This is a genomic window from Kitasatospora sp. NPDC059827, assembly GCF_042731675.1.
Taxonomy (GTDB): Bacteria; Actinomycetota; Actinomycetes; order Streptomycetales; family Streptomycetaceae; genus Kitasatospora.
Genome location: NZ_JBHWIV010000059.1, coordinates 1 through 56,258, shown reverse-complemented (window position 1 = coordinate 56,258; position 56,258 = coordinate 1). Strand labels below are relative to the sequence as shown.

Here is a 56,258-nt window from a genome sequence, read left to right as displayed (position 1 = left end):
CCGCCACCGGCCGGGTTGGGCTCACCGGGGGCGATCCCGTTGGGCGGGGGAGTGGCCGGCGTCGTGGGCCGCCCGGGTGCGGGCTCGGCCGGGGTCGGCGTCGCCTTGCCCGACGGGCCCCCCGCGGGCGCCGGCGCGGACGGCGAGCCGGAGTCCGCCGGGGCCGTCGGGGAACCGCTCGGCGGGGCCGAGCTGCTCACGGAGGCCGTGGCGGTGCTCGCCGCCGAGTCCCCGGAGCCCTTGCCGCCGTCGTTGCAGCCGGCCAGGGTCACCACCGCCGCCAGCGCGGCCACCGCCAGGGCCACCGCCCGCCGACCGCGGCGGGGCATCGTCTCCAGATCCATCTGCGCATCCTCCCGAGGGCTCAGCGGGGCGGCCTCCTCGGCCGCACCGCGCGGATGTGACGTGCCCCGGTCGGATCCGGTTCCCCGGTCCTCACATGCCGTACTCGGCCATCCCGGCGACCAGCCGCTGCGCCCCGGACGGCACCCGGACGCCGACGGACGCGGGGGCGGCGGGCTCCGGCCCGGCCGTCACCACCGGCCAGAACCGGCGCAGCCGCCGGGAGGAGCGGACCAGCGCGTCGAGGGTCTCGGTGTCCGCGTCGGCCCGGCGGGCGCTCGGCGGGAAGGGGTCGGACATCATCGGGCATCGCTCCGATCAAGGGCCGTGGCCGCATCGCCACGGTCGAGGACGGGCCCCGCCCGATCGCGGCAGGGCTCCATGGGGCCGACCCTAGGCCCGGCCCGGTGGGCCCACCAGTGCTACCCGGAGGTAGTACACGTTGGGGGGTCCGGGGTGCCACCATGGCGGGGAAGGCGACCGGCAGCTTGCGGGACTCTTGCTGGCGTGCCGTGCCGGACGGGTACCGTGAGTGGGTTCACTCGCCCCCGCTGGCCCTGTTGCCATCCTGAGGAGACCCCCGTGCGTATCGCCGTCGCCGGCTCGATCGCCACCGACCACCTGATGACGTTCCCCGGTCGGTTCGCCGACCAGCTCGTCGCCGAGCAGCTGCACACCGTGTCGCTGTCCTTCCTGGTCGACGCCCTGGACATCCGCCGCGGTGGCGTCGCGCCGAACATCGCGTTCGGCATGGGCGTGCTCGGGCTCCGGCCGATCCTGGTCGGCGCCGCCGGCGCGGACTTCGCCGAGTACCGCAGCTGGCTGGAGCGCAACAACGTGGACTGCAACTCCGTCCACATCTCCGAGACCCGGCACACCGCCCGCTTCATGTGCACCACGGACGAGGACCACAACCAGATCGCCTCGTTCTACACCGGTGCCATGGCCGAGGCCCGCAACATCGAGCTCAAGCCGATCGCCGACCGCGTCGGCGGTCTCGACCTCGTCCTGGTCGGCGCCGACGACCCCCAGGGCATGGTCCGCCACACCCAGGAGTGCCGCACCCGCGGTTACGCCTTCGCGGCCGACCCCTCCCAGCAGCTGGCCCGCCTGGACGGCGAGGACATCCGCGAGCTGGTGGACGGCGCCTCGTACCTCTTCACCAACGAGTACGAGGCCGCGCTGATCGAGACCAAGACCGGCTGGGACGCCGAGGAGCTGCTCACCCGCGTCGGCACCCGGGTCACCACCCTGGGCAGCAAGGGCGTCCGGATCGAGCGCAAGGGCGAGGCCCCGATCGTGGTCGGCTGCCCGGCCGAGGAGGCCAAGGTCGACCCGACCGGCGTCGGCGACGCCTTCCGGGCCGGCTTCCTGTCCGGGCTGTCCTGGGGCCTCGACCTGGAGCGCGCCGCCCAGCTCGGCTGCATGCTCGCCACCCTGGTGATCGAGACCGTCGGCACCCAGGAGTACGACCTGCGTCCGGCCGCCTTCCTCAAGCGGATCGAGGACGCCTACGGGGCCGAGGCCGCTGCGGAGATCCGCACCCACCTGGTCTAGCGGACGGGCCCTGGTCGTCCGCCCCGGTCAGGAGCGGCGCACCACCAGGTAGGCCGAGCCCCGGTCGCCGCCGTAGTCGGCGGCCGGGGCCTCCCCGGCGTACTCCTGACCGCGCATCCCGCACCAGGCCGGGACGTCCAGCCGGGCCGCCTCGTCGTCCGCCAGCACGGCGACGGTGCCGCCCACCGGCACCTCGCCGATCCGCTTCGCCAGCTCGATCACCGGCAGCGGGCACCGTTTGCCGAGCGCGTCGATGACGAGCAGTGACCCGGCGTCGCCCGCCGGCGCCGGCAGGTCCAGCCCGAGCGGGGCGCGGACCCCGGCGACCACGTCCGGCAGCACGCCGAGGAAGCGCTCCACGTCGGCCTCGGCCGTCCCGTACGGCAGCGAGACCCGGACGTTGCCCTCGGTGAGTACGCCCATGGCGGCCAGCACGTGGCTCGGCGTCAGGGTGGAGGAGGTGCAGGAGGAGCCGGAGGAGACCGCGAAGCCCGCCCGGTCCAGCTCGGTCAGCAGCACCTCGCCGTCCACGTACAGGCAGGAGAAGGTGACGAGGTGCGGCAGCCGCCGCACCGGGTCGCCGACCACCTCGACCTCGGGCACCAGCTGCGGCACCCGGCCGCGGATCCGCTCCACCAGGGCGTGCAGCCGGGCGTTCTCCCGCTCGGCCTCCGCCCGGACGGCGCGCAGCGAGGCGGCCGCGGCCACGATCGCCGGGACGTTGACGTAGCCGGGCACCCGCCCGCCCTCGCGCTCGTCGGCCGGCAGCGGCGAGGCGTACCGGACGCCCTTGCGCACGGCGAGGACACCGACCCCGGGCGGTCCGCCCCACTTGTGGGCGCTCGCGGTCAGCAGCGACCAGCCCGCCGGGACGTCCATCCGTCCGGCGCTCTGCGCGGCGTCGACCAGCAGCGGAACCCCGGCTGCGGCGCACAGTTCGGCCACCTCGCCGACCGGCTGGACGGTGCCCACCTCGTGGTTGGCGCTCTGCAGGGCGGCCAGCGCGGTGTCGCTCCGCAGCAGGGCGCCGAAGGCCTGCGCGTCCACCCGCCCGGCGCGGTCCACCGGGGCCACCGAGACCTCGCCGCCGCCCGCCTCGTGGCGCTCGCCGACGTGCAGCACGCTGGAGTGCTCCACCGCGGAGTGCACCAGGTGCCCGCCGCGCCTGCGGTTCCCGGCCAGGGCGCCCAGCAGCCCGAGTTGGACGGCCTGCGTCCCGCTCGCGGTGAAGGAGATCTCGTCGGGCCGCGCGCCCAGGACGGCGGCGACCGTCTCGCGGGCGGCGTCCAGCAGCATCCGGGCCTGCCGGCCGGAGCGGTACAGCCGGGCCGGATCGGCCCAGCCCTCGTCCAGGGCGGCGGTCAGGGCCTGCCGCGCGACGGGGTGCAGAGGGGCCGTCGAGGCCACGTCGAAGTACACGGTCACATTTAACGACACACCCGGAGCCGTGCGGCTCGGTCCGCATTGCTCACCGGCCGTCAGTCGATCACCCCGAATGTCCGCTTCGTCCGGTACCGACGGGCCGTCACCCGCGTTGTTCGAGGTCATCCCCCGATCGGGCGTAAGGACCTCGAATGCCTGGGATGACCTGCGGCGCAGCGCCTGCCGGGCCTGATCGGGCGACCGGGCGGCGCGTTACCGGGGGCTGCCCGTCAGGAGCGCATAAGGCTGGAGTAGGGTTTGGCCCGCATAAGCATTCAAACCGTGCCCGTGGACGGGTCGCCGGAGGGGCTCACACTCCCCTCCCGGTGCGACGCGAAGGCGGGCGAGACTTCGGGAAGGCGCTACGTGAGTCCCAACGGCTCCGACCGCTCGCCGCGGCGCACGATGCGGCGGAAGCTGCCTCAGGCGCTGGCACTGGGCCTCGTCATCGCGACCGCCACCGGCTGCTCGGCCAACGACCTCCCCAGGCTTGGCCTCCCGAGTCCGGTCACGAAGGAAGGACCCATGGTCCTCCAGATGTGGCAGGGCTCCTGGATCGCGGCGCTGGTGGTCGGCGTACTGATGTGGGGTCTGATCATCTGGAGCGTGATCTTCCACCGGCGCAAGCGCACCGGCGTGGAGATCCCCCCGCAGACCCGGTACAACGTGCCCATCGAGGCGCTCTACACCGCGGTCCCCATCATCATCGTCTCGGTCCTCTTCTACTTCGTCGCCCGCGACGAGTCGAAGCTGACGCATGTCTCCGCGAAGCCGCAGCACTACGTCAACGTGGTCGGTTTCCAGTGGAGCTGGGCGTTCAACTACGAGAACACCGAGACCCCCGACCCGGCCAACAAGGACGCCGCGTACGAGGTCGGTACGCCCAAGGACGCTCCGACGCTCTGGCTGCCGGTCAACGAGACGGTGCAGTTCCGGCTCACCTCTCGTGACGTCATCCACGACTTCTGGCCCGTCAACTTCATGATGAAGATGGACGTCGTGCCGGGCGTGGTGAACAAGTTCGAGGTCACCCCGACCGTCAAGGGTGACTACATGGGCAAGTGCGCCGAGCTCTGCGGCGTCGACCACTCGCGCATGCTGTTCAACGTCAAGGTCGTCGACCGCGCCGACTACGACAAGCACCTGGCCGAGCTCCGCGCCAAGGGCCAGAACGGTGCGGTGCCTTCCGGCCTCATCAGCATGGGAAGTGAAGAGAAGTGACCATCCTCAACGAGCCCGCCGCGGCCGGCGGGGGCGCCGAGGCCGTCACGGTCGGGGCGCAGCGGACCCGCAAGCCGGGTTCGACCATCATCAAGTGGTTGACCACCACTGACCACAAGACGATCGGCACCCTGTACCTGGGCACGTCGTTCGCCTTCTTCCTGATCGGTGGCATCCTCGCCCTGGTCATGCGCGCCGAGCTGGCTCGTCCCGGGACCCAGATCCTGTCGAACGAGCAGTTCAACCAGGCGTTCACGATGCACGGCACGATCATGCTGCTGATGTTCGCGACGCCGCTGTTCGCGGGCTTCTCGAACTGGATCATGCCGCTCCAGATCGGCGCCCCGGACGTGGCGTTCCCGCGTCTGAACATGTTCGCGTACTGGCTGTACCTCTTCGGTTCGACCATCGCGGTGGCGGGCTTCGTGACCCCGAACGGCGCCGCCGACTTCGGCTGGTTCGCCTACTCCCCGCTGTCGGACGCGGTGCACTCGCCCGGCGTCGGCGGCGACATGTGGATCATGGGTCTGGCCTTCTCCGGCTTCGGCACGATCCTCGGTGCGGTCAACTTCATCACCACGATCATCTGCATGCGCGCTCCGGGCATGACGATGTTCCGGATGTCGATCTTCGTCTGGAACGTCCTGCTGACCTCGGTGCTGGTCCTGCTGGCCTTCCCGGTGCTGGCCGCCGCGCTGTTCGCCCTGGAGGCGGACCGCAAGTTCGGGGCCCACGTCTTCGATCCCGCCAACGGCGGGGCGATGCTGTGGCAACACCTGTTCTGGTTCTTCGGCCACCCCGAGGTGTACATCATCGCGCTGCCGTTCTTCGGCATCGTGTCGGAGATCATCCCGGTCTTCAGCCGCAAGCCGATGTTCGGCTACTCCGGCCTGATCGCGGCCACCATCGCGATCGCCGGTCTGTCCGTGACGGTGTGGGCGCACCACATGTACGTCACCGGGCAGGTGCTGCTGCCGTTCTTCTCCTTCATGACCTTCCTGATCGCGGTCCCGACCGGTGTGAAGTTCTTCAACTGGGTCGGCACCATGTGGAAGGGCTCGCTGAGCTTCGAGACGCCGATGCTCTGGACGGTCGGCTTCCTGGTCACCTTCCTCTTCGGTGGTCTGACCGGTGTCCTGCTGGCCTCGCCGCCGATCGACTTCCACGTCTCGGACTCGTACTTCGTCGTCGCCCACTTCCACTACGTGGTCTTCGGCACCGTCGTCTTCGCGATGTTCGCCGGCTTCCACTTCTGGTGGCCGAAGATGACCGGCAAGATGCTGGACGAGCGCCTCGGCAAGATCACCTTCTGGACGCTGTTCTTCGGCTTCCACACCACCTTCCTGGTGCAGCACTGGCTGGGCGCCGAGGGCATGCCCCGCCGCTACGCCGACTACCTGGCCTCGGACGGCTTCACCACCCTGAACACCGTCTCGACCATCGGCTCCTTCGTGCTCGGCCTGTCGATCCTGCCGTTCCTCTACAACGTCTGGAAGACCGCCAAGTACGGCGAGAAGGTCACCGCGGACGACCCGTGGGGCTTCGGCCGCTCCCTGGAGTGGGCGACCTCCTGCCCGCCGCCGCGGCACAACTTCCTCACCCTGCCCCGGATCCGCTCCGAATCCCCGGCCTTCGACCTCCACCACCCGGAGATCGCCGCGCTGGACTACCTGGAGAACCACGGCGAGCCGGCCAAGCACCTCGCGGGTGTGACCCCGGCGAAGTACGACGCCCCGAAGCTGGGCAAGGGCAAGCAGGAGGGTGACGCCTGATGAAGGAACAGGGAAAGATCTTCCTGGGCCTGTCGGTCTTCGTGCTGGCGATGGCCATCACGTACGGCCTGTGGACCAGCAACGCGAAGGACGGCCCGGGCCTGGAGGCCGCCGGCACCACCGCGCTGTTCCTGGCCTTCGCGCTCTGCGCGTTCATCGGCTACTACCTCGCCTTCACCGCCCGTCGGGTGGACAGCGGCGCGGGTGACAACCCCGAGGCCGAGGTCGCGGACGACGCCGGCGAGCTGGGCTTCTTCGCCCCGCACAGCTGGCAGCCGCTCTCGCTGGCGCTCGGTGGCGCGCTCGCGTTCATGGGCGTGATCTTCGGCTGGTGGCTGATGTTCTGGGCCGCCCCGATCATCCTGATCGGCATCTTCGGATGGGTCTTCGAGTTCTACCGGGGCGAGAACCAGAACCAGTAGGTTCCGCCTCCGGCGACAGGGCCGGTCCTCCCGTTACGGGAGGACCGGCCCTGCTGCGTCCCGGGGGTGAGCGCCTCACTCACCCGGGTGAACGGAGGGTCGCTCGGATGTCGCTCGCCCCAGGGCGTTCCTACGATCTGATCAATCGTACGAATCGTGCGAACCCCTCGGAGGCGGTCATGGCCGACAGGCGCACAATCGCAGGCATCGGCAGCATCTCGCTGGCGCTCGCAGTGCTGGCCCCGCTGGCCGCCTGCTCGTCCGGCCGGGACGAGGCCGTTGGGCCGCACCGGATCGACGCGGGACCGCTCGTCCACCTCTCGGCCGAGGGCAAGGTCGACCCCTCCAAGCCGGTCACCGTCACCGCGGTGGCGGGCAGCCGGCTCACCGACGTCACCGTGGTCGACCCGGACGGCCGGGTGGTGGCCGGCAAGCTCGCCGACGACCAGCACAGCTGGCAGACCACCGGCCGGTTGAGGGCGAACACCGCGTACGCCGTCCGGATCTCCGCCGACGACGGCCGGAACGGGCGCGGCGACACCACCCAGAACTTCTCCACCCTGGCCGCCCAGCGCCTGCTCACCGCCAAGCTCGGCCCGGACTCCTCGGGCAGCGGCGTCTACGGGGTGGGCCAGCCGCTCACCGCGCAGCTCTCCGAGGCGGTGAAGGACCCCCAGGCCCGCCAGGAGGTCGAACGGGCGCTGACCGTGACCTCCCAGCCCGCCGTCACCGGAGCCTGGTACTGGGTGGACGACAAGAACCTGCACTTCCGTCCGGAGGACTACTGGCCGACCGGTACGACCGTCTCGCTGGCCTTCGACGGCACCGGCAGCCGGATCTCGGACGGCCTCTACGGCGGCGACCGCAGCGCGTTGAAGCTGCGGATCGGCGCGCGGGTCGAGTCGGTGATCGACGCGGCCGCCCACGAACTCACCCTCAAGCGTGACGGCGTGACGGTCCGGACCATCCCGGTCACCACCGGGAAGCCCGGCTTCGACACCCGCAACGGCATCAAGGTGGTGCTCGGCCAGGAGCGTTCCGTCCGGATGAGCGGCGAGACGATCGGCATAGCGGCCGGCAGCTCCGAGTCCTACGACCTGGACGTGAAGTGGGCCACCCGGGTGACCTGGAGCGGCGAGTACGTCCACGCGGCGCCCTGGTCGGTCGGCTCCCAGGGCTACGAGAACGTCAGCCACGGCTGTACCGGGATGAGCACCGACAACGCCGAGTGGTTCTACGACAACACCCGGGTGGGGGACCTGGTGACGGTGGTGAACAGCCGCGGCGCCACCATGGAGCCCTTCGGCAACGGCTTCGGGGACTGGAACATCGACTGGACGGACTGGGTCAAGCACAGCGCCCTCGGACAGCCCCTCAGCACCACCGTCCCGCCCGGCCAGGCCCCCGCCGCGGGGATGATGCGGCCCGAGGTCTAGGTCTGTCCGGCCGAGGCCGTCTCCCCGGGCTCGGGCCGGGCCCTCAGGCCTGCGGGTAGGCCAGGCCCAGGGCGGTGACCACGGCGGCCAGGGCCTCCGGGTGGGACAGGCCCAGTCGGCTCGCGCGTTCGGCGTACTCGGCGGCGGCCTCGGCGGCCAGCCGGTGGGCGGCGTCCCCGGTGGCCGCGATCAGGGTGCCGCGCCGGCCGTGGGTCTCCACCACGCCGTCCGCCTCCAGCTCCTTGTAGGCCCGGGCGACCGTTCCGGCGGCCAGCCCCAGCTCCTCGGCGAGGGCCCGTACGGTGGGCAGCCGCAGCCCGGTCGGCAGCGCGCCGGAGCGGGCCCGCTCGGCGATCTGGGCGCGGATCTGCTCGTACGGGGGAGTGGCGGCGGCGGGGTCGACGGACAGCTGCACGGGTGGCTCCTGGGGACGCGGCGGGTGCGGGGCCGGCAGGGGGACTGGCAGAGGGGTACCGGCGGAGGGGCAAAGGCCGAGGGCCGCCGACCAGATGAACTCTGGTCAGCGGCCCTCGGGGTGACGCGGGCGCGTACGGGATCAGTGGTGGCCGTGGCCGCTGGTGATCTCGTGGTGCTCCTCGGCGGTGGGCTTGGGGATCTGGCTGCCCTCGCCGTAGAAGCCGCGGGAGAGCTTGGCCCGGGTGCGGGTGAGCGCGCCGGCCTTGCGGGCCACGCCGTTCTCGTCCGTCTGGGCCGGCAGCTCGACCGGCTGGTTCTGCTCGTGCGCCGTGAGGGTGTGCAGGTCCTTCGCCGGCAGCTGGGCGTGCACCTCGATGAACTCACCGTGCGGCAGGCGCTTGATGACGCCGGTCTCGCGGCCGTGCAGCACCTTCTCCTTGTCGCGGCGCTGGAGGCCGAGGCACCAGCGCTTGGTGACGATGAAGGTGACGACCGGCACCACGAAGAAGCCGGCGCGCACGAAGTAGGTGATCGAGTTGATCGACAGGTGCAGGTGGGTGGCGAACAGGTCGTTGCCACCACCGACCAGCAGCACCAGGTACAGGCTGATCCAGGCGGCACCCAGGGCGGTGCGGACCGGGGCGTTGCGCGGGCGGTCCAGGATGTGGTGCTCGCGCTTGTCGCCGGTGATCCAGCCCTCGATGAACGGGTAGACCGCGATCGCGACCAGGACCAGCGGGAAGATCATCAGCGGGACGAAGACACCCAGGTTCAGGGTGTGGCCCCACAGGCTGATCTCCCAGCCCGGCATGACGCGGATCAGGCCCTCGGAGAAGCCCATGTACCAGTCGGGCTGGGCGTCGGTCGACACCTGGTCCGGACGGTACGGGCCGTACGCCCAGATCGGGTTGATCGTGGCGATCGCCGAGATGGCGGCGATGATGCCGAAGACCAGGAAGAAGAAGCCACCGGCCTTGGCCATGTAGACCGGCATCAGCGGCATGCCGACGACGTTCTTCTCGGTCTTGCCCGGGCCCGCCCACTGGGTGTGCTTGTGGTAGAAGACCAGGATCAGGTGCGCGACCAGCAGGCCGAGCATGATGCCCGGGATCAGCAGGACGTGGATGGTGAAGAACCGCGGCACGATGTCGTGGCCGGGGAACTCGCCCCCGAACAGGAACATCTGGATGTAGGTGCCGACCAGCGGGACCGCGAGGATCGCGCCTTCCATGAAGCGGATACCGGTGCCCGACAGCAGGTCGTCCGGCAGCGAGTAGCCGAAGAAGCCGTCGAACATGCCGAGGACCAGCAGCAGGAAGCCGAAGACCCAGTTGATCTCGCGCGGCTTGCGGAACGCGCCCGTGAAGAACACGCGCATCATGTGCACGAGCATCGCGGCCACGAAGACCAGGGCGGCCCAGTGGTGGATCTGGCGGATCAGCAGACCGCCGCGGATCTCGAAGCTGATGTCCACCGTCGAGGCGTACGCCTCGGACATCCCGATGCCCTTGAGCGGCACGTACGAGCCGTTGTAGACGACCTCGGCCATCGACGGCTTGAAGAACAGCGTCAGGTAGACACCGGTCAGGATGATGATGACGAAGGTGTAGAGGCAGATCTCGCCCAGCATGAAGGACCAGTGGTCCGGGAAGATCTTGCGCAGGTTGGCCTTGGCGAGGGAGTAGATCCCCAGCCGGCCGTCCGTCCAGTCAGCCGCGGACTCCCACTTGTTGGCGGGGTTCGCACGCGTGCTGGAGGGCTTGGCGGCACCGGTCTTGGTGCTGCTCGCGCTACTCATCGAGCACGCTCCCAGAAGCTCGGGCCGACAGGCTTCTCGAAGTCGCCGGTGGCGATCAGGTTGCCCTGCTCGTCAGTGGTGATCTTCAGCTGCGGCAGCGGGTGGCCGGCGGGGCCGAAGATGACGCGCGCGCCGTCCGCCAGGTCGAAGGTCGACTGGTGGCAGGGGCAGAGCGCGTGGTGGGTCTGCTGCTCGTACAGGCTGATCGGGCAGCCGACGTGGGTGCAGATCTTGGAGTAGGCGAGGATGCCCTCGAAGCCCAGCTCCTTGGACTTGTCGTCCTTGATGTCCTCCGGCGCGATGCGCACCAGCATCAGGGCGTCCTTGGCGATGCGCTGCTGGAAGTCCTCGTCGTGCGTGGTGAGCCCCTCCGGCATCGCGAAGGTCAGCGAGCCGATCACGAGGTCCTCGGGCTTCATCGGCTGCATGGTGCTCATGTTGACGAGCTGCACCGGCTTTGCCGGGGTGGCCTCCTTCCAGCCCGTCTCCTGGAGCTTCTTCTCCGGCAGCGGGCCCAGGTCGCGGAGCAGGACCACGCCGGAGAGCGGGACCAGTGCCATCGACCCGATGAGGGTGTTGCGGATCATCTTGCGGCGACCGAAGCCGGACTCGGCGGCACCGGTCTTGAACTGGTCGATGACGTCGTTGCGGACCTCGTCGGAGGCCTCGATCGGGTGACGCTCGGCCGGCAGCTCGACGTCCGACATCAGGGTGCGGGCCCAGTGGACCGCGCCCGCGCCGATCATGAACAGCGCGACGCCCAGGGTCAGGCCGAGCGCGAAGTTCAGCGCGCTGACGTGGCCCAGCGGGAAGATGTAGACGATCTTGTCCGGGTCGATGGCCACGTACGAGGCGATGAAGCCGATCGTCGCGAGCATCGAGACCACGAACATCAGCGAGACCTGGCGCTCGGCCCGCTTGGCGGCCTGCTCGTCGATGTCGGTGCGGCGGGGCTCGTGGGCCGGCAGGCCCGGGTCGGCGAACGGGTGGCCGTGGTCGGCCACCTCGCCGGCGGAGCCGTGCGGCTCCGGGAGCTTCTCTTCTGACATGTCGTGGCTCATGACTTCTTGGCCTTGGTGGTGTGGGCGGCGACCCAGATCGCGACCGCGATGAGCGTGCCGAGGCCGAAGATCCAGCCGAACAGACCCTCGGTCACCGGACCGAGGCTGCCCAGGGTGAGACCGCCGGGGTTGGGCTCATCGTTGGTGGTGTGGCGGACGAAGGCCACGATCTGCTTCTTCTGCTCCTCGGGCATGGTGCTGTCCGGGAACGACGGCATCTGCTGCGGGCCGGTCTGCATGGCCTCGTAGATGTGCTTGGCGTCCACGCCCTCCAGCGACGGGGCGTACTTGCCCTTCGTCAGGGCACCGCCCTGGCCGGCGAAGTTGTGGCACTGGGCGCAGTTGGTGCGGAACAGCTCGCCACCCTTGGAGATGTCGTCCGGGTTGGTCGAGGTGTACTGCTTCGCGTCCGGCGTGATCGGGCCGGGGCCGAGCGACTGGACGAACGCGGCGAGCTGGTCGATCTCGCTCTGGCTGTAGATGGCCTTCTTGCGCGGCACCTGGGCACCGGGCTGCTGGGCCGGCATGCGACCGGTGCCGACCTGGAAGTCGACAGCGGCGGAGCCCACGCCGACCAGGCTCGGACCGTCGCTGCTGCCCTGGCCGTTCAGGCCGTGGCAGGAGGAGCAGCCCACGGCGAAGAGCTTCTTGCCCTCATCGATCGCGAGCGACTGCGCGGCGACGTCGGCCTGCGCCTTGTCGGCGGGCGCGAACGCGGCGTACAGCCCCCCGGTTGCCGCCAGGGCGAGAAGTAGGACGACCAGCGCCGCCAATGGGTGGCGCCGTCGTGCGGAGAGCTTTTTCACGGAATAACCCCGGTGTCAGGATCTGGTCGACTGGTGGGTGCACCCGGCGGCCGGTCTGGCCGGCACGAGGTTGCCTGTCCAAGGCTGCGCGCGCGGTCGGTCGGTGGGAGCGTCGGCACCGGCAGAAGCGGCCCGTCGCCGGTGAGGGCGGGGGCCGCTGCCGGTGGCCAGCGACCTGATCAGCTGGTTACTTGATCAGGTAGATGGTCGCGAACAGGCCGATCCACACGACGTCGACGAAGTGCCAGTAGTAGGACACGACGATCGCGGCGGTGGCCTGCTCGTGCGTGAAGCGCTTGGCTGCGTACGTCCGTCCCAGGACCAGCAGGAAGGCGATCAGACCGCCCGTCACGTGCAGACCGTGGAAGCCGGTGGTCAGGTAGAACACCGTGCCGTACGGGTCGGAGGACAGCGAGAGGCCGTCGTTCTTGACCAGCTCGGTGTACTCGTAGACCTGGCCGCCGATGAAGATCGCGCCCATGAAGAACGTGAGGGCAAACCACCCGCGGAGCTTCTTCACGTCACCGCGCTCGGCGGCGAACACGCCGAGCTGGCAGGTGAGCGAGGAGAGCACCAGGATCGTGGTGTTGATCGAGGAGAACGTCACGTTGAGGGCGTGCGCCTTCTCGGCCCAGAACTCGGCTCCCTTGACGGAGCGGAGCGTGAAGTACATCGCGAAGAGGGCCGCGAAGAACATCAGCTCGGAACTGAGCCAGACGATCGTTCCGACGCTGACCATGTTCGGTCGATTGACCGATCCGTGCGCGTGCCCGGTTTCTGTTGCTGTTGCTGTCGCCACGACGGACATTATGTCGGTCCCTTATTCCGTCTTCACGTCGGGGGGTGTCCCTCGGAGTGTCCGGTGCGTGCGGTATGCCCGCTTGAAGGGCGACGGAGGGTCCGGACGAGGGCTGAGCAGCGGCGTGTCCCTTTTCTGACGGTTCCTCGGAAGGGCCCGCGACCCCGTTGCCCGGCGCGTCGTTGCACGGTCGGCCCAGTGTCCTGCCGTAGGGGGACGGGGCGCCGCATCCGCCGTCCGGGTGGACCGGGCGGGTCCGGGTGACGGGCCGTCCTCCGAGCGGGTGAGTCACGGGCGCGGCGGCTTGAGGGGGAACGTGCGCGAGGGGGACCGGCGACGGGGGAAACGGGAGTAGCATCCGGATCAGGTGAACGTGGTCCGGATCACACTTGAGGGAGCAGGGTCCATGGCGTACACGACCGACGAGACGCTCACCGTCCTCGTCTACAGCGACGACCGCAACACCCGCGAGCAGGTGCTGACGGCGCTCGGCCGTCGCCCCGCCGAGGATCTTCCGGAGCTGTCCTACCTCGAATGCGCGACCACCCCCGCGGTGATCAAGGCGCTGGAGAAGGGCGGCGTCGACCTGTGCGTGCTGGACGGCGAGGCGGTGCCGGCCGGCGGCCTCGGCCTCGGGCGCCAGCTCAAGGACGAGATCTACGGGTGCCCGCCGGTGCTGGTGCTGATCGGCCGGCCGCAGGACTCCTGGCTCGCCGCCTGGAGCCGGGCCGATGCCGCGATCTCCCACCCGGTCGAGCCGGTGGCGCTGGCCGAGGCGGTCGCCACCCTGCTGCGGGCCCGGCTGGCCAAGCGGGCTCCGGCCACGCGTTGAGCGGTGCCGTCCCAAGAGGTGCCGTCTCAGTACTGGAGAAGACGGCTCCGTAGGCACCCCGCCGCTCGATAGGCTGGCTCCATCCGTACGGACGTCCCCCCGGTGCGGGGGAACCGACAACAGCTGGAGTCAGCCATGGTGAACGTGAACCCTGCGAACGGTGGTACCGACCCCGCGCAGGTGGTCCGCACCTGGCCGGACATCCTGGCGGCTCTGTTGAAGGGGGAGGACCTCGACCGCTCGTCCACCGCGTGGGCGATGGACCGGATCATGAGCGGCGAGGCGTCCCCCGTCCAGGTGGCCGGGTTCATGGTGGCGCTGCGGGCCAAGGGCGAGACGGTCGACGAGATCGCCGGCCTGGTGGACGCGATGTACGACCACGCCGAGCCGCTGGACATCCCCGGCCCGGCGGTCGACATCGTCGGCACCGGCGGGGACCGGGCGAAGACCGTCAACATCTCGACCATGTCGGCGATCGTCGCCGCGGCGGCCGGGGCCAAGGTGGTCAAGCACGGCAACCGGGCGGCCTCCTCGTCCAGCGGCTCCTCGGACGTGCTGGAGAAGCTCGGGGTGGCGCTGGACCTCTCCTCCCGGCGGGTGGCCCAGGTGGCCGAGGAGGTCGGGCTCACCTTCTGCTTCGCGGCGAAGTTCCACCCCTCGATGCGGCACGCCGCCACCGCGCGGCGCGACCTCGGGGTGCCCACCGCCTTCAACATCCTCGGCCCGCTGACCAATCCGGCGAAGGTCACCTCGCACGCGATCGGCTGCTTCGACACCCGGCTGGCCGGGCTGATCGCCGGGGTGCTCGCCCGGCGCGGGGCGACCGCGCTGGTGTTCCGCGGCGACGACGGGCTGGACGAGCTGACCATCACCACCACCTCGCGGGTCTGGGTGGTGCGCGACGGCGTGGTCACCGAGACCACGTTCGACCCGCGGGACGTCGGCATCGAGCTGGTCGGCATCGAGGCGCTGCGCGGGGCCGACGCCGCGTACAACGCCGAGGTCGCGCGCCGGCTGCTGGCCGGGGAGCGCGGGCCGGTGCGGGACGCCGTCCTGCTGAACACGGCGGCGGCGCTGGTCGCGCTGGAGCTGGGCGACGCCCCGCTGGCGGAGCAGCTCGCGGCGGGCATGGTGCGGGCGGCCGAGGCGATCGACTCCGGCCGGGCGCAGGACCTGCTGCGGCGCTGGTCCGAGGCCACCAGCCGGATCTGAGGCGGTAGTTGAGGGCCCGTGTCGATGCGTCGACACGGGCCCTTCGGCTGCCCGCCCCGAGCGGAAGGGGCGCGCCGAGGAGGCTGTCCGGATGGTGGATGCCTGTTTGACCGTCCGACGTACCCGACCTAGAGTCTTGGCCAGGTCATGAGTGACAGCGCGAAGCCCCAGCTTGCTGTCCGGCAACCCTCCGTCCGTGGCGGGGTGCCCTGGGTGAGGACCGGGTCGCCGGGCAAGCCGTCCGCGCGACAAGCGCGGACACCGGACGATCAGCACTCCCGGGGTCCCTTACCCGTGAAGGAGTGCATCCTCATGTCCCTCTCCCTCGGAACCACCGCCCCGCTCGCCGTCCTCGGCCACGACGTCGAGGTCCCGCTCGCCAGCGGTGAGAAGGTCGGCTACGCGGCGCTCGACTACGCGGCCAGCGCGCCGGCCCTCCAGCGGGTGTGGGACGACGTCGCCGCCTACGCCCCCTACTACGGCAGCGTGCACCGCGGCGCCGGCTACCTCTCCCAGCTGTCCACCGACCTGTTCGAGCAGAGCCGCCGGACCGTCGCCGAGTTCCTCGACCTGCGCGAGGACGACCAGGTGGTCTTCACCCGCGCCACCACCGACTCGCTCAACCTGCTGGCCGCCGCCGTCCCGGCCGGCACCCGGGTGTTCGCCTTCGAGACCGAGCACCACGCCTCGCTGCTGCCGTGGGCGCACGCCGGGCTGGAGGTCGGCTACCTGCGGGCGCCGCGCTCGCGGGCCGAGGCGGTGGCCGCGCTGGAGGAGGCGCTGGCCGCGGCGCCGGAGGGCCCGAAGCTGCTGTGCGTCACCGGCGCCTCCAACGTGACCGGCGAGCTGTGGCCGGTCGCCGAACTGACCGAGACCGCGCACCGGTACGGCGCCCGGGTGGTGCTGGACGCCGCCCAGCTGGCCCCGCACCACCGGGTCTCGGTGCGCGAACTGGGCGTCGACTGGATCGCCTTCTCCGGCCACAAGCTGTACGCGCCGTTCGGCGCCGGGGTGCTGGCCGGGCGCTCCGACTGGCTGGACGCGGCCGAGCCCTACCTGGCCGGCGGCGGGGCGACCCGGACGGTGGCCCGGGAGCTGGACGGCTCGGTGGCGGTGCAGTGGCACACCGGCCCGGCCCGGCACGAGGCCGGCTCGCCGAACGTCATCGGCGCCTACGCGATCGCCTCGGCCTGTCGGGCGCTCACCGAGGCCGGCTTCGACGCGCTGGAGGCCCGGGAGCGGGAGCTGGTCGAGCGGCTGACGGCGGGGCTGGCGGAGATCCCCGAGGTCCGGGTGCTGAACCTGTTCGGGACGGGCTCGGCCCGGGTGGGCGTGCTGTCCTTCGTCGTCCGGGGCTGGAACAGCTCGCACTTCTCGGCCGCGCTGTCCGCCGAGTACGGCATCGGCGTGCGCGACGGGCTGTTCTGCGCCCACCCGCTGGTGCGCACCCTGCTCGGGGACGAGGACGTGGCGCCCTCCGAGTGCGGGGCGCCCGAGCCCTCGCTGCCCGGTGAGCGCAGCCTGAACGCGATCCGGGTGAGCTTCGGCGCCGGCACGCCGGACGAGCACGTCGAGCGCTTCCTGGCCGCGGTCCGCGAGCTGGTCTCGGACGGCGCGGCGTGGAACTACCGCAACGAGGGCGGCCGTTGCGTGGCCGACACGCGTCGCGCGAGTTGAGTCCTACTCGTCCAGGCCGAGGGCGAAGGCCGCTTCCAGGTCGTGCTGGGAGTAGGTGCGGAAGGCGATCTGGGTCTCGGTGTGGGCCACGCCCGGGACCTTGTTGAGCCGGCCCGGGATGACCTCGGCCAGGTCGTCGTGGCGGCGCACCCGGACCATCGCCACCAGGTCGTACCCGCCGGTCACCGAGTACACCTCGCTGACGCCCTCGATCGCGGCGATGGCCTCGGCGATCTCAGGGATGCGGTCGACACTGGTCTTGATCAGGACGATGGCGGTGATCACAGTTCGGGCTCCTTGATGGGGTGCGGCCAGCGTATCGGGCCTCAGCCGGGGCGTCTCGGGGGGTGGCCGACCACCGTGCAGGCGTACAGGAAGCCCGCCGAGAAGCCGATCACGTGCACCAGGTAGGCCACCCCGGGTCCGGCCGAGTGCACCGACCACCACTGCAGGGCGAACCAGAGGCCGAGCACCAGCCAGGCCGGGAAGCGCAGCGGGAGGAAGAGGAGCAGCGGGACGAGGGTGGTCACCCGGGCCCGCGGGTGGAAGCGCAGGTAGGCGCCGAGCACGGCGGAGATCGCGCCCGAGGCGCCGATCAGGACCCGGGTGGAGTCGGGCGAGTGCGCCTCGGCGAGCGCGAAGCCGTACGAGGCGGTGCAGCCGGCGGCCAGGTAGAAGAGGAGGTACCTGGCCCGGCCGACCCGGCGCTCGACGGTCGGGCCGAAGACGTGCAGGAAGAGCAGGTTGCCCAGCAGGTGCAGCCAGCCGGCGTGCAGGAAGAGGCCGGTGAGGGCGGACACCGCCGGGTGCTTGCCGGGGGTGGGGGCGGCGGGGCAGCCGGGGACCGGGTCGGGGGCCTCGGCCAGGTGCCCGGCGGTCAGCGGGTGGCCGGTCAGCAGTTCGGCGGGGACGGCGCCCCAGCGCTGCTCGTACCGCTGCTCGGCGCAGATCCGGGCCTGGCCGGTGCCGTACAGGGGGTTGAGGCCGGCCGCCGGGCCGAGCAGGAAGACCAGGGTGTTGACCGCGATCAGGGCGTAGGTGACCGCCGGGGCGGGCAGCGCCGGGCGGCCGTCCCGCGCGTCGGTGTGGTCGGGGGCCGTGAGCGCCATGCGGCCAAGCATCCCTCCGGGCGCGGCAGGTGACACGGCGGTTTACGGCAGGTGGACTACTGGTCCGTCCGGCGGGGCGGGACGGACTCCGGTCATCTCAGCTGACCGGTGGTCCTCGTGGTTGCCCCAGGCAATAGGCTTGGGGCGGGCATTCCCGCCTCCCGCCGCCGACGCCGGGGCACCGGGGGAGCGCCCAGCCCGCCCAGGGACCAGCCGAGAGGACCCCCGATGACCGTCCCCGCTCCGACCGCCGAGACGCGCTGGCGCTGCACGCTGTGCGGCAACCTCACCCGCTTCGACGTGACCCGCTCCGCGCGGGTGACCGAGTTCCTGCACTTCGACCTGGCCGGCGAATCCCGGGTCGAGGAGACCGAGGTGCACAGCGAGACCGTGGAGTCGGTGCGCTGCCGCTGGTGCAACGCGGTGGACCAGGTCGAGCTGGTGGCCCGTCCGGGCGCCGAGGCCGCGGAGGCCCCCACCACGCAGGGCTGACCCCTCCAGTGCGGTGGGCGGTGCGCGACACCGCCGTCCACCGCACGGGACAATACAGACAAGACGCACGGAGCGTGACGACAGGGGCGGCCGCGGCCGCACCCGCTGGACCAGGATCGGAGCCGAGGACGTGGTGGACGCAGCGAGGGAGCCCGGCGAAGCGCAGGGGCTTCAGCCCGCTGCGCCGGCACCGGAGCCGGCCGCCGGGCCGGTCCTGTCCGAGACCGACCTCCCGGGGGGCGCCGGCGGGGCCCCGGCCGGTGCGGGTGCCGAGCGGGCGCCCGAGAAGCTGGACCGGCCGCTGCCCGAAGGGGTGCGCCGGCGGGTGGTCGGGCTGGCCTCGGACGCGTTGGGCGGGCTGCCGCCCGGGGAGCTGCCGCAGAGCCTGCGTCAGTACGTCAAGTTCACCCCCGCGCGGCGGGCCAAGTACGCGGCCACCGCGCTGGCGGCGGCGTTGGAGTCCGAGCCGGCCTTCCGGGTGCGGATAGCGGAGCGGCTGCGGCTGGGCCAGCCGGACCTGGTGAAGGCGCTGGAGTCGGGCACCGTCCCCGGCGCCGCCGATCCGATGGACGTCGCGGCCGCCGCCTACCTGGTGCGCTCGCCCGGCTGGAGCCGACTGGTCGCCGAGGCGGGCGAGGAGGCCGAGCGGGCCGGCGCCGAGGACGCGGCGGCGGAGGCCTCCCGGCAGGTGGAGAAGCTCCAGGCCGAGCTGGCCGAGGTGCGGGCCGCGGCGCGGGCGGACCTGGACCGCCAGCGCGCGGAGTTCGAGGGCGTCCGGCGGGAGGCCGAGTCGCTGCGCAAGAAGGTGCGGTCGCTGGAGAGCGACACCCGGCGGGCGCAGGCCGAGACCCGGCGGGTGACCGGGGAGCTGGAGGCGGCGCGGGCGCAGGCCACCGGGGAGCGCAGCGCGGCCGAGTCCGAGGCGCGGCGGCTGCGGCACCGGGTGTCCGAACTGGAGACCGCGGTCGAGCAGGGCCGCCGCTCGGCCCGGGAGGGCCGCAGCGTCGAGGACATGCGGCTGCGGCTGCTGCTGGACACCGTGCTGCAGTCGGCGCAGGGCCTCCAGCGGGAGCTGGCGTTGCCGGTCTCCCAGCTCCGCCCGGCGGACCTGGTGGAGGCGGTGGTGCCCGGGTCGGCCTCGCCGCACGACGTGGCCCGGCGCGGCCTGGCCGAGGACGACCCGGCGCTGCTGGACCAGCTGCTGGCGATCCCCCAGGTGCACCTGGTGGTGGACGGCTACAACGTGACCAAGACCGGGTACCCGGCGCTGCCGCTGGAGCAGCAGCGGATCCGGCTGCTGGGCGGGCTGGCGATGCTGGCCCAGCGCACCCAGGCGGAGGTCACCTGTGTGTTCGACGGGCAGGACCTGGACGTACCGGTCATCATGGCGCCACCGCGCGGGGTGCGGGTACGGTTCAGCCGGACCGGCGAGACCGCGGACGAGCTGATCCGCCGTCTGGTCCGGGCCGAGCCGCAGGGCCGTCCGGTGGTGGTGGTTTCCACCGACCGGGAGGTCGCGGAGGGCGTGCGGAAGGCGGGTGCGCGCCCGGTGGCCTCGGTGCTGCTGCTGAACCGGCTGGCCCGGCCCTGAGCCGGTCCTGAGCCGGTCCTGAGCCGGTCCTGAGCCGGGACGGGGGCTGTGACGGCAGGTCAGTGGGATTTCCGTGCGGGTGTGCGGATCCGGTGAAGTCAGTGGGGGAACCGGAGTTCACGCCTTCGGGGGAGTGGCAAAACGGGTAGATCTTCACTAGGGTCTGGCGTCAAACCTATTTTCCGGAATCTCACCTGATCAGGTGAGTCCGATGGAAGAAGGAGCCGGTCCCTTGGCCTCCCACCGCCGTCCCAAGCAGCCGAGCCGCGCGCGGGTCTCCGTGCTCACCGCTGCTGCTGCGACCGCGGTCGCCCTCTCCGCCCAGGTCGCCGCGCATGCCGCGCCGCAGCCGAACAAGAGTGACGTCAAGGCGCAGATCGACCAGCTCCAGCAGGAGCAGGAGCAGGCGGCCGAGAAGTACAACGGTGCCAAGGAGCGCTCCGACCAGCTCCGCAAGCAGGCCGACCAGCTCCAGGACCAGGTGGCCCGCAGCCAGGACCAGATGAGCCAGCTCCAGGTGGGCCTGGCCCAGGTCGCGGGTGAGCAGTACCGCACCGGCGGCATCGACCCGTCCGTCCAGCTGATGCTCTCCTCCGACCCGTCCGGCTACCTGGACAAGGCGTCGAGCGTCCAGCAGGCCAGCACCACCCAGACCGAGGCGCTCAAGGGTCTGCTCGACCAGCAGCGCCGGCTGGACCAGGAGAAGGCCGAGGCGGCCGCCGTGCTCGCCTCCCTGGACTCCACCACCAAGGACCTCAACCAGGCCAAGGCGGACGTCAACACCAAGTTGAAGACCGCCCAGGACCTGCTGAACTCGCTCAGCGCCGCCGACCGGGCCGCGCTCCGGGCCCAGCAGCAGCAGGACGACCGCGCCTCCCGCGGCGCCGACCGGGTCGACCTCAGCAACCTGCCGCCGGCCAGCGGCTACGCCGCCGTGGCGGTGGCCAAGGCGATGAGCAAGCAGGGTTCGCCGTACGTGTGGGGCGCCACCGGGCCCTCCACCTTCGACTGCTCGGGCCTGATGGTCTGGGCGTACGGCCAGGCCGGCGTCTCGCTGCCGCGCACCTCGCAGGAGCAGGGCCACATCGGGACCGCCGTGACGCTGGCCACCGCCCAGCCGGGTGACCTGGTGATCTACGGCGGCGACATGCACCACGTCGGGATGTACATCGGCAACGGCATGGTGGTCCACGCGCCGCACACCGGTGACGTGGTGAAGGTGATGAAGGCCGACGCGATGTCGATCAACACGATCCGCCGGATCTGACGGTCCGGTACCTCCCCGAGGGGCCGGTTCCGGCCCTGTGATCCGCGCCACCTCCGGTCGGGGGTGGCGCTTCGGGTTTGCGGACCGGGTGGGCCGGACGGTGAGAGTCGATCAGCTTTGCGTGCGCCGGTGATCACCATCAGTCATTTTCACAAAAGAACATGGGTAATCTTCCGTCTTTTTTCTGACAAGGATTTGAACGGATCACGGTTCAGTTACTAGGGTCGTGCTCCGAACCACCGCACAGTCGATCACCCAGCCTGGGTGGCGGCGGTGGTTACCGCCGAGTTCGCGAAACAGCGGGGCAGGTCGAAGCGACTGCCCGACAGGGGAGCCCAGTAGTCGGGGGCGCTGCGGAGCGGAGCCGGGGAACCACACGTTCCTCCGGGGTGAATCGGCGCCAGGTCGGCCGTAGGTGAGGCCGGTGAGGCGTCGTAGGGCATGCTTCCGGCCCGAACCCGTCAGCTCACCCGGTAGGCGGCGTAGGAAGAAGGAGTCCGCCTTCGTGGCGTCCCATCGTCGTCCCAAGCCCGCCAGCCGTGCCCGCGTCTCGATCCTGACCGGTTTCGCCGCCGCCGCCGTCGCGCTCTCCGCGCAGTCCGGCGCGCACGCCGATCCGCAGCCGACCAAGGACCAGGTCAAGGAGCAGGTCGACCAGCTCAACGAGCAGGCCGAGCAGGCGACCGAGAAGTACAACGCCGCGCAGGAGAAGCAGCAGGAGCTGGAGAAGCAGGTCTCCGGCCTCCAGGACCAGGTGGCCCGCCAGCAGGCCCAGGTGACCGACCTCCAGGGCGGCCTGGCCGAGATCGCCGGCGAGCAGTACCGCAACGGGGGCATATCCCCGACGGTCCAGCTGATGTTCTCCTCCAGCCCGGACAACTTCCTCAACCAGGCCGGGGCGCTGAACCAGGCGGGCAGCACCCAGAAGAACCAGCTCAAGCAGCTCCAGGACCAGCAGCGCAAGCTGGACCAGGACCGCACCGAGGCCCAGGGCAAGCTCGGCGAGCTGGAGTCCACGACCCAGCAGCTGAAGGCCTCCAAGGACGAGGTCCAGAACAAGCTCAAGGCCGCCCAGGACCTGCTCAACACGCTGACCGAGCAGGAGCGCCAGGCGATCAAGGCGGCCGAGGACAAGGCCGCCGCCGACGCCAAGGCCAAGGCGGACGCCGCCGCGAAGGCCGCCACCCCGGACCGCGCCTCGCGCGACAACAGCCGCAGCGACCTCGGCTCGGGCTCCACCGCCGCGCCGGTCAAGATCGCCCCGGGCAGCTCGCACGGTGCCGCCGCGCTGGCCGCCGCCGCCACCAAGGTCGGCAGCCCGTACGTCTGGGGCGCCACCGGCCCCAGCTCCTTCGACTGCTCCGGCCTGATGGTCTGGGCGTTCAACCAGGCCGGGGTGTCGCTGCCGCGCACCTCGCAGGAGCAGGCCGGCGCCGGCACCCGGATCGGCTCGGACATCTCCCAGGCCCAGCCCGGCGACATGCTGATCTTCTACGGCGACGCCCACCACGTCGGCATCTACGCGGGCAACGGCCAGGTGCTGCACGCTCCCAAGCCGGGTGCGTCGGTGCGCTACGAGGCCGTCTCCAACATGCCGCTGGCCTCCATCGTGCGGGTCTGATCCCCAGCCACGCGTTCACGGGCCCGGCCCTCCGTCACGGAGGGCCGGGCCTGCGGCTTTTCCGGCGACTCGACCTGGTGTCCGATTAGGGGTCAAATATTCGGGTCGGTAGGGGTTTGGACTCACTTGCCCGGACTCGCTAACGTCTGCCACCGGACTCCCGCTCGACGGCCGCCCACCGGGGCGCGGCCGCGGGGCCGCGCCGCAGGACTGGAGCCGTTGCCGCATGCCCGTGCACCGTCGTTCCCAACTGCTCGCCCGTGCGCTGGTACTGACCGCGGCCGCCACCACGGCCCTGGGCGTGGCGACCGCCGGCAGCGCCCAGGCCGCCCCCGGGGCGCCGGACGCGCCCGACCGCAAGGACGTCAAGGCCCAGGTCGAGCAGCTGTACGACGAGGCCGAACAGGCCTCGGAGAAGTACAACGCCGCGCAGGAGGCGCAGAAGCGGCTGCTGGGCGAGACCACGATCCTCCAGGGCGAGGTCGCCGCCGCCCAGGAGCAGCTCAACGAGCTGCGCGGGGACCTCGCCACGGTCGCCGGGGCCGAGTACCGGGGCGGCGGGATGACCCAGACCGCCCAGCTGATGCTCTCCAGCGACCCGGAGGCCTACCTCACCCGCGCCCGCACCCTCGGCCAGGCCGCCGAGCGCCAGCAGGAGACCCTGCACGAGCTGGTCACCCGTCAGCGCCGGCTCGACCAGCGCCGCACCGAGACCGCCGCCAAGCTCGCCGAACTGGACGAGGCCCGCCGCTCGCTCGCCGAGAACAAGCAGCAGATCCAGCAGCGCCTCGCCAAGGCGCAGAAGCTGCTCAACAGCCTGGGCGCCGTCGAGCGGAACCGGATGGTCGCCCAGGACGCCCGGGAGGCCGAGCAGCGCGCCACCCGCGGCACCGACCGGCTGGACCTCGGCAACGCCCCGGCCGCCTCCGAGCGCGGGGCGGCCGCGCTGGCCGCCGCGGTGCGGATGGTCGGCTCGCCCTACGTCTACGGATCCACCGGGCCGCGTGCCTTCGACTGTTCCGGTCTGATGTACTACAGCTGGCGGCAGGCCGGAGTGACCCTGCCGCGGACCTCGCAGGCCCAGGCGTACGCCGGGCAGCGGATCAGCCTCTCCGAAGCGCGGCCGGGAGACCTGGTGATCTTCTACCGGGACATGCACCACGTCGGGATGTACGCCGGCGGCGGCGTGATGGTGCACGCCCCGTACCCCGGTGCCAAGGTCCGGTACGAGAGCGTCAACGCGATGCCGGTCTCGGGAGTGGTCCGGCTCTGAGCGCGACGCCCTCCGGGCCGGACGGCCCCCACCCGATAGACCCCGCGCGCCGGGTGCTGTCCCGGCGCGGTGCGCTGCTGCTGGCGGCCGGCGGGCTGGCCCAGCTGTCGCTGCCCCCGGTGGCCCCGCCGCCGGACGGGCGGGCCGTCGACCGGCAGGCCGAGGTCGCCGCGCTGCTGGCGGCGCGGGCACGCTCGCTGCCCGCCCGGTCGGGGCTGACCGGGGCCGAGGCGGTGTACCGGAACCTGGTGCTCTCACCGCCCACCGGGCCGGAGCGGCAGGACGCGTCCGTCGAGCTGGCGCTGCGGATCGCCGGGTACGACGAGTACCCGGTGGTGTACCCGCGCCGGATCGAGCTGGTCCGGGACCGGGGCGGCTGGCGGGTCGAGCGCGAGGAGGGCAGCGCCGGGCCCCCGGCGCCGTGGGACCTCGGCCCCGTCCGCACCGCCGCCGGAGCCCGCTGCCTGGTGCTCGGCCTGGCCGACGGGCCCGACCCGGCCGGGCTGGTCCCGGTCGGGGACAAGGCGGTGGCGGCCGTCAGCGCGGTCTGGGGTGACGCCTGGCCCGGCCGGCTGCTGCTGGAACTGCCCGCCACCGAGCCGCAGTTCGCCCGGCTGCTGGAGGCCGACCCGGCGGGCTGGACGGGCATGGCGGCGGTCACCGTGGCCGCCCCCGGCGCCCCCCGGCACACCCCGGCGGACCGGGTGGTGATCAACCCCGAGGCCTTCGCGAAGCTCAGCGACTTCGGCCGCCAGGTGGTCGTCACCCACGAGACCACCCACGTCGCGACCCGGGTCGACACCCGGGCCTGGACCCCGCTGTGGCTCTCCGAGGGCGTCGCCGACTGGACGGCCTACCGGGACTCCGGTCGGCGCCCGCAGCAGATCGCCCCCGAGCTGGCCCGGGACGTCGCCGCCGGGAAGCTGCCCACCGCGCTGCCCGCCGACGCGGACTTCACCGCGGGTGCCGACGGCATCGCCCAGGCCTACGAGCAGTCCTGGCTGGCCTGCGAGCTGATCGCCCGCCGGTACGGGACGCAGCGGCTGGTCGCCTTCTACCGGGCGGTCGGCGCGGCCGACGGGGCGGGCGAGGAGCGGACGCACCGGACGGACCGGCTGCTGCGGGCCGAACTGGGCCTCGGACTGGCCGAGTTCACCGGGCTCTGGCAGGCCGAGGTCGAGGCCTTGAAGGGCTAGGCACCGGGCACGTGGGGCCGGGCCGTCGCAGGTCCGTCGCCGCTACCGCCCGGCCGGGTGATCGATGCCGTCCAGCAGGTCCTGCTCGTAGGCGATGCCCGGGCGGACCGGGTACCCGGAGGAAGCCGGCAGGGCCGGGGGCTCGGCCAGGACCACGGTGGGCGCCAGGGCCGTCGAGGCGCGGGTGGAGCGCCAGAGCCGGATGCCGGAGAGCACGGCGGCGGTCAGCAGCAGCAGGTTGCGCAGGCCCAGCACGGCGACCGCGAGCGGTTCGCTGTTCAGGACCTGGGTGAACAAGGTCGGGAACTCGAGCAGGGTGAGCGGGCAGGCGAGCAGGATCAGCAGCGCCACCGGCCGCTGGCTGGTGCCGCGCACGGTCAGGCAGACCGCCGCGACGCCGACCAGCCAGACCAGGTACTGCGGGCTGATCACCCGGCTGGTCACCACGAAGATCAGCAGCGCGCAGAGCGCCGCGTCGTACATGGTGGCGGCGTTGCGCCGACGGGCGGTGAAGCGCCACAGCAGCAGCCAGAGGAAGCCCAGCACGGTGCCGGCCATCATCACCTTGCTGATCACGCTGACCCACGGCCCGAGCATCTCGGGGGAGCCGTAGTTCATGGTGACCTTGCCGTCCCAGCCCCCGGCCAGCCGGGCGATGTGCAGCGGCAGCGCTCCCACCGACTCGACCTCGATGCCGCGGGCCCCCTGGAAGGCCAGGAAGCCGAAGGCGCCGTTCATCCCGGCCGCCAGCAGGAAGCCGACCGAGACCGCCGTGGCGGCGGCCAGCGTCCAGGAGCGGCGGGTCCGGCGGCCGGACGGGGTGCCGATCAGGCCCAGCAGCGGCCAGATCTTGACGATGCCGCCCAGGCCGAGCAGCAGCCCGCCGATCGCCGGGCGGCGGATCAGCGCCAGCAGGCCGGCCAGGGCGAGCGCGGTGACCAGCAGGTCGAAGCGGTTGTAGATCATCGGGCCGAGCAGCGGCACGGCGACCACCCACAGCCAGGCGCCGGTCAGCGTCCGGCCCCGGCGCAGCCCGGTGCGGATCAGCAGCGCGGCCGCGGCGGCGTCGGCGATCCCGCAGATCACCCAGAACGAGGTCAGGTACGACCAGGGCAGCAGGCCCGGCAGCAGGATCACCAGGGCGGCGCCGGGCGGGTACTGCCAGGTGACGTCGTCGAACGGGAAGGTGCCGGTCTGCAGCACGCCGTACCAGGCGTGGTAGATCATCCAGACGTCGGCGGTGACGTCGCCGCCGGGCGCCTTCAACACCCCGGTCATCAGCAGCACCAGTACGGTGCGGGTGGCCACCCAGGTCGCCCCGAGGGCGGCGAGCGCCCCGAGCGGGCGGCCGAGGCGGCCGCGCGAAGTACCGGACTCGGTGGCCGGGGCCAACTCCACTGCGCTCCCTCGTTCGTCTCGACGTCCTCACCGGAGGCGTCGTACGGACGGACGCCCGGGCCGCCGCATCCGCGGCCTAGGTACTAGGACTGACCCGGGGGTCAAACGGTTGCCGTGCGCGGTTCCGTTCCCGGCGGGTCATGGTGTTGACCTATCGTACGGATCACCCAGCGGTACACCGAGCACCCCCCGACCGAGCGAGCCGTGGCCTGATGCACAGAACCTTGATCGTCACCAATGACTTCCCGCCCCGCCCGGGAGGCATCCAGGCCTTCGTGCACAACATGGCCGTCCGTCAGCCCGCAGGGAGCGTCGTGGTGTACGCCTCGACCTGGCGGGACGGCACCGAGGTACGCGCCTTCGACGCCGAGCAGCCGTTCCCGGTGATCCGGGACCGCACGAAGGTGATGGTTCCCACACCCCGGGTCACCCGGCGGGCCGCCGAGATCCTGCGCGCCGAGAAGTGCGACTCGGTCTGGTTCGGCGCGGCCGCCCCGCTGGGCCTGATGGCGCCCGCGCTGCGCCGGGCCGGGGCCGGGCGGCTGCTCGGCATGACCCACGGACACGAGGCCGCCTGGGCCCAGCTGCCGGGCTCCCGGCAGCTGCTGCGGCGGATCGGCGCGGGCACCGACGTGCTGACCTACCTGGGCGAGTACACCCGCTCGCGGATCGCCGCCGCGGTCGGGCCGCGGGCCGCGGCCCGGATGGTGCAGCTGCCGCCGGGCGTGGACGAGACGACCTTCCACCCCGGTTCCGGGGGCGCCGAGGTGCGCCGGCGGCTGGGGCTGGCGGACCGGCCGGTGGTGGTCTGCGTCTCCCGGCTGGTGCCGCGCAAGGGCCAGGACACCCTGATCGAGGCGATGCCGCTGATCCTGCGCGACGTGCCGGACGCGGTGCTGCTGATCGTCGGCGGCGGGCCGTACCGGGCGGACCTGGAGAAGCTGGTCGATGCCAAGGGGGTCCGGGACTCGGTGCGGTTCACCGGCTCGGTGCCGTGGGCCGAGCTGCCCGCCCACTACGGGGCCGGGGACGTCTTCGCGATGCCGTGCCGGACCCGGCGCGGGGGGCTGGACGTGGAGGGCCTGGGGATCGTCTACCTGGAGGCCTCGGCGACCGGCCTGCCGGTGGTCGCGGGGGACTCCGGCGGGGCGCCGGACGCGGTGCTGGAGGGCGAGACCGGGTACGTGGTGCCGGGCGGCTCGGCCGAGGCGTCGGCCGAGCGGATCGTCCGGCTGCTGCGGGACGAGGCGCTGCGCCGTCGGATGGGCGAGGCCGGCCGGCGCTGGGTGGAGCGCTCCTGGCGCTGGGACCTGCTGGCCGGGCGGCTGACCTCGCTGCTGGCGGGCTGACGCCCGGTACGGCGGTCCGCGGATACGAAGGTACGCAGGTACGACGCCGCGAAGGGCCCCGGGGAGTCCCCGGGGCCCTTCGGCGTACCCGTACTGCCGCCGGCGCGGCCCTACTTCCGGTACAGCGCCTCGATCTCGGCGGCGTAGTCCTTGAGCACCACGTTGCGCTTGAGCTTGAGCGAGGGCGTCAGGTGGCCGCTCTCCTCGGAGAACTCGGTGTCCAGCAGGCGGAACTTCTTGACCGCCTCGGCGTGCGAGACGGCCGCGTTGCCGTCGTCCACGGCGGACTGCAGGGCGGCCAGCAGGTCCGGGTCCTCGGCGAGCTCGGCGACGGTGGCGGTGGCGGGCTTGCCGTTGAGCTCCTTCCACTTCGGGAAGAAGTCCGGGTCGACGGTGACCAGGCAGGCGATGAAGGGCTTGCGGTCGCCGACCACCATGACCTCGCCGACCAGGGCGTGGGCCCGGATGCGGTCCTCGATCACGGCCGGGGCGACGTTCTTGCCGCCCGCGGTGACGATGATCTCCTTCTTGCGGCCGGTGATGGTCAGGTAGCCCTCGGAGTCCAGCGCGCCGAGGTCGCCGGTGGCGATCCAGCCGTCCTTGAGGGTGTCGGCGGTGGCCTGGGGGTTGTTCCAGTAGCCGGTGAAGACGTGCGGGCCCTTGAAGTAGACCTCGCCGTCCTCGGCGATCCGCACCGAGGCGCCGGGGACCGGCTGGCCGACCGTACCGATCTTCGGCTTGTCCCACGGGTTGAAGGCGGTGGCCGCGCAGGTCTCGGTCAGGCCGTAGCCCTCCAGGACCGTGAAGCCGATGCCCCGGTAGAAGTGGCCGAGCCGCTCGCCGAGCGGGGCACCGCCGGAGATCGCGTGGGTGGCCCGGCCGCCGAGGGCGGCCCGCAGCTTGCTGTAGACCAGCTTGTCGAAGACGGCGTGCTTGAGCCGCAGCACCAGGCCGGCGCCGCCGGCGTCCAGCGCCCGGCTGTAGGCGATCGCGGTCTCTGCGGCCTTGTCGAAGATCTTGCCCTTGCCGTCGGCCTGGGCCTTGGCACGGGCGGTGTTGTAGACCTTCTCGAAGACTCTGGGCACGCCCAGGATCAGGGTCGGCCGGAACGACGCCAGCTCGGCGGTGACGTCCCTGATGTCCGAGACGTGGCCCAGCTTGATCGGGGCCATCACCGGGGCGATCTCGGCGATCCGGGCGAGCACGTGGGCCAGCGGCAGGAAGAGCAGCACGGAGCTCTCACCGGTGCGGAACAGCGGGGCCAGGCGCTCGACCACGTTGCCGCACTCGGCGAGGAAGTTGCCGTGGGTCAGCTGGCAGCCCTTCGGGCGGCCGGTGGTGCCCGAGGTGTAGACGATGGTGGCGATGTCGTCGGGGCCGGCGATCGCCCGGCGCTCCTGGACGGTCGCGTCCGGGACGCCCCGGCCGGCCTCGGCCAGCGCGGCGAGCGCGCCGCCCTCGATCTGCCAGGTGTGCTTCAACTCCGGCAGCCGGTCGCGGACCTCGGCGACCACCTTGACGTGCTGGTCGGTCTCGGTGACGAGGGCGACGGCGCCGGAGTCGCCGAGGATCCACTCGACCTGCTCGGCCGAGGAGGTCTCGTAGACCGGCACGGTGATCGCGCCGGCCGTCCAGATCGCGAAGTCCAGCAGCGTCCACTCGTACCGGGTGCGGGACATGACGCCCACCCGGTCGCCGGGCTCGATGCCCGTGGCGATCAGGCCCTTCGCGGCGGCGTGCACCTCGGCGAGGAACTGGACCGAGGTCAACTCCTGCCAGTGGCCGTCCACCTTCCGGCTGAGCACCGCGACGTCCGGGTGCTCCTCGGCGTTCCGGTGCACAGGGTCGGAGAGGTTACCGCCGCTCGGTACCTGGTAGAGGGCCGGAAGGCTGAAGTCGAGCAAGACTGCTCCTCGTTCGCGACGCTGCGGGACGGCAGGACGTTACTGCCCGGTAGGCAGCTTCGACCAGGGGGGTCGGCCCCGGTGTTCGAAGTGTCACACCCGGCCGGGTCGGACCAGGCCGTGACCGGGTCGTTCGACTGGCACCCTACGACAGCCCACAGGTGACCGGCCGGTAGCATGCCCTGCCGGCCGTCCCGGCGGCCGTCCCGCCGACGCGTCCGACCCGGCCGCCACCGACGCCCCGCCCGCCGCCGCCGGTGCCCGTGCCGCCGAGGAGATCGCCGGTCGCGATAGCCTGCTCCGGGCGGATCGGGCCGAGCGTGCCCCGACCGGACCGGGCAGGCAGAAGGACGAGGCGGAGGGCCTTTCCATGGCGGAGCACACCAGGTCGAGCATCATCATCGACGCGACCCCGGCCGCGGTCATGGCCGTGATCGCGGACTTCGCCGCCTACCCGGCCTGGACCGGAGAGGTCAAGGAGATCGAGGTCCTGGAGAGCGGCGAGGACGGCCGCGCCGCGCAGGTCCGGCTGCTGCTCGACGCCGGCGCCATCCGCGACGAGCACACCCTCGCCTACACCTGGGACGGCGACCGCGAGGTCGGCTGGACCCTCGTCCGCAGCCAGATGCTCCGCTCGCTGGACGGCTCGTACACCCTCGCCCCGCTGTCCGGCGGCCGCACCGAGGCCACCTACCAGCTCGCCGTGGACGTCAAGATCCCGATGCTCGGCATGATCAAGCGCAAGGCCGAGAAGGTCATCATCGACCGCGCCCTGGCCGGCCTGAAGAAGCGCGTCGAGGGCTGACGGGCGCGGGCACGGCGGAACGGGGGCTGACGGCATGACGGCGACACGCACCATCCTGGTCAGCGGCGACGCGGGCGCGCCCGCGGTGGCCGCCGCCACCGCCCTGCACGCCGCCCGGCGCGGCCACCGCACCTGGCTGCTGGCCGCCGACGACCCGCACCGCGCCCTGGACTCCGCGCTCGGCACCCGGCTGGAGCCGGAACCGCTCCGCTACGCGCCGGGCCTGACGGTCTCCCGGATCGACGAGCAGGCCGCCTTCCGCTACGCCGTCGGCGAGCTCACCGGCCGGCTCAAGCCCGCCCTCGACCTGCTCGGCGCCGAACAGCTCGACCCCGAGGAGCTGACCGCCCTCCCCGGCATCGCCCGGCTCGCCCTGCTGCGCGCGCTGCCCGCCGCCGACCAGGACGTCCTGGTGGTGCTCGCCCCGGCGCCCGCCGAGCTGATCGCCACCCTCGCCCTGCCCGAGCAGCTCACCCGCTACCTGGAGCGGCTGGTCCCCGAGCAGCGGCAGGCCGCCCGCGCGCTGCGCCCGCTGCTGGCCGGGCTGGCCGGCGTCCCGATGCCCGCCGAGTGGCTGTACGAGGGGCGCACCAAGGCCGCCGCGGTGCTCGCCGAGTCCCGCGCCGCGATCAGCGACCCGGGCACCAGCGTGCGCCTGGTCGTCTCCGCCGACGGCCACCCGTTCGAGCAGCTGGGCCGGGTCCGGGCCGGGCTCGCGCTGTACGGCCACCGGCCGGACGCCGTCGTGGTGCACGGCGCGCTGCCGCCCGCCGCCCTCGCCTCGCCCGACCCCTGGCTGGCCGAGCTGGCCCGCCGCCGCCAGGAGGAGCTGGACCGGCTCGCCGCCGAGACCGACGCCCCGGTGCTGGTCACCGGCCTGGCCGAGGGCACCCTGGAGGCCGTCGCCGACCGGCTGTACGGGGACGGCCCCGGCCCCGAGCGGCTCGAACCGCAGCCCTGGCCGGTCGAGGACCGGCTCGCCGAGGACGGCCTGCTGGTCTGGCACCTCGACCTGCCCGGCGCCGACCGCTCCGGGCTGGACCTGGTCCGCCGGGGCGACGACCTGGTGGTCGGCCTCGGCGCCCACCGCCGGGTGCTCCCGCTGCCCGCCGCGCTGCGCCGCTGCACGGTCGCCGGGGCGGGGCTGCACGAGGGCGTGCTGTCGGTGCGGTTCGCACCCGACCCTTCGCTCTGGCCGCAGGGCTGACGGGCCTTCCGGCCTTTCCTCGGGGCCCGGCCGGTCGGGTAGCGTCGGCCCGAACGGGGCCGCGGGGTGCGGCCACGGCTGAGGAGGCGCCCGCGATGACCAGCACCGACGACCGTACCGAGCCCGGCACGGAGCAGGGGAGCGGGCCGTCCCACCCGTTCGGGCCGGAGCTGGGCCCGCTGGTGGACGAGGTGCGCCGGTTCGCCACCGCCGTCGGCGAGAAGGCGCAGGAGACCAGTGCCACCACCCTGATCACCCTCTCCGGGCTGGCCGACCGCCTGCGCACCCAGCAGCCGGAGGTCTACTCCCACCTCGCCGCGGCCGGCTCCGGGCTGGCCGCCGCCGGCGCCGAGCTGCTGGCCGCCTACCGCGCCGCGGTGGCCGGGCACGAGCAGCGCTGGACGGCCGGGGAGGGGGCGCCGGTGGAGAAGATCGACCTCGACGCACCCGGCCGGGCCGAGGGCGCCGACGGGGCTGACGGGCCGTCCGCCAAGCAGTGAATCCGTGAGTTCCGCAGCGTGACCAGGCTGCTCTCGTACGTCACGAAGAAGGAAAATCGATACGACTTTTGAAGCATCGCGGCCGGGCTGTCCCAGAATTGTCTTCGGATAATGTATGCGAGGCTGTGTACGGGGGCAGGGTTGGGCGGTACCGTTCCGTCCAGCGGGAACGAGTGAATAGCTGAGGGACACATGGCTCTGACCATCGGCGTCGATGTCGGCGGGACCAAGATCGCGGCAGGCGTGGTCGACGAGGCGGGTGCGATCCTGGCGCGGACCCGGGTGCCCACCCCGGCCGACCCCCAGTGGGCCGTCGACGCCATCGCGCAGGCCGTGCGCGAGCTCAAGGAGCAGCACCCCGGTGTCACCGCCGTCGGCGTCGGAGCCCCCGGCTTCGTCGACAGCAACCGCTCCACGGTGATCTTCGCGCCCAACATCGACTGGGAGAACGAGCCGCTGCGCGGCCGGATCGAGGAACTCACCGGGCTGTCCGCGGTGGTCGAGAACGACGCCAACTGCGCCGCCTGGGCCGAGTTCCGCTTCGGCGCGGCCGCCGACCACCAGGACATGGTGCTGATCACCGTCGGCACCGGCATCGGCGGCGGCATCGTGCTCGACGGGCGGCTGCACCGCGGCCGCTTCGGCGTGGCCGGCGAGATCGGCCACCTCAACATGGTCCCGGACGGCCTCCAGTGCGGCTGCGGCGGCAAGGGCTGCTGGGAGCAGTACGGCTCCGGGCGCGCGCTGCGCCGCTACGGCCGGGAGAAGGCCGCGGCCGACCCGGTGCGCGGCCAGCGGATGCTGGACCTCAACGACGGCGTCGCCGAGACCATCCGCGGCATCCACATCACCGAGGCGGCCGAGGAGGGCGACCCGCTCGCCCTGGAGTGCTACGCCGAGCTGGCCGACTGGCTGGGCCGCGGCATGGCCGACCTCGCCGCGCTGTTCGACCCGGGCGTGTTCGTCCTCGGCGGCGGCGTCTCCGACTCCGGCCGACTGCTGCTCGACCCGGTCGCCAAGGCCTTCGAGCACTACCTGACCGGCGGGGTGCACCGCCCCCGCGCCGAGGTCGTGCTGGCCTCCATGGGCTCCGCGGCCGGCATCGTCGGCGCGGCGGACCTCGCCCGCACCTGACCGTTCCCCAGCAGTCGTCGTGACCCGCCGGCGGCGGTGCGACCGGGCCCCGACCAATCCCGGACGCGCCGCCGCCGTCGCACTACCGTCCTTCCCAGGACACCGCACCAGGGGAGGACCATGACCGCCGCACCCGTCGAACCGCCGCCCGGCGGCCCGCGCCGACTGCGCCTGCTCAGCTACAACATCCGTTCGCTGCGCGACGACCGGCGGGCGCTGGCACGGGTGATCCGGGCCTGCGCGCCCGACCTGGTCTGCGTCCAGGAGTCACCGCGCTACTGGCGCCCGGAGGGCCAGGCCGCCCGGCTGGCCCGGGACACCGGGACGGTCGTCCTGGCCGGGGGCGGCCGCACCGCCGCCGGGCCGCTGCTGCTCGGCCGGCCCGGCGCCGTCGAGGTGCTGGGCGTGCACGACCGGCTGCTGCCCAAGACCCGCGGCCTGCACGCGCGCGGCTTCGCCACCGCACTGCTGCGGCTGCCCGGCAGCGCGCCCTTCACCGTCACCAGCTGCCACCTCAGCCTGGACCCGCAGGAGCGGTACGGGCAGTTCGAGCTGCTGCTCGACCAGCTCGCGCTCACCGAACACGGCGTCGTGGCAGGGGACTTCAACGAGCACCCGGACGGGCCGGGCTGGCAGCTGCTGGCCTCCCGGATGTGGGACGGGTACCCGACCGCGCCCTGGGGCGGCGAGTTCACGTCCGTCCCGGAGAACCCCTACCAGCGGATCGACGCCGTCTTCGCCACGCCCGGGATCACCGTCCTCGGCTGCGGGGTGCCGCACGGGCTGCCCGGGGTCACCGGGGCCGACCTGCGGGCCGCCACCGACCACCTGCCGGTGCTGGCCGTGCTGGAGTTCCCGGCGCCCTGAGGCGCGTCCCGAGGACCGGGCCCGGGCGACCGGGTCAGGCCTAGACGACCGGACCGGGCCAGGGCTAGACGACGGCGCCGTGGTCCGGGTCCTCCGGCTCGTCCTCGTCGCGGTCCTTCATCCGGGCGACCAGGGTGACGAAGCCGCCGAGGAAGGCGGTGACCCCGACCCAGGCGGGCCAGCCGGAGATCTCCCGCCACACCACCGCGTCGATCAGCAGCAGCGCCGGGCCGCCGAGCACGGCCAGCCAGGCGAACTTGGCGGTGGCGTCGGCGGCCGGCAGCGGCGGGGGCTCCGGCGGGACGAAGTGGCCCTCGTCGGCGTCCTCGGCCAGCTCGAAGTCGCGCGGGCCCGAGGTCGAGGCGGGGAGGACGGGGCGGCCGGAGCGGGGGCGCGGCTGCGGGGCGAGGTCCGAGAGCTCGTCCGGGTCGCCCTGGCCGGCCTTGGGGCCGGCGCCGTCCTTGTAGCCGTCCTTGTAGCCGCCCTTGAGCTCGTTCTGCGCCCGGAGGTTCTCGACCTCGGGCCAGTTGGGGTTGGTGAGGTCGACCGGGTCGTCGAACTGGGCGACCAGGGCCGCGAAGATCGCGTCCTGCTCGGCCTGGCTGCGTTCGGGGGCGCTGCGGCGCGGGCGGGACTCCGGCGCTGCCGTGGTGTCCTCCCCGGCGGGCCTCGGCGCGGTGCCGTCGGCCTCCGTGCCGCCCGCGGCGACGCCGCCGCCCTGGACCGTGCCGTCCCCGTGGACGGTGGCGTTCCCCCCGCCGGCGGCGTCCCCCTGGGCGGTGGCGTCCTTCGGCACACCGTCGGTGCGCGCTCCGTCCGTCCGCGCGCCGTCCTCGCGGGGCTTGTCGTCCCCGCCGCCCGCCGTGCTGCTCTCGTGCACTTCCGGCCCTTCAGCCATGGTGATCGTCGGATTCGGCCCTGTCGGCGCCCGCCGCGTGCGCGGGAGCCAGCCGTCGGATGAAGTCCAGGCTCGCCCCGAATATTTCCGCCGCGTCGTGGTCCAGCGTCGCGACGTGGAAACTGCGCTGGCACAGCCGTTCCGTCACGTCCGTCGAGGATATCCGGGCCAGCACCAGCTCCGAGTTGGCCGGCGAGACCACGTGGTCCTGCGGGCTGTGGAAGAGCAGCACCGGCTGGGTCACCTCGGGCAGCCGCCACTGGACCTCCTGCCACAGCCGGCTCAGCGACCAGGCGGCGTGCAGCGGCGTCCGGTCGTAGCCGAGCTCCCGGGCGCCGGGCTTGTGGATGTCGTTGGCGATCCCCGGGACGCTCGGGACGAGGTGGCGCAGCACCGGCAGCAGTACCCCGGCGGGGTTGTCCGAGCGCACCGACGGGTTGACCAGCACCAGCCCGGACACCGTCGTGCCGTGCAGCGCGGCCAGCCGCAGCGCCAGCGCGCCGCCCATCGACAGCGCGCAGACGAACACCTGCTCGCACTCCTCGGCGAGGGTCAGCAGCTCGCGCTCGACCGTCGCGTACCAGTCCTCCCACCGGGTGACCTGCATGTCCTGCCAACGGGTCCCGTGCCCCGGCAGCAACGGGAGCGAGACGGTGAACCCGGCCGCCGCCAGTTCCTCGGCCCACGGCCGCAGCGACTGGGGGGACCCGGTGAACCCGTGGCACAGCAGCACCCCGACCGGTCCGCCGCGGTGGCGGTACGGTTCGGCACCGGGCAGCAGCGGCATGGCGGACTCCTTCGCGGGCGGGTGGCGCTGGGGGAGGGGACGCTGAGAGGGGAGCTGCAGGAATCCGCATCGTCCCACGCCCCGCGCCGGGACGTACACCCCCTACGGCGGGCCCGGGCACAGCGGGTGGCCGCGGGGCATTAGGATCGACCGGTCCGCATAACAGGAGGCCCGGGTTGTTCTACCGACTGATGAAGATGATCGTCGCGCCACTGCTTCGGATCTTCTTCCGGCCGTGGATCGAGGGTGAGGAGAACATCCCCACCGAAGGTGCGGCGATCATCGCGAGCAACCACCTTTCCTTCTCGGACTCGTTCTTCTTCCCCGCGCTGATCAAGCGCCGGGTGACCTTCATCGCGAAGGCCGAGTACTTCAACACCCCGGGCCTCAAGGGCCGGTTGACCGCCGCCTTCTTCAAGGGCGTCGGCCAGCTGCCGGTGGACCGCTCGGGCGTGCGCGGCGCCGGCGAGGCCGCGATCCGCAGTGCCATTGCGGTGCTGGACCGCGGCGAGCTGTTCGGCGTCTACCCCGAGGGCACCCGCTCGCCCGACGGCAAGCTGTACCGCGGCAAGGTCGGCGGCCTGGCCCGGGTCGCGCTGGCCACCGGCGCCCCGGTCATCCCGGTCGCCATGATCGACACCGAGAAGGTGCAGCCGCCCGGCCAGGTGGTGCCCAACTTCGGCATCCGCCCCGGCATCCGGATCGGCCGCCCGCTGGACTTCTCCCGCTACCACGGCATGGAGAACGACCGCTTCATCCTCCGTTCGGTGACGGACGAGGTGATGTACGAGATCATGCGGCTCTCCGGCCAGGAGTACGTGGACATCTACGCGACCGCCGCCAAGCGGCAGATCGCCGACGAGAAGAAGAAGGCCGACGCCGAGCGCCGGGCCGCCGCCAAGGCGGAGAAGGCCGAGGCCGAGAAGGCCGCCGAAGCCGAGAAGGCGGCGGAGGCCGAGAAGGCCGGGCAGCAGGACCAGCAGGAGTAGAACGGCACCGGGTCGGCCTGACCGACCCGGTCGGGTCCAGGGGAGGGACCGGGAGATGGCGGACGGCGCGAGAACGGGTGCCGCGGTGGGCGGCGCGGTGGCGGCGGGCGGCATGTCCGTCGAGCTCCCGCTGTGGAAGGCGATCTCGTACTTCCGGGTGCTGGCCCTCTGCTACGCCCTGCTCCGGTACTTCAACTCGTACCTGCACTTCCTGCACCCGGTCGCGGGCTGGATCTACTTCGGCGCGCTGATCCTCTGGACGCTCGCCAGCACCCGGGCCTTCGCCAACCCGCAGCGCTGCACCTGGTACGTCCTCGGCTTCGACCTCGCCCTGGCCGTGACCGGCATCGTGATGAGCGGGATGACCGACGCCCCGGCCCGGATCAGCCACGGCGCGCCCACCCTGCCGACCATCTGGGCGGCCGGCACCGTCCTCGGCTTCGCCGCCAAGGGCGGCTGGCGCCCGGCGGCGGCGTCCGGCGCGGTGATCGGGGTGGCCAACATCCTCGGCCACGGCGGCCCGACCGGCGACAACGTCCACAACATCGTGCTGCTGCTGGTGGCCGGCTGCGCCATCGGGTACGTGATCGAACTGGCCCGCGCCAGCGAGGCCACCCTCACCCGGGCGCTGCAGGTCGAGGCGGCCACCCGGGAGCGCGAGCGGCTCTCCCGGGACATCCACGACGGTGTGCTCCAGGTGCTCGCCCTGGTCCAGCGCCGGGGCGCCGAGCTGGGCGGGAGCGGCGGCGCCGGTACCGGCGGCACCACCACCGACTTCGCCGAGCTGGGCCGCCTCGCCGGTGAGCAGGAGCGCGCGCTGCGGGCCCTGATGACCGGCGGCCCGCTGCCGGCCCAGCGGTTGCCGGAGGCGGACCGGGCCGAAGCGGCCGACCCGGCCGGGCCGCGCGACCTGACGGCACTGCTGCGCGGCCACGCCGACGAGCGGATCACCCTCTCCGCCCCTGGCACCCCGGTGCTGCTGCCCGGCCCGGCGGCGGGCGAGCTCGCCGCGGCGGTCGGGGCGGCCGTCGACAACGTCCGCAAGCACGCGGGGGAGTCGGCCCGGGCCTGGATCCTGGTGGAGGACGAGCCGGAGGCCGTCACGGTCAGCATCCGCGACGACGGCCCGGGCTACGCCCCCGGCCGGCTCGGCGAGGCGGAGCGGGCCGGGCGGCTGGGCGTCTCCCAGTCCATCCGCGGCCGGGTGCTGGACCTCGGCGGCACGGCCGAGCTGTACTCGGCGCCCGGGGAGGGCGTCGAGGTCGAACTGCGCGTTCCGAGGAAGGCCTCCCAATGACCAACCAGCCGATGACCGACCGGCCGGCCGCCGGGCCGCAGGCCACCGACCGGCCGGTACGGGTGATGGTGGTGGACGACCACCCGATGTGGCGGGACGCCGTCTCGCGCGACCTGGCCGAGGCCGGCCTGGACGTGGTGGCCACGGCGGGCGACGGCGAGGAGGCGGTGCGCCGCGCCCGGGCCTGCTCGCCGCAGGTGGTGGTGCTGGACCTCAACCTGCCCGGCCTGTCCGGCGCCGAGGTGTGCCGCCAGGTGGTCGGGCACGACCCGGCGGTCCGGGTGCTGGTGCTGTCGGCGAGCGGCGAGCACCAGGACGTGCTGGAGGCGGTGAAGTCCGGGGCGACCGGGTACCTGGTGAAGTCGGCCGGGCGGGAGGAGCTGCTGGACGCGGTGCGCCGTACGGCCGTCGGTGACGCGGTGTTCACGCCGGGTCTGGCCGGGCTGGTGCTCGGCGAGTTCCGCCGGCTGGCCGCCGAGCCGGCCCCGTCCTCGGCCTCGGCGTCGGCCGTCCCCCAGCTGACCGCCCGGGAGACCGAGGTGCTGCGGCTGGTGGCCAAGGGCCTGTCGTACCGGCAGATCGCCGACCGGCTGGTGCTGTCGCACCGGACGGTGCAGAACCACGTGCAGAACACCCTGGGCAAGCTGCAGTTGCACAACCGGGTGGAGCTGGTCCGGTACGCGATCGAGCAGGGGCTGGACGAGGAGCTGTAGGTCCGGTCCTCGAACTCCCGCCTTGCGGAGGGGAGTTCGAGGACCGGACCTGGGCCGCTCAGCCCCGGACGGCCGCGGCCTCCCGCAGCAGGGCGGCGACGATGCCCACGCCGTCCCGGGTGAGCACCGACTCCGGGTGGAACTGGAGGCCCGCGAAGCCGGGGCCGCGCAGCGCGTGGACGTCGCCGGTGGCGGCGTCCCGGGCGACCTCGACGCCCTCGGCGGCGAGCCGGGCCGCGTCGGCCTCCGAGCAGCGCGCCGTGAAGGTGTTGTAGAAGCCGACCGTCCGCTGGTCGCCGAACAGGTCGATGCTCTCCTGGGCGCCCTGGTACGGGACGGCCTTGCGGCCCAGGGCGAGCCCGAGTTCGGCGGCGAGCAGCTGGTGGCTGAGGCAGACCGCGAGCAGCGGGGCCGTCCGGGCGCCGGAGCGGACGGCGGCCAGGGCGTCCGCGACGACCGGGCGCAGCACCGCCATCTTGGGGTCGTCGGCGAGCGCCGGGTCGCCCGGGCCGGGGCCGAGCACCAGCGGGCCGCGGTGCGCCGCGACCAGTTCGCGCAGGCCCGGCCGGTCGAAGCGGACCACGGTGACCTGGTGGCCGAGCGAGGTCAGCAGGTGGGAGAGCATCGAGGTGAAGGTGTCCTCGCCGTCCACGACGAGGGTCGGCAGGGCCTCGGTGACCCGGGACGGCGCCTGCATCCGCAGCCAGAACGGGGCGAGGCCGGCCCGGCGGGAGTCCAGTGCGGCCTGCACCCGGTGGTCGTCGGCGAGCCGGGGCCCGCCGGGGTGCGGCCGCCGGGCGGGGGCGGGCCGGGCGCCGATCGCGGTGAGCACCCCGGCGGCCTTGGCGTGGGTCTCGGCGACCTCGGACTCGGGGACGGAGTGGCGCACCAGGGTCGCGCCGACCCGGACGACCAGCCGCCCGGTGGCCGGGTCGATGTCGGCGGTGCGGATGCAGATCGGCGAGTCGAGCAGCTGCCCGCCGCTCGCGGAGCGCCCGATCAGGGCGAGCGCGCCGGAGTAGTAGCCGCGCCCGGTGGGCTCGTAGCGCCGGATCACCCGGGTGGCGTTCTGCACCGGGCTGCCGGTGACGGTGGCGGCGAACATCGTCTCGCGCAGCACCTCGCGGACGTCCATCGAGGTGCGGCCGCGCAGCTCGTACTCGGTGTGGGCGAGGTGGGACATCTCCTTGAGCCGGGGGCCGAGCACCTGGCCGCCGAGGTCGCCGACCGTGCACATCATCTTGAGTTCCTCGTCGACCACCATGGTGAGCTCCTCCAGCTCCTTGGGGTCGTGGAGGAACCGCAGCAGCGAGTCGGGGTCGGAGCCGCCGGCCGGGTAGCGGTAGGTGCCGGAGATCGGGTTCATCACGACGGTGCCGCCGCTCTGCCGGACGTGCACCTCGGGGGAGGCGCCGACCAGGACCCGGTCCCCGGTGTGCACCAGGAAGGTCCAGTACGCGCCGCGCTCCTGCTCCAGCAGCCGGCGGAACAGCGCGAGGGCGAGGGCCGGCCCGAAGTCCTCCAGGGTGGCGTGGAAGTCGCGGCGGATGACGAAGTTGGCGCCCTCGCCGTTGCCGATCTCGTCGTCGATCACCCGGCGGACGATCGCCGCGTACGCCTCGTCGTCCACGTCGAAGGCGCCGCCGGTCAGGCGGACCGGCTCCTGCGGCAGGGCGGCGGTGAAGGCGGCCAGCGGCAGGGCGTACTGCTCGGTGACCGCGAGGGCCTGCAACGGGGTGCCGTCGTCGTGGGCCTCGAAGCCGCGTTCGCGGATCTGCCGGTACGGGACCAGGGCGAGCAGGTCGTGGACCGGTCCGGCGGCGGGGACGCCGGTCCGGACCGGCAGGTCGGCCAGGCGCCGGTAGTCGTCGACGGTGCCCAGCAGCACCTCGACGGTGTCCGGGGCGTGCCGGGGGGTGCGGCGGTGCAGCAGGGCGAAGGCGGGGGCGCCGGGGGCGGTGAGGCGGGCGAGCAGCTCGGCGGGGGTGGTCACGAGTACGGCTTCCTTCCGGGGTGGAGGGCGAGGGCGGTGCGGATTCCGCTCCCGGAGGGCCGTCTGCTCGAAAAGCACGACGGCCGCCCCGAGGGGCGGCCGTCGTGTTCGTCTAGGAACGCGCGATCGGTGGGCCACCCAGGGGGGAGGCCCACCACCAGGAGTGGTTGCGGGGCGCGTGCATGGGGTCGAGCGTAGCGGACGGGGCCGTGCGGGTGAGTCCGCTCACGTGAGATGTCCGGGACGTGTCTCACCCATCGGGCAATGGTCACGGAACGCTCGCGGCACCCCGTAGCCTTGCCGTGTGACCGCTACGACTGAGACAACGAGGACTGGCCACTCCTGGCAGTCCCTGCCCGCGGCGCAGCAGCCTGAATGGCCGGACCAAGAGGCTCTGCGCAAGACCCTTGCTGAGCTCGCCTCCTATCCGCCGCTCGTCTTCGCCGGCGAGTGCGACCAGCTGCGCGCCCGGCTCGGCGCCGTGGCACGCGGGGAGGCCTTCCTCCTCCAGGGCGGAGACTGCGCCGAGGCCTTCGACGGCGTGTCGGCGGAGCACATCCGCAACAAGCTGAAGACGCTGCTCCAGATGGCCGCCGTGCTGACGTACGCGGCCTCGGTGCCGGTCGTGAAGGTCGGCCGGATCGCCGGCCAGTACTCCAAGCCGCGCTCGAAGTCGACCGAGACCCGCGACGGCGTGACCCTGCCGGTCTACCGCGGCGACTCGGTGAACGGCTTCGAGTTCACCCCCGAGTCCCGGATCCCGGACCCGGAGCGGCTCAAGCGGATGTACAACGCGTCCGCCGCGACGCTGAACCTGGTGCGCGCCTTCACCACCGGTGGCTACGCCGACCTGCGCCAGGTGCACGCCTGGAACCAGGACTTCGTGCGCAACTCGCCGGCCGGCCAGCGCTACGAGCAGCTCGCCCGGGAGATCGACAACGCCCTGGCGTTCATGAACGCCTGCGGGGTGGCCCCGGAGGAGTTCAAGACCGTCGAGTTCTTCTCCTCGCACGAGGCGCTGGTGCTCGACTACGAGACCGCGCTGACCCGCGTGGACTCGCGCACCGGCGAGCTGTACGACGTCTCCGGCCACATGGTGTGGATCGGCGAGCGCACTCGGCAGCTGGACCACGCGCACATCGAGTTCGCCTCCAAGATCCGCAACCCGATCGGGGTCAAGCTCGGCCCGACCACCTCGGTGGACGAGGCGCTCACCCTGATCGAGAAGCTGGACCCGGAGCGCGAGCCCGGCCGGCTGACCTTCATCACCCGGATGGGTGCGGGCAAGGTCCGCGACCACCTGCCCACCCTGGTGGAGAAGGTCACCGCCTCCGGCGCCAAGCCGGTGTGGATCTGCGACCCGATGCACGGCAACACCTTCGAGGCCTCCAGCGGCCACAAGACCCGCCGCTTCGACGACGTCCTGGACGAGGTCAAGGGCTTCTTCGAGGTGCACCGCGCACTGGGCACCCACCCGGGCGGCATCCACGTGGAGCTGACCGGCGACGACGTCACCGAGTGCGTCGGCGGCGGCGACGAGGTGCTGGTGGACGACCTGCACCAGCGGTACGAGACGGCCTGCGACCCGCGGCTCAACCGCAGCCAGTCGCTGGACCTGGCGTTCCTGGTGGCGGAGATGTACCGCGGCCAGTAGGCCTGACCAGGGCCGATGTGCCCGCGGATGTGACGAAGGCCCCTCCGGATTCGGGATTCCCGAGCCCGGAGGGGCTTTTTCGTACCCGGATCGCCGGGTAAGGTGAGGCTTAGTGAACTAAGGCAAGCCTTAGTCAAGATCCACTCCGTGCCCCACCGGCGCTTCACCCCGGGAGAGACCGCGATGTACGTGTGCATGTGCCATGCGGTCACCGAGGACCAGGTGAAGAAGGCGATCGACGGCGGTGCCAACACCCCGCGCCAGATAGCCAAGGGCTGCAAGGCGGGCACGGACTGCGGGTCCTGCGTGCGCCGGATCCAGGCCCTGCTCGGCGAGCACGGCGCCCGGCCCTGCCCGACCGCCCGGCTGGCCGCGAAGCTCGGCCTCGCCGACCCCGAGGCCCAGGACGTGCCCGCGCCGGCCGCCGCGAAGCCGGCGCCGATGGCGCCGGTCGCCCCGGTGCTCCCGCTGCGGGTCGCCTGAGCCGGCCGCGCCCGAGCCCGGGGCGTCGGGCTCAGGACTCCGGCTGCTCGATCAGCTGGGCGAGGTAGAGCGCCTCGCCGAGCTTCTCCAGGAGCTCCAGCTGGGTGTCCAGGTAGTCGATGTGGTGCTCCTCGTCGGCCAGGATGGACTCGAAGATGTTCGCCGAGGTGACGTCGTTCTTGGCCCGCATCACGACGATCCCGCGCTTGAGCCGGTCGATCGCCTCGACCTCGACCTGGCGGTCCGCCTCGAACATCTCCTTGACCGTCTGGCCGATCCGGACGTGGAACAGCCGCTGGTAGTTGGGCAGCCCCTCCAGGAACAGGATCCGGTCGGTGAGCGTCTCGGCGTGCTTCATCTCGTCGAACGACTCGTGCCGGGTGTACTTGGCGAGCTTCGTCCAGCCGAAGTTCTCCTGCATCTTGGCGTGCAGGAAGTACTGGTTGATCGCGGTGAGCTCGGCCGTGAGTTGCTCATTGAGGAACTCGATGACCTCCGGGTCGCCCTGCATGGTGCTGCCTCCCTGCGCTACGTCCTGCGGTGAGTCCTGCGCTGCGCATCCTGGCACCGTATCGGGAGGAAATTCCAGTAAGTTCACACTCACTAGGACATGTGTCGGAATATCCGATTTGGGTGATAAGTGGGGGGCGCACGATCGACCATTGGCCCGTACGGGCGGGGCGTGCGCCTGGGCCAAGGGGCGCGCGCCGGGGCTCGTCCGCCGTCTGTCACCATGGAGACATGGGTCAGTCCGAACGAGAACCGCTTCCGCCGTCTGACCCGACCCTCCCCCCGGGGCAGCGCGCGCAGCGCGGCTGGCCCGCCCTGCACTACGGGCCGGTGCCCCGCTTCAAGCCGCTGACCTGGGACCTCCAGGTGTTCGGGGCCACCGCCTCGGCGGAGAAGCACAGCTGGGACTTCGCCGCCTTCACCGCCCTGCCCCGCACCACCGTGGTCGCCGACCTGCACTGCGTCACCAAGTTCTCGATGCTCGGCAACGAGTGGACGGGCGTGCCCGCGGCCCTCCTGCTCGACCTGGTGCCCCCCGCGCCCGGCGTCACCCACGTCATGGTCTGGGCCGAGTACGGCTACAGCGCCAACCTGCGGCTGGCCGACTTCGCCGACCCGCACACCCTGCTCGCCACCCACCGCAACGGCGAGGCGCTGACCGCCGAACACGGCTTCCCGGTGCGCCTGGTGGTGCCGCGGCTGTACGCCTGGAAGGGCCCCAAGTGGGTGCGCGCCGTGGAGTACATGCGGGCCGACCGGCGCGGCTTCTGGGAGGAGCGCGGCTACCACAACCAGGCCGACCCGTGGCGCGAGCAGCGCTACTCCTACCAGGAGGAGCCGGGCGACGGGCCGCTCCGCTGAGCGGTGAACCCCGCTAGAACAGCGAGAAGTTGACCGTCACCACGGACTTCTGCGGGCGCCGCTCCCCGGCCGTCGGGGACTGGCTGCCCACCTTGCCCATGCCGAGCGTCCAGTCGGTCGAGGCCTTCATGGTGAAGCCCGCCGCCTGCAGCGCCCTCTGGGCGTCGTCCCGGCCCATCCCGCTGACGTCCGGGACCGGCACCATGCCCTTGCTGACCACCAGCGAGACCGCGGCGTTCTCCGGCAGCTGCTGCCCGGCGGCCGGCGTGCTGCTGATCACCGAGCCCTCCGGCACGGTGTCGTTGTAGGTCTGGGTCACCCCGCCCCTGGTCAGCTGGGCGCCGGCCAGGGCGGCGGCCGCGTCGTCCGCGCTCCTGCCGGTGACGTCCGGCACGGCGATCCGCTTGGGGCCCTTGGAGAGGGTGACCGTCACCGGGTCGCTCTTGCGGGTGCGCGCGCCCACCCCGGGATCGGTGGAGATCACCTGCCCGACCGGGACGGACTCGCTGAACACCTCGACGAAACGGCCGTGCATGCCCTCGCCGTCCAGGACCCGCTGCGCCTGCGAGCGGTCCTTGCCGAGCACGCTCGGCACCGAGCCGTACAGCCCCTCGGAGATCCCGTAGGTGACCCCGCCGACCGCCAGCACCAGGGCGGTCAGCGCGGCCGCCCAGAGCAGCGGCTTGCGCGGGAGCCGGCGCGGTCGGCCGGGCCGACGGGTCCTGACCGGGGCCGGCTCGTCGTACGGGCGGGGCTCGACCAGCAGCTGGTCCATCAGCTCGGCCGGCACCTCCAGCACGCTGGTGCGCTCCGCCGGCGGGGCGTCGGCGGGCCCGGGGAGCGGCTGGATCACCGAGGTCGGCTCGCTGGTCGGGTAGCGCGGGCTGGGGTGGGTGGAGGCCGGCGGCTCGGCGTCCAGCTCCTCCGGGGTGAGCGTGCGGCGGACCCGCTGGAGGGCGGCGAGCAGCTCCACCGCGTCGTACGGGCGGGCGTCGGCGGCCCGGGCGCAGGCCCCGGCCACTATGGCGTCCAGCGCCGGGGCGACGGCGGGGGCGGTCAGCGAGGGGGCGGGGACGTCCTCGTGCAGGTGCTTGTACATGACCTGGACGGGGTTGTCGCCGGTGTGCGGGCGGCGGCCGGTGAGCATCTCGTACAGCAGGATGCCGGCCGCGTAGACGTCGACCCGCTGGTCGGTGGGGGCGTCCGGGAGGATCTGCTCGGGGGCCAGGTAGGAGACGGTGCCCATGACGGTGCCGCCGGTGGCGGTGCTGGTCGAGGTGGGCGCGCCGTCGGCGCTGCCGAGCACCCGGACCAGGCCGAAGTCGGCGACCTTGACCAGGCCGCTCTCGGTGATCAGCACGTTCTCCGGCTTGACGTCCCGGTGGACCAGCCCGGCCCGGTGGGCGGCGCCGAGGGCGGCGAGCACCGGCTCCAGCACGTCCAGCGCGGCCCGGACGGACAGCGCGCCGCGGTCGCGCAGCAGGTCGCGCAGGGTGCGGCCGGGCACGTACTCCATGGCGAGGAAAACGTTTCCGCCGTCCGCGCCCTGGTCGAAGACGTTGACCACGTTGGGGTGGGTGAGCTTGGCGACCGCCTTGGCCTCGCGGATGAAGCGGGCGGTGAAGCCCTCGTCCCCGGCGAGCTGGGGGTGCATCACCTTGAGGGCGACCACCCGGTCCAGCCGGGTGTCGGTGGCCCGGTACACGGTCGACATCCCGCCGGTCGCGATGCGCTGCTCGACCCGGTACCGGTTGTCGAGCACGGTACCGATCAGGGGGTCGTGCAGTGCCATGTCCACCCGGGGGAGTCTAGTGCGGCGGGCGAGGGCCGGTCCCGGCGGACACCGCCTCCGGGACCGGCTTGTGACATCCGCGACGGGTTCAGAACGCGGGCCGCTCGCGGGTGTCCAGGTCGGCGCGGCCGGCCATCGCCGAGGAGGCCTCGGCGTGGAAGCGGCGCGGGATGCGGCCGGCCCGGTGGGCGAGCCGGCCCGCCTCGGCGGCGTGCCGCATCGCCTCGGCCATCAGCACCGGGTCCTGGGCCCGGGTCACCGCGGAGGCGAGCATCACCGCGGCGCAGCCCAGCTCCATCGCCAGCGCGACGTCGGAGGCGGTCCCGGCGCCCGCGTCCAGGATCACCGGGACGCCCGCACTCTCCACGATCAGCTGGAAGTTGTGCGGGTTGCGGATGCCCAGCCCGGAGCCGATCGGCGAGCCCAGCGGCATGATCGCCGCACAGCCGACGTCCTCCAACTTGCGGGCCAGCACCGGGTCGTCGTTGGTGTACGGGAGCACCGTGAAGCCGTCGTCGACCAGCGTCTCGGCGGCCTCCAGGGTCTCGATCGGGTCCGGCAGCAGGGTCCGCTCGTCGGCGATCACCTCCAGCTTCACCCAGTCCGTGCCGAGTGCCTCGCGGGCCAGCCGGGCGGTCAGCACGGCCTCGCCGGCGGTGAAGCAGCCGGCCGTGTTGGGCAGCACCCGGATGCCGTTGCGGGTCAGCACGTCCAGGACGGAGCCCTGGGTGCTGGCGTTCACCCGGCGCATGGCCACGGTGGTCAGTTCGGTGCCGGAGACGAGCAGGGCGCGCTCCAGGACCTCCAGGCTCGGCGCGCCGCCGGTGCCCATGATGAGCCGGGAGGAGAAGGTCGTCCCGGCGATGGTCAGCAGGTCGTCGGCCATGGTTCAGCCTCCCTGGACGGCGGTCAGGATCTCGATCCGGTCGCCGCTGTCCAGCGTCGTCCCGGGCCACGAACCGCGCGGCACCACGGCCTCGTTGAGGGCGGCGGCGACGCCGGTGTTGGCGGCGCTGACGGTGGCCACCAGTGCGGCGAGGGTGGTGGCGGCGGGCACCCGGCGGGGCTCGCCGTTGACGGTCAGGGCGATCTCGTTCGGGGCGGTCTCGTTCGGGGCGGTCTCGGTCATGCGCAGGCCTTCGCGACGGGGGTTTCGGGGGAGAACCGGGTCGGCGTGAACGGCCGTGCCAGGTCGGGGACTTCGCCGGTCGCCAGGTAGTCGGCGAGCAGGTCGGCGGTGACCGGGGTGAGCAGCACGCCGTTGCGGTAGTGGCCGGTGGCGGCGACCAGTCCGGGCAGTGCGGTCGGGCCCAGCAGCGGGGCGTTGTCCGGCGAGCCGGGGCGCAGCCCGGCGGAGGTCTCGCGCAGCGGGAGTTCGGTGATACCCGGTACCAACTCGTGGGCGTCGCGCAGGAGTTCGTACACCCCGCCGGCGGTGACGGTGGTGTCGTAGCCCTGTTCCTCGGTGGTCGCGCCGATCACCAGCTCGCCGTTCTCCCGGGGGACGAGGTACAGGTGCTGCCCGCGCACCACCGCGCGGACGTTGCGGGAGAGGAACGGCCGGTAGGCCTCCGGGATGTGCAGCCGGACGATCTGCCCCTTCACCGGGCGCACCGCGGGCAGTACGCCCTCGGGCAGGCCGGGCAGTCGGTGGCTGTGCGGGCCGGCGGCGAGGACCACCTGCTCGGCGGCCAGGGACTCCCCGTCGTCCAGCCGGGCGCCGACCGCGCGGCCGCCGTCCACCAGCAGCTCGACGGCCTCGGCCCGGTGTAGCCGGACGCCGGCCCGCTCGCAGGCGGCGACCAGGGCGGTGAGCAGCCGGCGCGGATCCACCTGGTGGTCGTCCGCGACGTGCAGGCCGCCGCGCACGCCGGGGGCGAGCATCGGCTCCAGCCGGCGGGCCTCCCGGCCGGTCAGCCAGCTGGAGTCCAGGCCCAGCCGCAGGTGGAAGGCGTGCAGTTCGCGCAGTTCCGCGCGGTCGTCGGAGTCCAGCGCGACGGCGATGGTGCCGCACCGGCGGTAGCCGGTGTCCAGGCCGCCGCTGGCCTCGGTGAGCTCGGCGGCGAAGGACTCGTACCGCCGGTTGGAGGCCGTCCCCAGGTGCAGCAGCGGCTCCTCGCCGTACTGCAGCTCGGTGACCGGGGCGAGCATCCCGGCGGCGACCCCGGCCGCCCCCCGGCCGTGGCCGGGGTCGACCACGATCACGTTCCGCAGCCCGCGTTGCGCGGCGCGCCAGGCGACCGCGAGGCCGATGACGCCCCCGCCGATCACCAGCACGTCGGCGCGGTTGCCCGATGGCATGCGTGACAAAGCTGCTCTTCTCCCTTCGCCGGTATGACCCGGATCAGGTTCGGACGGTCGCAGGCCGTGCCAGCCCGCCTCTCAGCCCGGTCCGCCGGGCTCCCGTGTGGTGCGTCCACCTTAACTCCGGGGGTCGGCCCGCCCGAAGGGCTGTGTGAGGGGTGAGACGGGGCCGCCCGCCCGGCTCCGCGGGTGAGCGGCTCGGAGCCGGTTCAGCGGCGCTGGGTACAGTGACGGGCGTGGCAGAGCTGAGCGGAACGGATCGGGTGGTCGTCGTCGTCGGAGCCGGGCTGGCCGGGGCGCAGTGCGCCCTGCAGCTGCGGCAGGGCGGCTGGCGGGGGCGGGTCGTCCTGGTCGGCGAGGAGCGGCACGCGCCGTACGACCGGCCGCCGCTCTCCAAGGACGTGCTGCTCGGCAAGGCCGACGCCACCACCCTGGACATCGACTACGGGCGGCTCGGCATCGAGCTGCTCACCGGCCGCCGGGCCACCGGTCTCGCCCCGGGCCTGCTGCACACCGACGGCGGGGACCTCCCGTACGACGCGCTGGTGATCGCCACCGGCGCCACCCCGCGCGCCCTGCCCGGGGCCGAGCGCGCCCATCTGCTGCACACCCTGGACGACGCCCTGGCGCTGCGCGCGCTGCTGCGCCCCGGCCTGCGCCTGGTGCTGGTCGGCGCGGGCTGGATCGGCGCCGAGGTGTCCACCGCCGCACGGCAGGCCGGCTGCGAGGTCACCGTGGTCGAGGCCGGCCCGGCGCCGGTGCCGGGCGCGCTGCCGACCGGGGTCGGCTCGGCGATGGCCGCCTGGTACGCCGAGGCCGGGGTCGACCTGCGCTGCGGGGTCGGGGTGGCCGCCGTCGAGCCGGGGGCGGTGCTGCTGGCCGACGGCTCCCACCTGCCCGCCGACGAGGTGGTGGTCGGCATCGGCGCCCGGCCCGCGACCGGCTGGCTGGCCGGCTCGGGCGTCGAGCTGGACGCCTCCGGCGCGGTCGTGGTGGACGGGCGGCTGCGCACCGGCCTGCCCGGGGTGTTCGCGGCCGGGGACTGCGTCAGCTACCCGTCGGCCCGCTCCGGCGCCCGGCTGGCCGTCCAGCACTGGGACCACGCGCTGCAGTCCGGCTCCGCCGCGGCCGCCGCCGTGCTCGGGGCGGACGCGCCGTACGACCCGGTGCCGTACTTCTGGTCCGAGCAGTTCGGGCGGATGGTCCAGTACGCCGGCCGGCACGCCGAGGGCGACGAACTGCTGTGGCGCGGCAGCCCGCAGGAGTCCGCGTGGTCGGTGCTCTGGCTGCGCGACGGGGTGCCGAGCGCGCTGCTGGCCGTGGACCGGCCGCGCGACCTCACCCAGGGCCGGAAGCTGATCGAACGCGGTGCGGTGCTCGACCGGGTGCTCGCCGCGGACCCCTCGGTGGCGCTCAAGGGAGCCGTCGCGGGGTAGCACTTGGTGCGCGGCGGGCCGCGGAGGTGGCAGTCTGGTGGCGTGAGTGAGATCGAAAGCAAGATTGAAGCCCTGGTCACCGAGTGGGTGTACCTGCCCGACATCTCGGAGCAGTGGGGGGTCCGGGTCACCGAAGTGCGTGACCTGGTCAAGAACGGTGGCCTGATCGCCGTCCGGCGCGGGCCGAACAAGTCGCTGCAGGTCCCGGCGGCGTTCATCGACGGCCAGGGGCTGGTCAAGCACCTGTCCGGCACCCTGACCGTCCTGCGGGACTGCGGGTACAACGACGTGGAGATCCTGGAGTGGCTCTTCACCGAGGACCCGTCGCTGCCCGGCAGCCCGATCCAGGCGCTTCGGGAGAACCGCGGCACCGAGGTCAAGCGCCGCGCCCAGGCGATGCTGATCTGATGGCGGCGGACACGCTGCGGGCCCGCCTGGCCGACGTCCGGCTCTACCTGTGCACCGACGCCCGGCGCGAGCAGGGCGACCTGGCCGAGTTCCTGGACGCGGCGCTGGCCGGCGGGGTGGACATCGTCCAGCTCCGTGACAAGGGCCTGGAGGCCAAGCAGGAGCTGGCGGCGCTGGAGGTCTTCGCCGACGCCTGCCGCCGGCACGGCAAGCTGTTGGCCGTCAACGACCGCGCCGACGTCGCCCACGCGGCCCGGCCGGACGTGCTGCACCTCGGCCAGGACGACCTGCCGGTGCCGGCCGCCCGGGCGATCCTCGGCGAGGACGTGCTGATCGGCCGCTCCTGCCACGCCGAGTCCGAGGTGGACGCGGCGGTCGCCGAGGCCGGTGTGGACTACTTCTGCACCGGCCCGGTCTGGCCGACCCCGACCAAGCCGGGCCGGCACGCGCCGGGCCTCGGCCTGGTCTCGTACGCGGCGAAGCAGGCCACCGACCGGCCGTGGTTCGCGATCGGCGGGATCGACCTCGGCAACCTGGACGAGGTGCTGGCCGCCGGTGCCCGCCGGATCGTCGTGGTCCGGGCCGTCACGGCGGCCGAGGACCCGCGGGCCGCCGCCGCCGAGCTCGCCCGCCGGGTGCGCGCGGCGTAATGCCACCCGGGGCCGCCGCCGTCGCTCAGTACTTGCGGACGGTGGCGGCCTCGGCCAGGGCCAGCAGCACCGTGCGGGCCCGCTCGTCGGCGAGCGGCGCCGCCGCCAGCGCGGCCAGCGACTCCCGCATCAGCTCCTCGATCCGGGCCTCCACCAGCTCCGGCGCCCCGCTGCGGGCGACCAGCTCGCGCAGCCCGGCGACCTCCTCGGCGGCCAGGTCCGGTGCGCCGAGCCGGGCGTCCAGGTGCCGGGCGTCGGCCTGCGGCAGGCCCCGCATCGCGTGCGCGACCAGCAGGGTGCGCTTGCCCTCGCGCAGGTCGTCCCCGGCGGGCTTGCCGGTGACGGCCGGGTCGCCGAAGACGCCGAGCAGGTCGTCCCGCAGCTGGAAGGCCTCGCCCAGCGGCAGCCCGAACGCGCCGAGCGCCTCGACCAGCTCCGGCCCGGCCCCGGCCAGCAGGGCGCCGACCTGGAGCGGCCGCTCGATGGTGTACTTCGCCGACTTGTAGTGCAGTACGGTCCGCGCCCGCTCGGGCGCGCCCTCGTCGGCGGAGTCGCCGGCCACCGGCTCCAGCACGTCCAGGTACTGGCCGAGCATGACCTCGGTGCGCATCAGGTCGAACCGCGGCTTGGCGGCCAGCACGGCGGCCGGGTCCAGACCGGAACGCAGGAACAGCTCGTCGCACCAGATCAGCAGCAGGTCGCCGAGCAGCACCGCGGCCGAGGCGCCGTACTGCTCGCGGTCGCCGCGCCAGCCGCTGTCCCGGTGCAGCGCCTCGAAGCGGCGGTGCACCGAGGGCAGGCCGCGGCGGGTGTCGCTGCGGTCCATCAGGTCGTCGTGCACCAGGGCGCTGGCCTGGAGCAGCTCCAGCGCGGCGGCCGCGTTGGCGATCCCCTCGCCGTCGGCGGGGCCGCCGGCGGCGCGCCAGCCCCAGTAGCAGAAGCCCGGGCGCAGTCGCTTGCCGCCGTCCAGCAGGAAGTCGCGCAGGGCCTCGGCGGCGGGCACCAGCTGCGGAGAGATCGTGCCGAGCAGCGCCGACTGGCCGTCCATGAACGCGGCGAGGGCCGTGTTGACGCGGGTGCGGACGTCCTCCACGTCCATGGGGTTGGCCGGCCGGGTGCTGGACGAGGTCACGATGATGCTCCGCTGGTTCGCTGGGGTGCAGCAAGCGTAGCGGGGCGGCCGGGAACGGATGTGCGAGCGGGGCCGCCGGGCGCGCGCGGGACGGCCGGTGCGGAAGCGGAGGCACGTCCACTACTTGTCCCGAATCGTGGGATCGAGTTGTCCGGCCCCTTCGGGGGACGGATAACCTGCCAGCATGGCACTCGGCATCGCTTCCACGAGACCGGACCGCGCACAGACGGTCCGCGAGCTCCTGGCGGCCGGAAAGCGCTCCTTCTCCTTCGAGTTCATGCCGCCGCGCACGGAGGTCGGCGAACAGAAGCTCTGGGACGCCATCCGTCGACTCGAACCGCTGGACCCCAACTTCGTCTGCATGACGTACGGCGCCGGCGGCTCCTCGCGCGAGCGCACCGTCAACATGGTCGGCCGGATCGCCACCGAGACCACGCTCACCCCGGTCGCCCACCTGACCGCGGTGGACCACTCGGTCGCCGAACTGCGCAACATCATCGGCCAGTACGCCGACCAGGGAGTGCGGAACGTCCTCGCGGTCCGGGGCGACCCGCCCGGCGACCCGATGGGCGAGTGGGTCCGTCACCCGGACGGCGTCACCTACGCCTACGAGCTGGTGGAGCTGATCAAGGGCATCGGCGACTTCTGCGTCGGCGTCGCGGCATCGCCGAACATGCACCCGCGCTCGGCCGACTGGGACGAGGACATCCGGCACTTCGTCGCCAAGGTCCGCTCCGGCGCGGACTACGCGATCACCCAGATGTTCTTCGAGGTCGACGACTACCTGCGCTACCGCGACCGGGTCGCCGCCGCGGGCTGCCCGACCCCGATCATCCCGGAGATCATGCCGGTGACCAACGCCAAGCAGCTGGAGCGCTTCCCGCAGCTCAGCGGCTCGGCCTTCCCGGCGGAGCTGGAGGCCCGGCTGCGGGCCGTCATCGACGACCCGGTGGCGCTGCGCGCGATCGGCATCGAGCACGCCACCACGATGGCCGAGCGGCTGCTCGCCGAGGGCGCGCCCGGCCTGCACTTCATCACGCTCAACCACTCGACGGCGACGCTGGAGATCTACCAGAACCTGGGGCTGCACCAGCGCTGATCACCGCTGTTCACGGGCCCGTCACCGTCGTCCGGTGGCGGGCCCGGTCGTGTGCGGCCGGTGCCGCCGACGGCGGGAACGCGATGCGGTACCCCGGCCGTTGAACCGGTACAGTCGCCGCACACGCGCGGCTAGCGCGGGCACGCGACTGGAGGTAGCGCGCGGATGGGCATCGGATACCTGCTGCTGTACGTCGCGTTGGCGGTGGTGGCGCTCTGGCTGGTCGCCGAGGTGCTGCTGCAGAACCGGGCGCCGGTGCACTGGCGGGCCCTCGCCCTGGCCGGCTTCCTCGGGGTGGCCGTCGGGATGGGCCTCGACTCGGTCGTGGTGATCGGTGCCGGAGCGGCCCTGTTCGCGGTCGGCCAGACCTTCGTCACCCTCTCGGTCAAGAAGGGCTACCAGGCCGGCTGGTCCCTGCGCAACGCCGACGGCAGCCTGCCCGGCCCGCTCGCCAAGGTGCCCCTGCTGGGCGCCCTGACCGGCGGCGCGGCGGTCGCGGCCGCGGCGGCCGAGGAGAAGCGGGTCGGCGAGGTCAGCGCGGTCGAGGAGACTCCGGCCCCGGACACCGCCCCGGCCGCCGCCCCGGTCGCCGAGGACGTCCCGGAGGTCGAGCAGACCGCCGCCTTCGAGATGCGGGAACTGGCCCAGGACGGCGTCTACGCCCCCTCCTACTACGAGCAGCCGCAGGCCCAGCAGCAGCCGCAGGACCCGTACGCCCCGGCCTACCAGCCCGGCTACGAGCAGCAGCAGTGGCAGCAGCCCCAGCAGCAGCCCGCCTACGCCTACGACCAGCAGCAGTCCTACGGCGGCTACCAGCAACAGCAGCAGGACCCGTACGGCGGCTACCAGCAGGCCCAGGACCCGTACGCGGGCTACCAGCAGCAGCACCAGCAGGCCTGGGACCCGAACGCCCAGCAGCAGCAACAGCACCAGCCGCACGAGCAGCAGCAGTGGCAGCCCCAGCCCGACCAGCTCGACCAGCACGGCCAGCACGCTCAGGGCGTCCCGCAGCAGCCGGGCTACGACCAGAACTACGGCTACCAGCAGCAGCAGAACACCTGGCACCAGGGCTGACCGGGCCCGGGCCGGTCGGCCCTGATCAGGCCGGGCCGATCAGCCCGGCGGTGATGCAGGCCGACATGCCGACCCGGGCCAGCCCGCCACCGGGGTGGGCGTTGCCGCCGATCAGGTAGAGGCCGGGGACGGGGGACTCGTTGGCGGCCTTGAACCAGGAGCCCGAGGAACCGGCCAGGACCGGACGGGCGACCGCGCCGGCCAGGGTGCCGGTCTCCCGGCGGGTGTCCTCCGGGGTGCGCACGACCCGCCACAGCACCCGCTCGCGCAGGCCCAGACCGGCCGCGTCGACGTGGGCGAGCAGCTGGTCGGCGTAGCGGTCGGCGACCCCGGGGGCGGTCCAGTCGAACCCGTCCAGGGCCGGGACCGTCGCGGTCAGCACCACGGACTCGTGGGCGTCGTCGGGGCGCAGCTCCGGGTCGTCCGGGCGCAGCACCTGGACGGTGGGGCGCTCGCAGGGCGGCACCGAGAGGGTCAGCGCGTTCGCCTCGGCGGACGGGTCGGCCGCGTGCACCACCGTGCGGTGCGCGGTGCCCTCCGGACGCGCCCCGCGCAGGGCCAGCAGCACGCTGAAACGGCCGGGCACCTCCTGCGGTTCCCAGTGGTCGACGGGCAGCCCCGGCCACTCGGCGAGGCCGTGCCGGAAGAAGGCGTTGGTGTCCATGGCCGAGATCACCAGGTCCGCGTCGATCCGGCCGTCCGCCGTCTCGACCCCGGCCGCCCGGCCGTCCTCGACGACCACCCGGGTGACCGGGGTGTCGAAGCGGAACTCCACCCCGCGCAGCTCGCAGCGGCGGAACACCGCGTCGGCCAGCGCCCGCAGGCCGCCCCGGACGTACCAGACGCCGAAGGACTGCTCCATGTACGGCAGCACGGTGGCCCCGGCCGGCGCCTCGGCCGGGGTGAAGCCGTACCGGACGGCCGGCTCGAACAGCAGGGCGGTCAGGCCCGGGTGGCCGTCGAGTTCGTGCCGGGCCACCTGCTCCAGGGACCACGGCCGGGGGCGGCGCAGCCGGGCCAGACCGGTGCGCGGCGGGGTGGGGTAGGGGTCCGTGCCGAGCAGGGCCCGGTCGGCCGGGGCCAGGATGCCGCGCTCGGCCGGCAGCGGCTCCTCCAGCAGCGGGCGGCGGGTCACCTCCCAGACCGTCCGGCCGTGGTTCATCACCGCGCTCCAGCGGGCGCCGGAGCCCGCGCCGAAGGCGCTGTCCAGGGCCTGGCCGACGCCGCCGCGGGAGGCGTTGGGCAGGGTGACGACGGTGCCGTCGGGGAACACGTGCCGGCTCTCCGGCTCCACCGGCGCCAGCTCGACCAGCTGCTCCAGCGGCTCCTTGCCGGTCTTGAGCGCGAGGTCGCGGTAGACGGCCGGCAGCGGCAGCAGGCCGGGCCCGGTGTCGAAGGCGAAGCCGTCGCGCTCGTACCGGCCGACCATGCCGCCGTAGCCGCCGCCCGCCTCGCACACCGTCACCCGGTGACCGATGGTCGCCAGCCTGGAGGCCGCCGCGAGCCCGCTCATACCTGCGCCGATGATGACGATCCGTGCCATGGCACCCGATCCTAGGGCCCGCCTTCGAACTCCCATCTGCGGGGCGACGCCGAGGCACGCACCTCGCCGCGTTGTCGTCGGTCGCCAATGCGCTGCATTGGGCTCCCTCCTCCGCCTTGCGATGCACGCACCCCAACGCCGCCCCGCC

53 protein-coding genes and 3 riboswitches (1 of these 56 running past the window's edge) are annotated in these 56,258 nt (G+C 73.0%); of the genes, 31 read left to right on the top strand and 22 right to left on the bottom strand.

Annotated features, from left to right (window positions below):
* Positions 1-344 carry the 5' portion of a hypothetical protein gene (locus ACFV8H_RS29515; protein WP_380405961.1) on the bottom strand. It extends 340 nt beyond the left edge of the window, so only the first 344 of its 684 coding nucleotides appear in the window; the start codon lies at positions 342-344; the stop codon falls past the left edge of the window.
* Between the two features lie 91 nt (positions 345-435).
* Positions 436-645 (bottom strand): hypothetical protein, encoded by a 210-nt coding sequence (locus ACFV8H_RS29510; protein WP_380405958.1) that lies wholly within the window; start codon positions 643-645, stop codon positions 436-438.
* Between the two features lie 279 nt (positions 646-924).
* Between ACFV8H_RS29510 and ACFV8H_RS29505 the strand changes: the two genes are divergently transcribed.
* A complete protein-coding gene (locus tag ACFV8H_RS29505) occupies positions 925-1,899 on the top strand; it encodes a carbohydrate kinase family protein (RefSeq protein ID WP_375897352.1) in 975 nt (324 codons plus the stop codon).
* A gap of 27 nt (positions 1,900-1,926) precedes the next feature.
* On the opposite strand, the gene ACFV8H_RS29500 is transcribed toward ACFV8H_RS29505, so the two are convergent.
* Entirely contained in the window at positions 1,927-3,318 is a 1,392-nt protein-coding gene (locus tag ACFV8H_RS29500) for a cysteine desulfurase/sulfurtransferase TusA family protein (protein WP_380405955.1), read from the bottom strand.
* 369 nt (positions 3,319-3,687) lie between these two features.
* Between ACFV8H_RS29500 and coxB the strand changes: the two genes are divergently transcribed.
* From coxB to ACFV8H_RS29480, 4 genes are all read left to right on the top strand, one after another.
* Complete coding sequence (coxB, locus tag ACFV8H_RS29495) at positions 3,688-4,542, top strand: cytochrome c oxidase subunit II (RefSeq protein ID WP_380405952.1); 855 nt, start codon at positions 3,688-3,690, stop codon at positions 4,540-4,542.
* A complete protein-coding gene (gene ctaD, locus ACFV8H_RS29490) occupies positions 4,539-6,314 on the top strand; it encodes a cytochrome c oxidase subunit I (RefSeq protein ID WP_375893317.1) in 1,776 nt (591 codons plus the stop codon). Before coxB ends, ctaD begins: the two co-directional genes overlap by 4 nt.
* Entirely contained in the window at positions 6,314-6,736 is a 423-nt protein-coding gene (locus tag ACFV8H_RS29485; RefSeq protein ID WP_375893315.1) for a cytochrome c oxidase subunit 4, read from the top strand. The genes ctaD and ACFV8H_RS29485 overlap by 1 nt, the downstream gene beginning before the upstream one ends.
* Positions 6,737-6,915: 179 nt before the next feature.
* Positions 6,916-8,172: an Ig-like domain-containing protein gene (locus tag ACFV8H_RS29480; protein ID WP_375893314.1), complete on the top strand. Its 1,257-nt coding sequence runs from the start codon at positions 6,916-6,918 to the stop codon at positions 8,170-8,172.
* Between the two features lie 43 nt (positions 8,173-8,215).
* Here the strand turns inward: ACFV8H_RS29480 and ACFV8H_RS29475 are convergent, their stop codons facing one another.
* From ACFV8H_RS29475 to ACFV8H_RS29455, 5 genes are all read right to left on the bottom strand, one after another.
* On the bottom strand, positions 8,216-8,587 hold the full coding sequence (locus ACFV8H_RS29475) for a GntR family transcriptional regulator (RefSeq protein ID WP_375893312.1): 372 nt from the start codon (positions 8,585-8,587) through the stop codon (positions 8,216-8,218).
* A 141-nt stretch (positions 8,588-8,728) separates the two neighbouring features.
* Positions 8,729-10,387 carry a cytochrome bc complex cytochrome b subunit gene (locus ACFV8H_RS29470; protein ID WP_375893311.1) on the bottom strand — a complete coding sequence of 553 codons (1,659 nt, stop codon included), beginning with the start codon at positions 10,385-10,387 and terminating at the stop codon, positions 8,729-8,731.
* Complete coding sequence (locus tag ACFV8H_RS29465) at positions 10,384-11,436, bottom strand: Rieske 2Fe-2S domain-containing protein (RefSeq protein ID WP_380405946.1); 1,053 nt, start codon at positions 11,434-11,436, stop codon at positions 10,384-10,386. Before ACFV8H_RS29465 ends, ACFV8H_RS29470 begins: the two co-directional genes overlap by 4 nt.
* Positions 11,437-11,444: 8 nt before the next feature.
* Positions 11,445-12,254: a c-type cytochrome gene (locus ACFV8H_RS29460; protein ID WP_375893308.1), complete on the bottom strand. Its 810-nt coding sequence runs from the start codon at positions 12,252-12,254 to the stop codon at positions 11,445-11,447.
* Positions 12,255-12,441: 187 nt separating this feature from the next.
* Positions 12,442-13,062 (bottom strand): heme-copper oxidase subunit III, encoded by a 621-nt coding sequence (locus tag ACFV8H_RS29455; protein WP_375893306.1) that lies wholly within the window; start codon positions 13,060-13,062, stop codon positions 12,442-12,444.
* A 397-nt stretch (positions 13,063-13,459) separates the two neighbouring features.
* On the opposite strand from ACFV8H_RS29455, the gene ACFV8H_RS29450 reads away from it, so the two are divergent.
* From ACFV8H_RS29450 to ACFV8H_RS29440, 3 genes are all read left to right on the top strand, one after another.
* Positions 13,460-13,885: a hypothetical protein gene (locus ACFV8H_RS29450; RefSeq protein ID WP_375893304.1), complete on the top strand. Its 426-nt coding sequence runs from the start codon at positions 13,460-13,462 to the stop codon at positions 13,883-13,885.
* A gap of 135 nt (positions 13,886-14,020) precedes the next feature.
* Positions 14,021-15,097: an anthranilate phosphoribosyltransferase gene (gene trpD / locus ACFV8H_RS29445; protein WP_375893302.1), complete on the top strand. Its 1,077-nt coding sequence runs from the start codon at positions 14,021-14,023 to the stop codon at positions 15,095-15,097.
* 143 nt (positions 15,098-15,240) lie between these two features.
* Positions 15,241-15,358: riboswitch (SAM riboswitch) on the top strand.
* 51 nt (positions 15,359-15,409) lie between these two features.
* The gene (locus ACFV8H_RS29440) at positions 15,410-16,774 is read left to right on the top strand and encodes an aminotransferase class V-fold PLP-dependent enzyme (RefSeq protein WP_380405942.1); all 1,365 of its coding nucleotides are present in this window, start codon (positions 15,410-15,412) and stop codon (positions 16,772-16,774) included.
* Positions 16,775-16,777: 3 nt separating this feature from the next.
* Here ACFV8H_RS29440 and ACFV8H_RS29435 read toward each other — a convergent pair whose 3' ends face one another.
* Both ACFV8H_RS29435 and ACFV8H_RS29430 read right to left on the bottom strand, forming a co-directional pair.
* Positions 16,778-17,059, bottom strand: coding sequence for an Lrp/AsnC ligand binding domain-containing protein (locus ACFV8H_RS29435; protein WP_030240061.1), 282 nt, complete (start codon positions 17,057-17,059; stop codon positions 16,778-16,780).
* A 41-nt stretch (positions 17,060-17,100) separates the two neighbouring features.
* Positions 17,101-17,883 (bottom strand): rhomboid family intramembrane serine protease, encoded by a 783-nt coding sequence (locus tag ACFV8H_RS29430; RefSeq protein WP_380405939.1) that lies wholly within the window; start codon positions 17,881-17,883, stop codon positions 17,101-17,103.
* 228 nt (positions 17,884-18,111) lie between these two features.
* On the opposite strand from ACFV8H_RS29430, the gene ACFV8H_RS29425 reads away from it, so the two are divergent.
* The 6 genes from ACFV8H_RS29425 (at position 18,112) to ACFV8H_RS29400 (ending at position 25,323) form a co-directional block, all read left to right on the top strand.
* A complete protein-coding gene (locus ACFV8H_RS29425; protein ID WP_375893296.1) occupies positions 18,112-18,375 on the top strand; it encodes a hypothetical protein in 264 nt (87 codons plus the stop codon).
* A gap of 214 nt (positions 18,376-18,589) precedes the next feature.
* On the top strand, positions 18,590-19,966 hold the full coding sequence (locus ACFV8H_RS29420; protein WP_380405966.1) for an NYN domain-containing protein: 1,377 nt from the start codon (positions 18,590-18,592) through the stop codon (positions 19,964-19,966).
* Between the two features lie 232 nt (positions 19,967-20,198).
* Complete coding sequence (locus tag ACFV8H_RS29415; protein ID WP_375893294.1) at positions 20,199-21,233, top strand: NlpC/P60 family protein; 1,035 nt, start codon at positions 20,199-20,201, stop codon at positions 21,231-21,233.
* 339 nt (positions 21,234-21,572) lie between these two features.
* Positions 21,573-21,728, top strand: a riboswitch (cyclic di-AMP (ydaO/yuaA leader).
* Between the two features lie 10 nt (positions 21,729-21,738).
* On the top strand, positions 21,739-22,854 hold the full coding sequence (locus ACFV8H_RS29410; protein ID WP_380405935.1) for an NlpC/P60 family protein: 1,116 nt from the start codon (positions 21,739-21,741) through the stop codon (positions 22,852-22,854).
* 226 nt (positions 22,855-23,080) lie between these two features.
* Positions 23,081-24,127 carry an NlpC/P60 family protein gene (locus ACFV8H_RS29405; protein WP_375893290.1) on the top strand — a complete coding sequence of 349 codons (1,047 nt, stop codon included), beginning with the start codon at positions 23,081-23,083 and terminating at the stop codon, positions 24,125-24,127.
* 53 nt (positions 24,128-24,180) lie between these two features.
* A complete protein-coding gene (locus tag ACFV8H_RS29400) occupies positions 24,181-25,323 on the top strand; it encodes a hypothetical protein (RefSeq protein ID WP_380405932.1) in 1,143 nt (380 codons plus the stop codon).
* Between the two features lie 42 nt (positions 25,324-25,365).
* On the opposite strand, the gene ACFV8H_RS29395 is transcribed toward ACFV8H_RS29400, so the two are convergent.
* The gene (locus tag ACFV8H_RS29395; protein WP_380405929.1) at positions 25,366-26,721 is read right to left on the bottom strand and encodes a glycosyltransferase 87 family protein; all 1,356 of its coding nucleotides are present in this window, start codon (positions 26,719-26,721) and stop codon (positions 25,366-25,368) included.
* Positions 26,722-26,933: 212 nt separating this feature from the next.
* On the opposite strand from ACFV8H_RS29395, the gene ACFV8H_RS29390 reads away from it, so the two are divergent.
* Complete coding sequence (locus tag ACFV8H_RS29390) at positions 26,934-28,070, top strand: glycosyltransferase family 4 protein (protein WP_380405927.1); 1,137 nt, start codon at positions 26,934-26,936, stop codon at positions 28,068-28,070.
* Positions 28,071-28,180: 110 nt separating this feature from the next.
* Here the strand turns inward: ACFV8H_RS29390 and ACFV8H_RS29385 are convergent, their stop codons facing one another.
* Positions 28,181-29,974, bottom strand: a complete 1,794-nt coding sequence (locus ACFV8H_RS29385; protein WP_380405924.1) for an AMP-dependent synthetase/ligase — start codon at positions 29,972-29,974, stop codon at positions 28,181-28,183.
* Positions 29,975-30,344: 370 nt separating this feature from the next.
* Here ACFV8H_RS29385 and ACFV8H_RS29380 point away from each other — a divergent pair, with 370 nt between their 5' ends.
* From ACFV8H_RS29380 to ACFV8H_RS29360, 5 genes are all read left to right on the top strand, one after another.
* On the top strand, positions 30,345-30,779 hold the full coding sequence (locus ACFV8H_RS29380; protein ID WP_375893282.1) for an SRPBCC family protein: 435 nt from the start codon (positions 30,345-30,347) through the stop codon (positions 30,777-30,779).
* A gap of 34 nt (positions 30,780-30,813) precedes the next feature.
* Complete coding sequence (locus ACFV8H_RS29375; RefSeq protein WP_380405920.1) at positions 30,814-31,986, top strand: ArsA family ATPase; 1,173 nt, start codon at positions 30,814-30,816, stop codon at positions 31,984-31,986.
* 95 nt (positions 31,987-32,081) lie between these two features.
* Positions 32,082-32,486, top strand: coding sequence for a DUF5304 family protein (locus tag ACFV8H_RS29370; RefSeq protein ID WP_375893278.1), 405 nt, complete (start codon positions 32,082-32,084; stop codon positions 32,484-32,486).
* Positions 32,487-32,678: 192 nt separating this feature from the next.
* The gene (locus ACFV8H_RS29365; protein ID WP_380405917.1) at positions 32,679-33,620 is read left to right on the top strand and encodes an ROK family glucokinase; all 942 of its coding nucleotides are present in this window, start codon (positions 32,679-32,681) and stop codon (positions 33,618-33,620) included.
* A 120-nt stretch (positions 33,621-33,740) separates the two neighbouring features.
* Positions 33,741-34,487 carry an endonuclease/exonuclease/phosphatase family protein gene (locus ACFV8H_RS29360; protein ID WP_380405915.1) on the top strand — a complete coding sequence of 249 codons (747 nt, stop codon included), beginning with the start codon at positions 33,741-33,743 and terminating at the stop codon, positions 34,485-34,487.
* Positions 34,488-34,551: 64 nt separating this feature from the next.
* Here the strand turns inward: ACFV8H_RS29360 and ACFV8H_RS29355 are convergent, their stop codons facing one another.
* Together ACFV8H_RS29355 and ACFV8H_RS29350 are read right to left on the bottom strand one after the other, a co-directional pair.
* Positions 34,552-35,367 (bottom strand): hypothetical protein, encoded by an 816-nt coding sequence (locus tag ACFV8H_RS29355; protein ID WP_380405912.1) that lies wholly within the window; start codon positions 35,365-35,367, stop codon positions 34,552-34,554.
* A gap of 10 nt (positions 35,368-35,377) precedes the next feature.
* Positions 35,378-36,172, bottom strand: coding sequence for an alpha/beta hydrolase (locus ACFV8H_RS29350; protein WP_380405910.1), 795 nt, complete (start codon positions 36,170-36,172; stop codon positions 35,378-35,380).
* Between the two features lie 176 nt (positions 36,173-36,348).
* Here ACFV8H_RS29350 and ACFV8H_RS29345 point away from each other — a divergent pair, with 176 nt between their 5' ends.
* The 3 genes from ACFV8H_RS29345 to ACFV8H_RS29335 are packed head-to-tail and all read left to right on the top strand — an operon-like array spanning position 36,349 to position 39,171.
* Positions 36,349-37,161: a lysophospholipid acyltransferase family protein gene (locus tag ACFV8H_RS29345; RefSeq protein WP_380405907.1), complete on the top strand. Its 813-nt coding sequence runs from the start codon at positions 36,349-36,351 to the stop codon at positions 37,159-37,161.
* A 55-nt stretch (positions 37,162-37,216) separates the two neighbouring features.
* Positions 37,217-38,458, top strand: coding sequence for a MacS family sensor histidine kinase (macS, locus tag ACFV8H_RS29340; RefSeq protein WP_380405904.1), 1,242 nt, complete (start codon positions 37,217-37,219; stop codon positions 38,456-38,458).
* Positions 38,455-39,171, top strand: coding sequence for a response regulator (locus ACFV8H_RS29335; RefSeq protein WP_380405901.1), 717 nt, complete (start codon positions 38,455-38,457; stop codon positions 39,169-39,171). Before macS ends, ACFV8H_RS29335 begins: the two co-directional genes overlap by 4 nt.
* 58 nt (positions 39,172-39,229) lie before the next feature.
* On the opposite strand, the gene ACFV8H_RS29330 is transcribed toward ACFV8H_RS29335, so the two are convergent.
* Positions 39,230-41,164, bottom strand: a complete 1,935-nt coding sequence (locus ACFV8H_RS29330) for an anthranilate synthase family protein (protein WP_380405898.1) — start codon at positions 41,162-41,164, stop codon at positions 39,230-39,232.
* 304 nt (positions 41,165-41,468) lie between these two features.
* Here ACFV8H_RS29330 and ACFV8H_RS29325 point away from each other — a divergent pair, with 304 nt between their 5' ends.
* Positions 41,469-42,818 carry a class II 3-deoxy-7-phosphoheptulonate synthase gene (locus tag ACFV8H_RS29325; protein ID WP_375893264.1) on the top strand — a complete coding sequence of 450 codons (1,350 nt, stop codon included), beginning with the start codon at positions 41,469-41,471 and terminating at the stop codon, positions 42,816-42,818.
* 147 nt (positions 42,819-42,965) lie between these two features.
* A complete protein-coding gene (locus ACFV8H_RS29320) occupies positions 42,966-43,301 on the top strand; it encodes a bacterioferritin-associated ferredoxin (protein ID WP_380405895.1) in 336 nt (111 codons plus the stop codon).
* 31 nt (positions 43,302-43,332) lie between these two features.
* Here ACFV8H_RS29320 and bfr read toward each other — a convergent pair whose 3' ends face one another.
* Positions 43,333-43,812: a bacterioferritin gene (bfr, locus tag ACFV8H_RS29315; protein ID WP_375893260.1), complete on the bottom strand. Its 480-nt coding sequence runs from the start codon at positions 43,810-43,812 to the stop codon at positions 43,333-43,335.
* A gap of 230 nt (positions 43,813-44,042) precedes the next feature.
* Here bfr and ACFV8H_RS29310 point away from each other — a divergent pair, with 230 nt between their 5' ends.
* Positions 44,043-44,672, top strand: a complete 630-nt coding sequence (locus tag ACFV8H_RS29310) for a molybdopterin-dependent oxidoreductase (protein WP_380405891.1) — start codon at positions 44,043-44,045, stop codon at positions 44,670-44,672.
* Positions 44,673-44,685: 13 nt separating this feature from the next.
* Here ACFV8H_RS29310 and pknB read toward each other — a convergent pair whose 3' ends face one another.
* The 4 genes from pknB to thiO all read right to left on the bottom strand — a co-directional run bounded on the left by pknB (position 44,686) and on the right by thiO (position 48,765).
* Entirely contained in the window at positions 44,686-46,464 is a 1,779-nt protein-coding gene (gene pknB / locus ACFV8H_RS29305) for a Stk1 family PASTA domain-containing Ser/Thr kinase (protein ID WP_380405963.1), read from the bottom strand.
* Positions 46,465-46,552: 88 nt separating this feature from the next.
* Positions 46,553-47,350, bottom strand: coding sequence for a thiazole synthase (locus ACFV8H_RS29300; RefSeq protein ID WP_375893256.1), 798 nt, complete (start codon positions 47,348-47,350; stop codon positions 46,553-46,555).
* 3 nt (positions 47,351-47,353) lie between these two features.
* On the bottom strand, positions 47,354-47,593 hold the full coding sequence (gene thiS, locus ACFV8H_RS29295) for a sulfur carrier protein ThiS (protein WP_380405888.1): 240 nt from the start codon (positions 47,591-47,593) through the stop codon (positions 47,354-47,356).
* Positions 47,590-48,765 carry a glycine oxidase ThiO gene (gene thiO / locus ACFV8H_RS29290; RefSeq protein ID WP_380405885.1) on the bottom strand — a complete coding sequence of 392 codons (1,176 nt, stop codon included), beginning with the start codon at positions 48,763-48,765 and terminating at the stop codon, positions 47,590-47,592. The genes thiS and thiO overlap by 4 nt, the downstream gene beginning before the upstream one ends.
* A gap of 3 nt (positions 48,766-48,768) precedes the next feature.
* Positions 48,769-48,881: riboswitch (TPP riboswitch) on the bottom strand.
* Between the two features lie 123 nt (positions 48,882-49,004).
* On the opposite strand from thiO, the gene ACFV8H_RS29285 reads away from it, so the two are divergent.
* The 3 genes from ACFV8H_RS29285 to thiE are packed head-to-tail and all read left to right on the top strand — an operon-like array spanning position 49,005 to position 51,262.
* A complete protein-coding gene (locus tag ACFV8H_RS29285) occupies positions 49,005-50,204 on the top strand; it encodes an NAD(P)/FAD-dependent oxidoreductase (RefSeq protein ID WP_380405883.1) in 1,200 nt (399 codons plus the stop codon).
* 42 nt (positions 50,205-50,246) lie between these two features.
* A complete protein-coding gene (locus ACFV8H_RS29280) occupies positions 50,247-50,612 on the top strand; it encodes an Rv2175c family DNA-binding protein (protein ID WP_375893249.1) in 366 nt (121 codons plus the stop codon).
* Positions 50,612-51,262, top strand: coding sequence for a thiamine phosphate synthase (gene thiE, locus ACFV8H_RS29275; protein ID WP_380405880.1), 651 nt, complete (start codon positions 50,612-50,614; stop codon positions 51,260-51,262). The genes ACFV8H_RS29280 and thiE overlap by 1 nt, the downstream gene beginning before the upstream one ends.
* A 25-nt stretch (positions 51,263-51,287) precedes the next feature.
* Here the strand turns inward: thiE and ACFV8H_RS29270 are convergent, their stop codons facing one another.
* On the bottom strand, positions 51,288-52,394 hold the full coding sequence (locus tag ACFV8H_RS29270; protein WP_380405877.1) for a polyprenyl synthetase family protein: 1,107 nt from the start codon (positions 52,392-52,394) through the stop codon (positions 51,288-51,290).
* Positions 52,395-52,578: 184 nt separating this feature from the next.
* Between ACFV8H_RS29270 and metF the strand changes: the two genes are divergently transcribed.
* Both metF and ACFV8H_RS29260 read left to right on the top strand, forming a co-directional pair.
* Positions 52,579-53,493: a methylenetetrahydrofolate reductase [NAD(P)H] gene (metF, locus tag ACFV8H_RS29265; protein ID WP_375893245.1), complete on the top strand. Its 915-nt coding sequence runs from the start codon at positions 52,579-52,581 to the stop codon at positions 53,491-53,493.
* 165 nt (positions 53,494-53,658) lie between these two features.
* Positions 53,659-54,567 carry a hypothetical protein gene (locus ACFV8H_RS29260; protein WP_380405874.1) on the top strand — a complete coding sequence of 303 codons (909 nt, stop codon included), beginning with the start codon at positions 53,659-53,661 and terminating at the stop codon, positions 54,565-54,567.
* A gap of 25 nt (positions 54,568-54,592) precedes the next feature.
* Here ACFV8H_RS29260 and ACFV8H_RS29255 read toward each other — a convergent pair whose 3' ends face one another.
* Positions 54,593-56,110 carry a phytoene desaturase family protein gene (locus tag ACFV8H_RS29255; RefSeq protein WP_380405871.1) on the bottom strand — a complete coding sequence of 506 codons (1,518 nt, stop codon included), beginning with the start codon at positions 56,108-56,110 and terminating at the stop codon, positions 54,593-54,595.
* Between the last annotated feature and the right edge of the window lie 148 nt (positions 56,111-56,258).

Coding starts and splice junctions, on each gene's coding strand:
- ACFV8H_RS29405 (WP_375893290.1), top strand. CDS start 23,081: ATGCCCGTGCACCGTCGTTCCCAACTGCTCGCCCGTGCGCTGGTACTG.
- ACFV8H_RS29510 (WP_380405958.1), bottom strand. CDS start 645: ATGATGTCCGACCCCTTCCCGCCGAGCGCCCGCCGGGCCGACGCGGAC.
- ACFV8H_RS29470 (WP_375893311.1), bottom strand. CDS start 10,387: ATGAGTAGCGCGAGCAGCACCAAGACCGGTGCCGCCAAGCCCTCCAGC.
- ACFV8H_RS29310 (WP_380405891.1), top strand. CDS start 44,043: ATGGGTCAGTCCGAACGAGAACCGCTTCCGCCGTCTGACCCGACCCTC.
- ACFV8H_RS29455 (WP_375893306.1), bottom strand. CDS start 13,062: ATGTCCGTCGTGGCGACAGCAACAGCAACAGAAACCGGGCACGCGCAC.
- pknB (WP_380405963.1), bottom strand. CDS start 46,464: ATGGCACTGCACGACCCCCTGATCGGTACCGTGCTCGACAACCGGTAC.
- macS (WP_380405904.1), top strand. CDS start 37,217: ATGGCGGACGGCGCGAGAACGGGTGCCGCGGTGGGCGGCGCGGTGGCG.
- ACFV8H_RS29480 (WP_375893314.1), top strand. CDS start 6,916: ATGGCCGACAGGCGCACAATCGCAGGCATCGGCAGCATCTCGCTGGCG.
- ACFV8H_RS29260 (WP_380405874.1), top strand. CDS start 53,659: ATGGGCATCGGATACCTGCTGCTGTACGTCGCGTTGGCGGTGGTGGCG.
- ACFV8H_RS29425 (WP_375893296.1), top strand. CDS start 18,112: ATGACCGTCCCCGCTCCGACCGCCGAGACGCGCTGGCGCTGCACGCTG.
- ACFV8H_RS29390 (WP_380405927.1), top strand. CDS start 26,934: ATGCACAGAACCTTGATCGTCACCAATGACTTCCCGCCCCGCCCGGGA.
- bfr (WP_375893260.1), bottom strand. CDS start 43,812: ATGCAGGGCGACCCGGAGGTCATCGAGTTCCTCAATGAGCAACTCACG.
- ACFV8H_RS29350 (WP_380405910.1), bottom strand. CDS start 36,172: ATGCCGCTGCTGCCCGGTGCCGAACCGTACCGCCACCGCGGCGGACCG.
- ACFV8H_RS29335 (WP_380405901.1), top strand. CDS start 38,455: ATGACCAACCAGCCGATGACCGACCGGCCGGCCGCCGGGCCGCAGGCC.
- ACFV8H_RS29485 (WP_375893315.1), top strand. CDS start 6,314: ATGAAGGAACAGGGAAAGATCTTCCTGGGCCTGTCGGTCTTCGTGCTG.
- ACFV8H_RS29255 (WP_380405871.1), bottom strand. CDS start 56,110: ATGGCACGGATCGTCATCATCGGCGCAGGTATGAGCGGGCTCGCGGCG.
- ACFV8H_RS29365 (WP_380405917.1), top strand. CDS start 32,679: ATGGCTCTGACCATCGGCGTCGATGTCGGCGGGACCAAGATCGCGGCA.
- thiS (WP_380405888.1), bottom strand. CDS start 47,593: ATGACCGAGACCGCCCCGAACGAGACCGCCCCGAACGAGATCGCCCTG.
- ACFV8H_RS29465 (WP_380405946.1), bottom strand. CDS start 11,436: ATGTCAGAAGAGAAGCTCCCGGAGCCGCACGGCTCCGCCGGCGAGGTG.
- thiE (WP_380405880.1), top strand. CDS start 50,612: ATGGCGGCGGACACGCTGCGGGCCCGCCTGGCCGACGTCCGGCTCTAC.
- ACFV8H_RS29360 (WP_380405915.1), top strand. CDS start 33,741: ATGACCGCCGCACCCGTCGAACCGCCGCCCGGCGGCCCGCGCCGACTG.
- ACFV8H_RS29430 (WP_380405939.1), bottom strand. CDS start 17,883: ATGGCGCTCACGGCCCCCGACCACACCGACGCGCGGGACGGCCGCCCG.
- trpD (WP_375893302.1), top strand. CDS start 14,021: ATGGTGAACGTGAACCCTGCGAACGGTGGTACCGACCCCGCGCAGGTG.
- thiO (WP_380405885.1), bottom strand. CDS start 48,765: ATGCCATCGGGCAACCGCGCCGACGTGCTGGTGATCGGCGGGGGCGTC.
- metF (WP_375893245.1), top strand. CDS start 52,579: ATGGCACTCGGCATCGCTTCCACGAGACCGGACCGCGCACAGACGGTC.
- ACFV8H_RS29370 (WP_375893278.1), top strand. CDS start 32,082: ATGACCAGCACCGACGACCGTACCGAGCCCGGCACGGAGCAGGGGAGC.
- ACFV8H_RS29380 (WP_375893282.1), top strand. CDS start 30,345: ATGGCGGAGCACACCAGGTCGAGCATCATCATCGACGCGACCCCGGCC.
- ACFV8H_RS29375 (WP_380405920.1), top strand. CDS start 30,814: ATGACGGCGACACGCACCATCCTGGTCAGCGGCGACGCGGGCGCGCCC.
- ACFV8H_RS29450 (WP_375893304.1), top strand. CDS start 13,460: ATGGCGTACACGACCGACGAGACGCTCACCGTCCTCGTCTACAGCGAC.
- ACFV8H_RS29440 (WP_380405942.1), top strand. CDS start 15,410: ATGTCCCTCTCCCTCGGAACCACCGCCCCGCTCGCCGTCCTCGGCCAC.
- ACFV8H_RS29300 (WP_375893256.1), bottom strand. CDS start 47,350: ATGGCCGACGACCTGCTGACCATCGCCGGGACGACCTTCTCCTCCCGG.